This is a genomic window from Cryobacterium fucosi, assembly GCF_004403515.1.
In the GTDB taxonomy this organism is placed as follows: domain Bacteria; phylum Actinomycetota; class Actinomycetes; order Actinomycetales; family Microbacteriaceae; genus Cryobacterium; species Cryobacterium fucosi.
Genome location: NZ_SOHH01000053.1, coordinates 1 through 57,671 on the forward strand (window position 1 = coordinate 1; position 57,671 = coordinate 57,671).

At 66.4% G+C, this 57,671-nt stretch carries 49 protein-coding genes (1 of these 49 running past the window's edge); 12 read left to right on the forward strand and 37 right to left on the reverse strand.

Features of this window, described 5'->3' with window-relative positions; translation table 11 throughout:
- A partial coding sequence (locus E3T48_RS17045; protein ID WP_206751161.1) for a hypothetical protein occupies positions 1-247 on the forward strand: 247 nt, incomplete at its 5' end.
- A 49-nt stretch (positions 248-296) separates the two neighbouring features.
- On the opposite strand, the gene E3T48_RS05605 is transcribed toward E3T48_RS17045, so the two are convergent.
- The 3 genes from E3T48_RS05605 to E3T48_RS05615 all read right to left on the reverse strand — a co-directional run bounded on the left by E3T48_RS05605 (position 297) and on the right by E3T48_RS05615 (position 3,417).
- Positions 297-794, reverse strand: coding sequence for a DUF4395 family protein (locus E3T48_RS05605; RefSeq protein WP_166789647.1), 498 nt, complete (start codon positions 792-794; stop codon positions 297-299).
- Between the two features lie 130 nt (positions 795-924).
- Positions 925-1,476, reverse strand: coding sequence for a hypothetical protein (locus E3T48_RS05610; protein ID WP_134522842.1), 552 nt, complete (start codon positions 1,474-1,476; stop codon positions 925-927).
- 720 nt (positions 1,477-2,196) lie between these two features.
- The gene (locus E3T48_RS05615; protein ID WP_134522843.1) at positions 2,197-3,417 is read right to left on the reverse strand and encodes a tyrosine-type recombinase/integrase; all 1,221 of its coding nucleotides are present in this window, start codon (positions 3,415-3,417) and stop codon (positions 2,197-2,199) included.
- 337 nt (positions 3,418-3,754) lie between these two features.
- Between E3T48_RS05615 and E3T48_RS05620 the strand changes: the two genes are divergently transcribed.
- On the forward strand, positions 3,755-4,465 hold the full coding sequence (locus E3T48_RS05620; RefSeq protein ID WP_134522844.1) for a hypothetical protein: 711 nt from the start codon (positions 3,755-3,757) through the stop codon (positions 4,463-4,465).
- Positions 4,466-4,683: 218 nt separating this feature from the next.
- Positions 4,684-5,655, forward strand: coding sequence for an Abi family protein (locus tag E3T48_RS05625; protein WP_134522845.1), 972 nt, complete (start codon positions 4,684-4,686; stop codon positions 5,653-5,655).
- Positions 5,656-6,076: 421 nt separating this feature from the next.
- On the opposite strand, the gene E3T48_RS05630 is transcribed toward E3T48_RS05625, so the two are convergent.
- The 6 genes from E3T48_RS05630 to E3T48_RS05655 all read right to left on the reverse strand — a co-directional run bounded on the left by E3T48_RS05630 (position 6,077) and on the right by E3T48_RS05655 (position 10,254).
- A complete protein-coding gene (locus E3T48_RS05630; protein ID WP_166789648.1) occupies positions 6,077-7,417 on the reverse strand; it encodes a ThiF family adenylyltransferase in 1,341 nt (446 codons plus the stop codon).
- A 22-nt stretch (positions 7,418-7,439) separates the two neighbouring features.
- Positions 7,440-7,808: a hypothetical protein gene (locus E3T48_RS05635; protein WP_134522847.1), complete on the reverse strand. Its 369-nt coding sequence runs from the start codon at positions 7,806-7,808 to the stop codon at positions 7,440-7,442.
- Positions 7,808-8,050, reverse strand: a complete 243-nt coding sequence (locus E3T48_RS05640) for a multiubiquitin domain-containing protein (protein WP_134522848.1) — start codon at positions 8,048-8,050, stop codon at positions 7,808-7,810. Before E3T48_RS05640 ends, E3T48_RS05635 begins: the two co-directional genes overlap by 1 nt.
- Before the next feature lie 70 nt (positions 8,051-8,120).
- Positions 8,121-9,122, reverse strand: a complete 1,002-nt coding sequence (locus E3T48_RS05645; protein ID WP_134522849.1) for an ImmA/IrrE family metallo-endopeptidase — start codon at positions 9,120-9,122, stop codon at positions 8,121-8,123.
- The gene (locus tag E3T48_RS05650; RefSeq protein ID WP_134522850.1) at positions 9,119-9,739 is read right to left on the reverse strand and encodes a hypothetical protein; all 621 of its coding nucleotides are present in this window, start codon (positions 9,737-9,739) and stop codon (positions 9,119-9,121) included. The genes E3T48_RS05645 and E3T48_RS05650 overlap by 4 nt, the downstream gene beginning before the upstream one ends.
- Entirely contained in the window at positions 9,736-10,254 is a 519-nt protein-coding gene (locus tag E3T48_RS05655; RefSeq protein ID WP_134522851.1) for a sigma-70 family RNA polymerase sigma factor, read from the reverse strand. The genes E3T48_RS05650 and E3T48_RS05655 overlap by 4 nt, the downstream gene beginning before the upstream one ends.
- Positions 10,255-10,552: 298 nt before the next feature.
- Here E3T48_RS05655 and mobF point away from each other — a divergent pair, with 298 nt between their 5' ends.
- Complete coding sequence (gene mobF / locus E3T48_RS05660) at positions 10,553-13,255, forward strand: MobF family relaxase (RefSeq protein WP_134522852.1); 2,703 nt, start codon at positions 10,553-10,555, stop codon at positions 13,253-13,255.
- 182 nt (positions 13,256-13,437) lie between these two features.
- Here the strand turns inward: mobF and E3T48_RS05665 are convergent, their stop codons facing one another.
- Positions 13,438-13,992, reverse strand: a complete 555-nt coding sequence (locus E3T48_RS05665) for a hypothetical protein (RefSeq protein ID WP_134522853.1) — start codon at positions 13,990-13,992, stop codon at positions 13,438-13,440.
- A complete protein-coding gene (locus E3T48_RS05670; RefSeq protein ID WP_134522854.1) occupies positions 13,985-15,052 on the reverse strand; it encodes a helix-turn-helix domain-containing protein in 1,068 nt (355 codons plus the stop codon). The genes E3T48_RS05665 and E3T48_RS05670 overlap by 8 nt, the downstream gene beginning before the upstream one ends.
- Before the next feature lie 1,127 nt (positions 15,053-16,179).
- Here E3T48_RS05670 and E3T48_RS05675 point away from each other — a divergent pair.
- Genes E3T48_RS05675 through E3T48_RS05685 form a run of 3 tightly spaced genes read left to right on the forward strand, consistent with a single transcriptional unit; the run spans position 16,180 to position 19,088 of the window.
- Positions 16,180-17,727, forward strand: a complete 1,548-nt coding sequence (locus E3T48_RS05675; protein ID WP_134522855.1) for a sugar transferase — start codon at positions 16,180-16,182, stop codon at positions 17,725-17,727.
- A 51-nt stretch (positions 17,728-17,778) separates the two neighbouring features.
- Entirely contained in the window at positions 17,779-18,384 is a 606-nt protein-coding gene (locus E3T48_RS05680; RefSeq protein ID WP_134522856.1) for an acyltransferase, read from the forward strand.
- 2 nt (positions 18,385-18,386) lie between these two features.
- A complete protein-coding gene (locus E3T48_RS05685; RefSeq protein WP_134522857.1) occupies positions 18,387-19,088 on the forward strand; it encodes a hypothetical protein in 702 nt (233 codons plus the stop codon).
- A gap of 43 nt (positions 19,089-19,131) precedes the next feature.
- Here the strand turns inward: E3T48_RS05685 and lhgO are convergent, their stop codons facing one another.
- A complete protein-coding gene (lhgO, locus tag E3T48_RS05690) occupies positions 19,132-20,325 on the reverse strand; it encodes an L-2-hydroxyglutarate oxidase (protein ID WP_134522858.1) in 1,194 nt (397 codons plus the stop codon).
- 375 nt (positions 20,326-20,700) lie between these two features.
- On the opposite strand from lhgO, the gene E3T48_RS05695 reads away from it, so the two are divergent.
- The 4 genes from E3T48_RS05695 (at position 20,701) to E3T48_RS05710 (ending at position 24,520) form a co-directional block, all read left to right on the forward strand.
- Positions 20,701-21,402 (forward strand): hypothetical protein, encoded by a 702-nt coding sequence (locus E3T48_RS05695; protein ID WP_134522859.1) that lies wholly within the window; start codon positions 20,701-20,703, stop codon positions 21,400-21,402.
- Positions 21,399-22,172 carry a hypothetical protein gene (locus E3T48_RS05700; RefSeq protein WP_134522860.1) on the forward strand — a complete coding sequence of 258 codons (774 nt, stop codon included), beginning with the start codon at positions 21,399-21,401 and terminating at the stop codon, positions 22,170-22,172. Before E3T48_RS05695 ends, E3T48_RS05700 begins: the two co-directional genes overlap by 4 nt.
- A 6-nt stretch (positions 22,173-22,178) precedes the next feature.
- Positions 22,179-23,552 (forward strand): O-antigen ligase family protein, encoded by a 1,374-nt coding sequence (locus E3T48_RS05705; protein ID WP_134522861.1) that lies wholly within the window; start codon positions 22,179-22,181, stop codon positions 23,550-23,552.
- 65 nt (positions 23,553-23,617) lie between these two features.
- Positions 23,618-24,520, forward strand: coding sequence for a glycosyltransferase family 2 protein (locus E3T48_RS05710; protein WP_241986678.1), 903 nt, complete (start codon positions 23,618-23,620; stop codon positions 24,518-24,520).
- A gap of 6 nt (positions 24,521-24,526) precedes the next feature.
- Here the strand turns inward: E3T48_RS05710 and E3T48_RS05715 are convergent, their stop codons facing one another.
- Both E3T48_RS05715 and E3T48_RS05720 read right to left on the reverse strand, forming a co-directional pair.
- The gene (locus tag E3T48_RS05715; protein WP_134522863.1) at positions 24,527-25,180 is read right to left on the reverse strand and encodes a polysaccharide deacetylase family protein; all 654 of its coding nucleotides are present in this window, start codon (positions 25,178-25,180) and stop codon (positions 24,527-24,529) included.
- Positions 25,177-26,052, reverse strand: coding sequence for a glycosyltransferase family 2 protein (locus tag E3T48_RS05720; RefSeq protein WP_134522864.1), 876 nt, complete (start codon positions 26,050-26,052; stop codon positions 25,177-25,179). Before E3T48_RS05720 ends, E3T48_RS05715 begins: the two co-directional genes overlap by 4 nt.
- A 96-nt stretch (positions 26,053-26,148) precedes the next feature.
- On the opposite strand from E3T48_RS05720, the gene E3T48_RS05725 reads away from it, so the two are divergent.
- Positions 26,149-27,015 (forward strand): GNAT family N-acetyltransferase, encoded by an 867-nt coding sequence (locus tag E3T48_RS05725; RefSeq protein ID WP_198417626.1) that lies wholly within the window; start codon positions 26,149-26,151, stop codon positions 27,013-27,015.
- Positions 27,016-27,078: 63 nt separating this feature from the next.
- Here E3T48_RS05725 and E3T48_RS05730 read toward each other — a convergent pair whose 3' ends face one another.
- The 23 genes from E3T48_RS05730 to E3T48_RS05840 form a co-directional block, all read right to left on the reverse strand.
- Positions 27,079-28,476 (reverse strand): DUF4082 domain-containing protein, encoded by a 1,398-nt coding sequence (locus tag E3T48_RS05730; RefSeq protein WP_134522865.1) that lies wholly within the window; start codon positions 28,474-28,476, stop codon positions 27,079-27,081.
- Between the two features lie 277 nt (positions 28,477-28,753).
- Positions 28,754-30,442: an asparagine synthetase B family protein gene (locus tag E3T48_RS05735; protein ID WP_134522866.1), complete on the reverse strand. Its 1,689-nt coding sequence runs from the start codon at positions 30,440-30,442 to the stop codon at positions 28,754-28,756.
- 70 nt (positions 30,443-30,512) lie between these two features.
- Complete coding sequence (locus E3T48_RS05740) at positions 30,513-30,770, reverse strand: acyl carrier protein (RefSeq protein ID WP_134522867.1); 258 nt, start codon at positions 30,768-30,770, stop codon at positions 30,513-30,515.
- A gap of 28 nt (positions 30,771-30,798) precedes the next feature.
- Positions 30,799-32,025, reverse strand: coding sequence for a pyridoxal-dependent decarboxylase, exosortase A system-associated (locus tag E3T48_RS05745; RefSeq protein ID WP_134522868.1), 1,227 nt, complete (start codon positions 32,023-32,025; stop codon positions 30,799-30,801).
- Entirely contained in the window at positions 32,022-33,587 is a 1,566-nt protein-coding gene (locus E3T48_RS05750; protein ID WP_134522869.1) for an acyl-CoA ligase (AMP-forming), exosortase A system-associated, read from the reverse strand. The genes E3T48_RS05745 and E3T48_RS05750 overlap by 4 nt, the downstream gene beginning before the upstream one ends.
- On the reverse strand, positions 33,587-34,951 hold the full coding sequence (locus tag E3T48_RS05755; RefSeq protein ID WP_134522870.1) for a glycosyltransferase family 4 protein: 1,365 nt from the start codon (positions 34,949-34,951) through the stop codon (positions 33,587-33,589). Before E3T48_RS05755 ends, E3T48_RS05750 begins: the two co-directional genes overlap by 1 nt.
- Complete coding sequence (locus E3T48_RS05760; RefSeq protein ID WP_134522871.1) at positions 34,948-36,159, reverse strand: rhamnosyltransferase WsaF family glycosyltransferase; 1,212 nt, start codon at positions 36,157-36,159, stop codon at positions 34,948-34,950. The genes E3T48_RS05755 and E3T48_RS05760 overlap by 4 nt, the downstream gene beginning before the upstream one ends.
- Entirely contained in the window at positions 36,156-37,556 is a 1,401-nt protein-coding gene (locus tag E3T48_RS05765) for a glycosyltransferase family 4 protein (RefSeq protein WP_166789651.1), read from the reverse strand. The genes E3T48_RS05760 and E3T48_RS05765 overlap by 4 nt, the downstream gene beginning before the upstream one ends.
- 38 nt (positions 37,557-37,594) lie before the next feature.
- A complete protein-coding gene (locus E3T48_RS05770; protein WP_134522873.1) occupies positions 37,595-39,181 on the reverse strand; it encodes a lipopolysaccharide biosynthesis protein in 1,587 nt (528 codons plus the stop codon).
- On the reverse strand, positions 39,171-40,412 hold the full coding sequence (locus E3T48_RS05775) for a glycosyltransferase family protein (protein WP_134522874.1): 1,242 nt from the start codon (positions 40,410-40,412) through the stop codon (positions 39,171-39,173). The genes E3T48_RS05770 and E3T48_RS05775 overlap by 11 nt, the downstream gene beginning before the upstream one ends.
- On the reverse strand, positions 40,409-41,530 hold the full coding sequence (locus E3T48_RS05780) for a DegT/DnrJ/EryC1/StrS family aminotransferase (protein ID WP_134522875.1): 1,122 nt from the start codon (positions 41,528-41,530) through the stop codon (positions 40,409-40,411). Before E3T48_RS05780 ends, E3T48_RS05775 begins: the two co-directional genes overlap by 4 nt.
- Positions 41,527-42,168, reverse strand: a complete 642-nt coding sequence (locus E3T48_RS05785) for a NeuD/PglB/VioB family sugar acetyltransferase (protein WP_134522876.1) — start codon at positions 42,166-42,168, stop codon at positions 41,527-41,529. Before E3T48_RS05785 ends, E3T48_RS05780 begins: the two co-directional genes overlap by 4 nt.
- Positions 42,161-43,312, reverse strand: a complete 1,152-nt coding sequence (locus tag E3T48_RS05790) for a DegT/DnrJ/EryC1/StrS family aminotransferase (RefSeq protein WP_134522877.1) — start codon at positions 43,310-43,312, stop codon at positions 42,161-42,163. Before E3T48_RS05790 ends, E3T48_RS05785 begins: the two co-directional genes overlap by 8 nt.
- A complete protein-coding gene (locus tag E3T48_RS05795) occupies positions 43,309-44,304 on the reverse strand; it encodes an NAD-dependent epimerase/dehydratase family protein (protein ID WP_134522878.1) in 996 nt (331 codons plus the stop codon). Before E3T48_RS05795 ends, E3T48_RS05790 begins: the two co-directional genes overlap by 4 nt.
- Positions 44,304-45,365, reverse strand: coding sequence for a Gfo/Idh/MocA family protein (locus E3T48_RS05800; protein WP_134522879.1), 1,062 nt, complete (start codon positions 45,363-45,365; stop codon positions 44,304-44,306). The genes E3T48_RS05795 and E3T48_RS05800 overlap by 1 nt, the downstream gene beginning before the upstream one ends.
- A gap of 72 nt (positions 45,366-45,437) precedes the next feature.
- Positions 45,438-49,844: a DUF4082 domain-containing protein gene (locus E3T48_RS05805; RefSeq protein ID WP_134522880.1), complete on the reverse strand. Its 4,407-nt coding sequence runs from the start codon at positions 49,842-49,844 to the stop codon at positions 45,438-45,440.
- A gap of 358 nt (positions 49,845-50,202) precedes the next feature.
- Complete coding sequence (ypfJ, locus tag E3T48_RS05810) at positions 50,203-51,087, reverse strand: KPN_02809 family neutral zinc metallopeptidase (protein WP_134522881.1); 885 nt, start codon at positions 51,085-51,087, stop codon at positions 50,203-50,205.
- A gap of 9 nt (positions 51,088-51,096) precedes the next feature.
- Positions 51,097-52,053, reverse strand: a complete 957-nt coding sequence (gene pip / locus E3T48_RS05815; RefSeq protein WP_134522882.1) for a prolyl aminopeptidase — start codon at positions 52,051-52,053, stop codon at positions 51,097-51,099.
- Between the two features lie 141 nt (positions 52,054-52,194).
- A complete protein-coding gene (locus tag E3T48_RS05820; protein WP_134522883.1) occupies positions 52,195-52,854 on the reverse strand; it encodes a response regulator in 660 nt (219 codons plus the stop codon).
- Complete coding sequence (locus E3T48_RS05825) at positions 52,851-54,179, reverse strand: sensor histidine kinase (RefSeq protein ID WP_134522884.1); 1,329 nt, start codon at positions 54,177-54,179, stop codon at positions 52,851-52,853. The genes E3T48_RS05820 and E3T48_RS05825 overlap by 4 nt, the downstream gene beginning before the upstream one ends.
- A gap of 10 nt (positions 54,180-54,189) precedes the next feature.
- Positions 54,190-55,059: an ABC transporter permease gene (locus E3T48_RS05830; RefSeq protein ID WP_134522885.1), complete on the reverse strand. Its 870-nt coding sequence runs from the start codon at positions 55,057-55,059 to the stop codon at positions 54,190-54,192.
- A complete protein-coding gene (locus tag E3T48_RS05835) occupies positions 55,056-55,988 on the reverse strand; it encodes an ABC transporter ATP-binding protein (RefSeq protein WP_134522886.1) in 933 nt (310 codons plus the stop codon). The genes E3T48_RS05830 and E3T48_RS05835 overlap by 4 nt, the downstream gene beginning before the upstream one ends.
- Before the next feature lie 140 nt (positions 55,989-56,128).
- On the reverse strand, positions 56,129-57,671 hold the 3' portion of the coding sequence (locus E3T48_RS05840) for an acyl-CoA dehydrogenase family protein (protein WP_134522912.1). Its footprint extends 563 nt past the window's final position; 1,543 of the gene's 2,106 nt are visible here — the last part of the coding sequence; the start codon falls outside the window, past its right edge — the gene reads right to left on this strand; it ends in the stop codon at positions 56,129-56,131.

Genomic DNA, 57,671 nt, shown 5'->3' on the forward strand with positions numbered 1-57,671 from the left:
AATCTCTGCCCAATCATCCAATTTGATCACCTTCCATAGTGGTTGGTGGTCCTATTGTCAGTTGGCGTTTCTGGCCCTGTTTTCAGTTGGCGTTAACAACCGCGAACGATCTCATCGAGGTGGCGCGCATGCGAGGTTCCGCAGCGCTTCTAGAGACGGCCTCAGCGTCTTCCTGCTCGGATGGCTCATGCTGATTATGAACAGCACCACGCTCACACCGCGGGAGAAAAATGGCCGCCCCATCTGAGCTGGCGAAACTCAGGTCGCTGTGTGGTTCTGCTGCGTGGTCCTACCCTTTACCTCGCCGCTGCGTGAGCGAAAATCAGTCTGTAAAACCACGATCCGAGACACCAATGGGTCGTGGTGAGGATTGTGCCGCCGAGAGCGACCATTCCTCCCAGCACGAATCCCAGCGCTGATACTCCGTAGTAAAAGGACAAGGCTGAACCTGCAAGTAGCACGGTGGACAGTAAGTATGAAAACCGTCGTGGACTCGGCGTGGGGGGAAGCGCCGGAGCACCAAACATATGGCGAACGCCCAAGTTATAAACCAGATCAAGAATCATGCCACGGGGGAACAGCGCCCCGGTGAGAGGAACGATTGCTCCCAGTCCAAGAAAAACAGGCGACTGCAAAACCAATCCGAGAACGATTAAGACAGTGCCAACTGCCGGTGTGAATCGTAGGGGCCATGCAAAACAGAACTTGGCGTCATCATCGAGACCTCCAAATCCTTGCTTATCCAGGTTAGTCTTCGTGAATTCTCTCAATGCCGCCATTTTCAATTCCTTCATGCTGGCGATAGATAGCCCCATTTAGCAGCAAGAAACTTATTCGTCTTCTTTTGAAAGTCTGCAACGTCCTTAGGGTATCGCAGCTCGGCCAGTGGGGTCACGTCCCGTTGCGTGGATGCTCCTGTTGATGTCAAGCGACTCTTTGTGCCGTTCCTGAGCCCGAACCCGAACCCGCGTGCATACCCATTCCCAAGCCACTACCCATCCCCATCCCTTCACCCGGAGTGTGGGTCGCGTTCAGCATCATGTCCATGTAGTTCGTCATCTGTTCCACAGCTGCCACCTTTTCATCAGAGGACAGAGTGCTGTTGGAATCAAGATTGGTCTTAAGCTCCGCGACCATCGCGTCCTCGAGTCCAGAAACCGATTTGCCCTGGGCTTTGGCGATGTCCGCGACGGACTTACCCGACTGCAGCCGGTCCTGCAGCTCCGTCTGGCTCAGGCCGAGGTAACTCACGACCGCGGTCATGGGCGAACTCTGTCCGAATACCATGCCGACCATGTGGCCGGACTGGCGGTCACCAACTGTTGACGAGGTCGTCGACAGCGGCTGGGGAATCGTCCCACCACCGGTAGCCGCCTGCGCTGCGATCACACCGCCACTGACAAGTGCTCCGACAAGCCCGAGTCCTGCTATCCCAACGGTCATGTTCTTCCGATTGAACTTCATCTTTTCCAACACCCTTCACATTCAGCCACCAGGTTGGTGTCTACACACCAGCATGCAGATGGCGCATGAAGCTTCGGACCCCGAGCGTGTGAAGGTTTGATGAAATACGCTAGCTAGGCTCCAACTGATCCGCCCCGCGCATGCCGCAGCCAGTCCCGCGCCGTTTCATTACGCCATGTCCACTCTCGTGGCTTTGGACATGGACACGAAGAGTGCTCGCCACCAGGCCGTCAACCAGCGGCGCCACGCTCCCGAACCAATCAGCGGTTAACTCTTGAGGTGCACGCATATCTCGGTCGGGTGACAGTTAAATGCCGGCATGCCGCGTTAGCGGAGAAACCTTCAGGCCGAAGCGTTGCCCCGAGCCCATGAGCCATGCTTGCATCCGTTCGCGAAGAAGTGAGAACTACGGCGTCCGTCGGTTGTGTCCAATTCGACATGTCACGACCTCACTACCCACATCCTTCGGCGCACGGTCGGACAATCTGCCAGACCGAGTGCGCGCGCCCGAGACTGCCGTCGAACTCCGCATCTATTCCGCAGATTTAATGATAGAGGACTAAAGCTGATAGCAGGAGAAAGTACCCTTGATCAGGGTTAATCGAAGATGCCGGCAGCCCGCAGAAACCCCTGATAGAGCCGTACTCTTACTCGAAAGGTCACCGGATCGACGCCGGTCGGGGCCACAACAAAAACCCCCGGGCAACCGGGGGTTTTCTCGTTTCTGGGGACCTACCGCTCAAGCCCGCGCTGAGCTTGGGCCATTTTTGGGCTATTACCTCTCGCCGGGCTCTTTCGTTGGGCCATTTTGCTGGCTGGGCCATCGGCGTCGCCGAGCATCTGATCGAGCGCGGCGCCGGCCCGCAATGCAACGCCCTCGCGAGCGCGTGAATAGCGCTCGGTGACCTGCAGACTTGAGTGGCCGAGGGTCGCCTGCACGTCGGGCGCGCTGGCGCCGGCGTCGAACAGGATGGTAGCGAAGGTGTGGCGGAGGTCGTGGATCCGCAGCTCGGGCCGGCCGATCGCCTTGCGCAGTTTCTCCCAGTCGACGCCGCGGCGGGCGTTGTGATTGGTGAGGCGTCCACCATCGGGTCCCGAGAAAAGCAAGTCGCTCGCTTGCTTGCCGCGCGCCGCATGCTCGGCGTACGGGCGGAGCGCCTCGATCAGCGGAACCTCGCGTGACTTGTGACTCTTCGGCGACTGCTCGATGAGCTCACCACGCTGGCCAGGACTCAGCGACCGGCTGACCCGGATGACCCCTCGCTTGAAATCCACGTCGCCGACGCGCAACGCCGTCGCTTCGCCAGCACGCATCCCGGTGTAGACGAGCGCCGCGACGTAGCTCCGGTAGGCGCCCTCGGGAACGAGGTCGAGCAGCATCCGCACTTGCTCCAGGGTCAGCGCCCGCGAAACCGGCGAGACCGACTCCCGCATGCTCGGCCGCTTCACCTCCCGTCCGGGGTTGTAGTCGATGAACCGCGACCGGCGCGCTCCATCCAGGAGTCGGGACAGGACCGCGAGAGCGTCATTCTTGGCGGAGGCCCCACCCGACCACGCGACCATCGCGGACTCGATCATCGGCGACGTGATGTCCTCCAGCCGAAGCCGGCCCAGACTCGGCTTCACCCGCAGGCGCCACGCGACACCGTAGTCGCGCGCGGTCGCCGGCCGAACGGAGGACTCGATCGCCGCCCAGTACTTCTCGTGCCACTGCTCGAGGGTCATCGATCCGTTCGGGTTGCGGCCGGCCACCATCTTCGCGAGCTCGCGCTTGGCCTCGGCAAGGGTGAGGAACATGCGCGTGCGCTCTGCCGCTCCCCCGTCGACGCTGGGGCCGACGACGCGGATCTGGTAGCGCTGCCGGTCGACGCGCCAGCGGATGCCCTCGGGCAGCGGACGACCGGTGCGCGGATCGACCCGCGTCGGCGAATCCCTGCTCGGTCGGCCGGCCATCAGGTCTCGGTGCCGCCGCGGGCGAGAAGCTCATCAATCGTGTCGGCGCTCCAGAGCAGGTGCTTGCCCATGTGGGCGTCGGGCTCGGGAATCAATCCATCACGTCAAAGCTTGTCGAAGCTCGAGACCGGAACGCGGCACCGCGCGGCCGCCTCGACACGACTCAGGTACTCCACCCTCAGCGCGGCGTCGACCATGATGCGCCCCTTCGGCTATTCCGCCGCGGTGCTGGCATCTGGTGCATGCCGACACAAGCGCGGCTATTTGCAGTTACCTGAGATTATCACCACCCCGCGGATTTCGGCAAGTACCTGAGGTGCGTGGTTAGACTCGGTGCATGCCCGCTTCCACGCCCCGTCCCGGTGACCAGTCGTACGACGGCTTGCTCGTCGCCGACGACCTGCCCGACGGGTGGTACCTGCCCAGCCGATTCCCCGGCGAGCGCGACGACGACGCAAGCGAGCAGATCGACGGCGTGCTCGGGTACAACGACGGCGTCGCCACCGACTCGCAACAGGAGACGCAGAGCGCCTCCGACGAGAACGAGACGATCGACGGACGCTGGCGCTACCTCGAGCACGAGGCCACGCACACCCGGGTAATGATCCGCCTCCAGCGGCAGCTCCTCGCCGTGCCCGAGGAGATCCGCATCACTGGCGTGATCTACCTGCCCTGGCGCCCGGGCGACCCGATCACGAGCCAGCTCCTCCGCGAGCTGCCGACGGCCCGTATCGAGGCGGCGATCAACAAACGCCTGTTCGCGATGAAGCGCACCGAAACGATCACCGGCGGCAAGATCGTTCTCCCGTCGGGGCGAAAAGTCAGCGAGCGCGACCTGCTCAAGCCGCTCGGCGACCCGAAGAAAGTGCCCGACTTCTACGAGATGGTCGCACTGCAGCACGGCCGGCTGACGCAGCAGGGTGATATCAACCCAAGCGCGACGATGGCGCAGCTCAGCGGCGTGGCCCTATCCACCGCCCAAGGATGGATCACGAAGGCCCGCGACCGCGGGTTGCTGCCGCCGGGGAGGCGCGGCCGGGCGGGGTAGGCAGCCCATTGACTGCATCCGCATTCTAAGTCGCGGGACCGCCCGGACTTGTATCAAGCTAGACAGCGATCTCACCTTCGATCTCGACACGCACCCTCTCAGCGACCTACGAATTGGGTTTTTGTCAGACGCCTCCGTTAGTGTGTCAATCACCAGTCCCCCCGCCGCCTCTCCACGATGCGCCCTGCGGGGGTCCTTTTTACCCTCAGGCAAACTACATGACCCAAGAACGCCCATACCTCACGCCGGATCAGCGTGCTGCGTACCTCGTCCGCCGCGGCTACATCGAAGCCGGCGAGCTGAGCGACGAGGCCAAGGCGTTTCTGGGTCGCACCAACTTCCACTACTTCCTGGGCTACGCGCGCAACTTTCGGAAGCTGCGCCGCGACGGGCTCATCGAGGGCGACGACCGCATCGACCGTGTCATCGAGATGGTGAAGCTCGACCACGAAGTATCCACTCGGTTGTTCGCGTCGCTCAGAACGCTCGAGTGGCGTCTGCGCTCCGCTCTCGTCGATCACCACTGCGTCCTTTCCCCACCGACGGGATGTTTCCTGAAGTCGGATCACTTCACGGTGATGGCCGCCGAGGCGGCACCGGTCGACGTCATCCTGCGCGATCAGATCGCCCGCTCCCGCGAGCCCTTCGTGCTCGGCGTCTTCGAGGCCCACGAGAAGGCCAACGGTCGTCGCTGGCTGGAGAGCCCGCGCAAGATGACCGAAGCCAACCGCCTCGCCGCCATGCAGGACCTACCGATCTGGGCTGCCGTCGATGGGTGGACGCTGGGGCTCCTCGAACGGGTCGTCACCGAGACGAAGCCGGTCTTGATCGACAAAGAGCAACGCTGGCTGTGGAAGGACGTCGCCGGCACGTTCAGCGTGAGCAACCAGCTGTTCCAGACGCAGCTGAACAGCCTGATCGTTCTCCGCAACCTCGTGGCGCACCACTCGCGTCTTTGGATGCGTCCGACGACGGTATCGCCGAAGAAGCCGAAGGTTTATGAGAAGGTCTCGCGCGACGCCGACGCCAAGTCGATGTACGTCCTATGGCTGACCCTGGCCTCGTTCCTGCGCGCCGGCGGAGGCGATCGTGAGCTGATCGACGATCTCGATGCACTGATTAGTCGCGATCCGCTTTACGAACGCGGCGTCAAGCAGCCTCTCGGGTCGGCCGAACTAGCTGCGCGATGATCTCTGCTTAGCCCCTCTGACGCCCTTGACGATTCCGGCTCTTTCATGAAGTACCGGAGACGGGTTCATGAGACTGCCGCAGCGAACGAAGAAAGGGCCGGTTCGAGATTCCTGTCGAACCAGCCCTTTGCTTTGAGTCGCACTTGATTCTGTCCAAACCGACGTGCAGCCGCTTCTGGCCTATGTCTCCAATGCGCCCAACATCACCGACAGATCGGCGCAATTGCGTGACTAGCGTAAAAAACTAAAGTGTTAGCGGCGTGTAGTGGTCAGGTCAATTGACCGGAACTCGTGACGTGTGCCTAAGGCTCGGGAGACAACACTTCACTTGTGCAAGCGAGAGACGTCTCGATAGCGGCGTTGTGCGCTGGGGAAGCCGGCGCCGATTTGGTTTTCGGCATTGTGATCTCGTTCCCGTCTCCTATAGGAGACCCAGTCGGTGATCACCTTCGCCGACTCTCGCCTCAAACCGGCAGTAAGTGCCTGTGTCATAGCGGAGCGCTTCCTGGACGTGGGGACCGAGAAGGTATCGCTGAGGCAGCGGCGCGCCCTCCCCGCCGGGTCCAACGACGAGGCTCACGAACTGGGCAAGCTGGCCGGCGCTGACGCTGCCGGCGAGGATCGCCGCGTTCTGCCGTTGTCGGGGACCTCCGCCGGCGCGCTTGATGTACTCAGGATCATCGGCAAGGCCGAGACGCTCTTTCTGTACCTCACCCATGTCTAGCTGGCGGTTGCACTGCAAACAGGGCAGTCCCGGTGTTGCAGTCTGCACACGCCAAGTTGCTCCGCGCATGGTTCCATCATCAAACACGTCGATTCCGATGCCCCCGTCGATCACCGGGATCAGGTCGCTGTAGGCGATCTGGTTCAGCATGGCGCGAGGCCATGCGCGGTCGACGCACGAGAATACAACGTCGTAGTCGCGGGCGATGGCGATGCCCTCCTCGGTGGTGACGCTTGAGACGTACGCCGCGAAGTCGGCCTTCAACGCTGTCGATGCTGAATTCATGAGGCGTGTGGCGACCGCGGCCTTCGGCGTTCGCGCAGCTGCGTCCGCGCGCGTGGCGCCGATCATGCGATCGAGGTTGACGTCTTCGACGTAATCCATATCCATTGCGCCGACGTGGGTTAGGCCGGTCGCTGCGAGCCGGGTTGCTACATCTAGGCCGACACTGCCGACGCCCACGACGAGAACGCGAAGCCGCGCGATGTCGTCTTGGGCGGCCGCTCCCCAAGCGGAGACTGTGCGGTCCTGGTATGCCGTGGCGGCCGCCGAGGGTCGCGCACTGTTGTTCCAGGAGATTCGTAGTGACCGTCCGACGGTACGTACACTCTCTGTCCAGGTCGGTTCCTTGGCACCGAGCCAAGTGCGGGCGGACCAGCTTGTGTCAATGCCGGCGAGGGTGAGGCCGATGAGCGGGTTGCCGGTGAGGCCGAGGACGAGGTCAGCGTAGGAACTTTCGGCGTCCCGGTCCCAACGGCTGAGTCCCTGCCATCCACGGCCGTCCGGGTGCGAGTGCAGCAAAGCAATTCCTTCGTTGCGTGACGCGGCGATGTTGGCGGCACGGAGCACGTAGTCGCCGGTGAAGCTCGCGTTGCCGTGCACTTCTCGCTCACCAGGCTCGGGAAGCAGGATGGATGTCAGGAGATAGCTGATTCGGGTAGCACCGCTGGAGATTGAATAAGTGGCGAAGCAGAGGTCTTCGTCGCCGTCGTCGCGGATGAGATGCGTTCGGAGGGCATCCGCTATGTGGGTGGTCATAGCGACGGAGTGGCGGGGCATGTCAGATCACCTTCGCGATAACGGATCGCACGTGGGCAATCCAGAGCTGGCCGGGGTGCTCAGTGGGTAGCCAGAAGCTGGTGTCCCATGAGTGGCGGATGTATCCCGGTAGGGCATCGTTCGTGTCGGTGCTGCCCTGTTGCGAAAACTGGGTGCCGGCCTCGAAATGGAGCCAGTGCGCCGGGACGGCGGGCCATGAGCCCAGCTCATGGATGCTGACACCAGTTCGGATTGAGGTGCCGGCTCGGGAGCCGTCAAGGATATCCAGGTCGTACAGCACGGAAGGACCTTCTCGCCATGCCTTTAGCTCGAAGTCGCCGAGATCGGCGATGAATCCGTCGACGCCATCCCGAGTCGGTCGCGGATCCACTAACCGACCGTCGCGTTCTGCCGGACGGTGAAGAACGCGTCGCCGTCGTTGATCTCGACGACCTTGCCGTCGTTTATCGTCTTGGTCTCCCCGTCCTTCTTCTTGCGGGCGAGATCGTACTGGCTCGGGTCTACGCCGGCGAGCCGCAGAAGTGAGGCGGCCTCCTGGTGGTCGTCGCGGGTCGTGTACTCCTTGCCGTCGATGGTGAAGTGGATCAGCTTGCGCTTCTCGTTCTCGGACATGTTGCTGCTTTCTCTTGGTGAGAACTCCCAATGAGCCCTTCACCTCGTAGTCGACACAGCCCTAGATTCGTTAGCGACAGTCCACACACACGCCATCCACGACGAGCGCTGCTCCCTTGAGAAGGCCGCACTCGGTGCAAAGGCCCGTGCTTTGGCGGTTGCACTTGCATTGTCCACAAATGGGGCAAAACGGCTGACGACAAGTCGAACACGGGTATCCCTGAATCCACTTGTCTTGTCCGCAGCAGACCAGATGGAGGTGGGGGCGAGCGTCGTAGGCCCGGAGGATGCTCAGGTGGCTTGCTTCGCTGCTCCAGAGATCTCGGTCTGAAAAAATCGCAACGACTGTGTTGGCCTGCCCCGACGCGTTCGCGTAGAACTCGGCGTCATCGCCCCAAGGCATACGCCACCGAATGCGCTTCACGGCCTCAGCGCCCGGGGCAACTGAAAACAGCGGGTGGGCTAATGCGGATTGTCCGCGCCAGGGGTACACCTTTGGCCAGCCCTCGATGGGATCCGGCTGGACGCTGGCGTGACGGACGACGCTCTCCTCGCGATCGAACACGACGACGGCGCCAAGTCCGGGGAGCCGACGAGCGAGCGCAATGGCACTTGCGTGAAGGCTGGCGTTGGAGCGATCGAACAACTCAACTAGGTGAGTTGCTCGGATCACGTCTTTGGAAACCACTGCTTCAATCAGGGAGCTTGGCACGAGTAGCTCTTGTGCAACCGCGTCGCAGACGGTCTCAAGCAACGGATGAGGGTTGTCCTGCTCGGCCAGCATGTCCTGGAATTTGTCGTCAAGCTCAAGAAGGTGATGGGCCAACTCATGCGCAAGGGTAAAGTTCTGTCGCCTGGACACCGTCGGCGAGTAGAGGATGACGCCGTCTGCGAGGAAAGAGACGCCATCGCAGCTGCCCATGCCTTCTCGACGCTCGCCGAGGTGTGGCGCAGGTTGCACCTGCAAGCCAAAGTCTTGGGTCAGTGATCCAAGCGGGTCAGCGGCGAACGATGCGCGCAACGCGGGGCTCACGCGATAAACAGCACGCTTGACCCAGCCGGAAGTGTTCATCGGTCTTCGCGAGGCTCCAGTGTCGAAACAAAGGCATCAAGCGATTCAAGCAGGGCCTCCGTTTCTGGACGATCGCCTCGGTTAACGGTCGCAAGCAGACGCGATTCGAGCATCGAAGAGGCCGCCGGTAGGGATAGCGACTTCAGTCTCGCCCACCGCTCCGACAGATCGGCGAATTTGCGTGTTGCGGCGGCCGCGATTAGCCACTCGGGCTTGGTGGGCGTTCGATCGATGATCGCTCCAAGATCGGTACCAAGTTCATCTGCAACGGCGGCGAGCAGCCCCGGAGTCAAGTCGGTTGGAGCATGTGTCTGCCATCGCGTGACGTCCGCTGCGCTGATCTGCCAGCCGCGATCACGGAGCTTGGCCGCCAAGGCACTGGGGGCTAGCCCGGAATTCCTGCGTGCAGTCGTGAAGGCGCGACTTGAAAGGGCCACAGCCGGATCGACAATCAGGCCTAGCATAGCGGCAACTGGATCACGTTCGAGCGGCGGCACTGCATCGTTGAGCCGAAGAAGCTCCGCGACCTCTAGGAGTTCTCGGGTGTCCTCGTCCCACGACTCGCTTGGGGCAGCGCCGGACAAGGCCGCCTCGACGCGCTCGCTCGGATCGGTCATGCTGCATCCTCATCAACAAGCGCCTCACGCAGTTTCGAAAGCGCGGCGGTGACTATCTGACTGACACGAGCTGGCGACACTCCGAGGTCGGCGGCAACAGCATCGCGGGACTCCTCTCGAAGTACTCGCCTCACGAGTACCTGGCCCTCTCGATCCGTGAGCACATCCATTGCCTTCTCCAGTTTTTGCACCCTGCGCAGAAGGTCGATAGCTTCAACGGCCTCCCCGGGAGTCTGGTCTCCGCTCTCCGGCTGCAGTTCGGGCGCCAAAGAGCCCCCATGATGCCGCTCAGGGGCGGAGCCGACTATGTCGAGCGCCCGTAGCTTGGCGGCGTTTACCATCATTGCCTCCCAGTTCACGACGTCTGCCGGTGGGTTCTTCATCAACGATTCCATCGCATTTTGCACAGCGTCCTCCGCAAGATCACTTCGCCGGAGGATCGAAAGCGCAACGAGGTACATCGGTCGACGGTGAGCCAAGTACAGCGGACCCCAGTCCGGTTTCGTTGGTGGCATTCGCTCTCAGTCCTCGACGCGACCGGGGTGTCGCGTCTCACGGTGTAGTCGATACAGCCACCAATGTTGTTAGCGGCTCCCCTAAAGTCGTCGCCTAAATCATCCACCCGGGGTAATCGCACCGCACCCCGACACGCGGGTCCGAGTGTTTCACGCCAAGTGAGATATGCCAGAAGCGCCCTCCAGCAATGCGGCCCCTTCGACACTCCGCCTCGTATGCACCACGTGAAGCCCAACCTGAATGGACGTATGCTACCGTAGGTAGTTGCAAGAACCTGAGCCAGCTCGGAGGTTTGCGATGAAGGGCGGCGTGATCCTGTTCCGGGGGTCCGGGGCAGACGCGCGCCGTTACCTAGAGTCGGATCGATCGCGCGCCGACGAGTACGACCTCGACGGCGGGACAGCCCTCGCCGAGTTCTCCGTCGTCGACGGTGATGGCGAGATGATCGGCGAAGGCGCGCTCACCCCAGGCGAGTACGCGCAGTGGGTCGACTGGATCAACCCTCTCACCACCGAGTCGATGGGCAAGCCGCGGCTATCGGGAGGCGGCCGGCAAGGATCGCCGCGGTTCGCCGAGATGGTCGTGAATGCGCCGAAGTCACTGTCGATCGCCGCGGCCCTGCACCCGGCGGTATCCGAAGCGCTCGACTCCGCGCAGCGCGACGCAGTCGCCGAGATCCGGTCCTGGATCGGCGAGCATTCCGTCACCCGCGTTGGCCCGCGGGGAAGTCAACGATTGGTGCCCGTGGAGCAGTTGGAGACGGTCGCCGTCTCGCACAAAACCTCGCGGGCCGGTGACCCGCACCGACACATGCACTTCCAGATCGGGACGCGCGTGTGGGCAGCCGGCGCCTGGCGTGGGCTCGACACCGCGGCGCTGTTCCGTCAGCAGGGCCCGATCCGATCGCTGGGCACCGCCATCATCGCCGCACACCCGCAACTCGCAGCCGTCCTCAACGACCACGGCCTCACCCTCGACCCCGTGACCGGAGAAGTCGCGGAGCTGCAGCCCTTCAACGCCGTGATGAGCAAGCGAGCCGAGCAGGTCGCGCGCAATCTCACGCACTTCGAGAAGGAGTGGCGCACGGCGCATCACGACCAGGAGCCTGGCCCGGCTGCAATGTCGCGGCTGATCGCGATGGCGTGGGATCACGAGCGGCCGCACAAGCGACCGACCGCGCTCGGCAACGAGGCGGCATGGCGTGCAGAGCTCGAGAACGCCGGCTACCGCTCCGACCTCGAGCGCGCGCCGGCGCATGCGTCGGTCTCGCTGGACGAGGTAAGCGTTCGGGATGTCGCATCGCGCGCGCTCGACCGCTGCGCAGCTGCGGCATCGACGTGGACGGCGCACGACATCCAGGAGCACGTAACGCGCATCATCACGCAGGCCGGCGTGCGGGCCGACCCCGAACCGCTGCGCGCACTGGTTACGCTCACGACGCGGCTGGCTGCGGACGATTGCCTGTCAGTCCTACCGCCCGACAGCGCGAATCCTGAGCACGTCGCGCACCTCACGAGTTTGCACGTCATCGCCTCCGAGACCCGACTGCGCGACCTGATCACGGCACGTGCCGCGTACGCCGGCCGGGGCCACGCACCGAACCTGATGCATGTCGCGCGCCGCCTCCGGCTCGACCCGGCGCAGGCACGAGCAGCCGCCGCAGTGGCATCCAGCGATCCGCTCGTGGTCGTTGAAGGCGCTGCCGGCGCGGGCAAGACGACGATGCTCGCCGCCGTGATCGAGGCCGCCGCTGCTCACGGCCGGACGACGCGGGTGATCACGCCGACGAAGAAGGCGGCCGACGTCGCGCAGCAGGAACTCGGCGTTGCAACCGACAGTGTCGCGAAGCTCGTGCACGATCACGGCTGGCGCTGGAATCGCGACGACGTCTGGACCCGGTTCGCCGTCGGAGAAACCGACCCCGAGACCGGCGCCCGCTACATGGGCCCGGCGGCGGCCGCGCGGCTCGTGCGCGGCGAGCGGATCGTCGTGGATGAAGCTGGCATGCTCGACCAGGACACAGCGCTGGCGCTCCTCACCCTCGCGGACGAGCACGGTGCCACCCTCGCCCTGGTCGGCGACCGCGCACAGCTCGCCGCGATCGGCCGCGGCGGCGTGCTTAACATTGCCGCGCAACTCATCCCTCGCGTGCACAGCCTGACGGCCGTGCATCGTTTCACCGACCCCGCCTACGCCACACTCACCGTGCAGATGCGACGCGCCGAGGCTCCCGCATCGCTGTTCGACCGCTTACGCGCACTGGGCCTCGTCGTCCTACATGAGAGCACGGATGCCCTGCTGGAGACGCTCGCGCGTGAGTGGCGCGAGGGAGACGCCATCACCGTGGCAACAAACGATGAAGCGCGCGAACTGAATGCTCGCATCCGCGGCCAGAGGCTACTCGCCTGCCAAGTTGACGACTGCCGCACCGCGACCGGTCGCGACGGTCTCAGCATCGGAGGCGGGGATGTGATCCAGATCCGGCAGAACGACTCCGCTGTGCGCGTCGCGAACCGGCAGACCTGGATCGTGCAGAGCGTGGGCGACGACGGCGCGGTGTGGGCGAAGGAACATACCCCGGGTCGGCGACAACGCACTGTGCGGCTGCCAAGGGAGTACGTCGCCGAGCACACCCATCTGGCCTACGCCTCGACCGCATTCGGGATGCAGGGAGCCACTGTGCGTGAGTCGGACACGATCCTCGGCGCCGCTATGGATGCAGCAGGCATCTATGTGGGCATGACCCGCGGACGGAATTCCAACCGCTTGCACCTCGTCGCGGCTGACCAGGGTGATGCGCGGGAGCAGTTCGTTCTCGCGATGGAACGCGACCGCGCCGATCGCGGGCTCCGCCAAGCCACGGCGTTCGCGCAGGAGTCTGTGCGCGGCCTCGCGACCGGCACGGACAAGCGGCGTCGTGAAGCTCGCCTGCCGGACAGGACCTGCTTCAGTCGGGACTCCGCGACCCGGCGCACGCCAGAAGTCGGCCTGAGCCGATGAGGTCCCACGGAAGTGTCATCGGCTCAAAGCGTCGGATTCTGCGGTAGATGGCATATTCCTAGGCGACTCGACACTTGACGCAATAGGTCACTCACGCGCGGCAGATACGCGGATGTGCCCGGAAGCGGATCGTGTGCGGGCAGATTTGGCCTCGCCGTAGCAGCGAGTCGACGGCGTTGGATTCAACGGGGTGCGTTGAGCCAAAGTTCGACGGCAGTCTTATTGGGCCAGCCAGGCGGGCACCCACGGGAAGCGTTGACCAGCGTCGTAGCGTGGATGTGGAAGTCACCGAGAGTCATCCGTCCACCCCGCACCATTAGGCGCAATATGTCCCACGTAGACACCACCCCGATACCTTCAGCCTTCGCCTCACGAGCGGCATCTCGGTCATCCGTTACAAAAAATCCCCGCATCCGGCGGTGACTCATAATGGCGATCGTCTCGGCCTCGCCCAGGTGATCGGTGTCCGTGTCGCCCGGCTTGAGCATCCGCTCCCGGATCGTCTGTGTATCGGTGTACTCCGCGCCGACCGGGTAAAGCGCGTCGCCGAAGATGCTCGGCGCCTTCGCCATGTCCTCCAGTCCCGGCTTAGTCACTCCCTTCGCGCACTCGTTGGCGACCGTCGCACACCAACAGCCTCGGTCGCCAATCAGTTCGCCGAGTTCGTCCATCAGGCGAATGATCGCGAAGTTGTTCAGGACGGTGTTGTCGGGAAAAAAGAGGGACGGTTCAGGCAAGTTCGAGACCCAACTCGGCCGCGAGTTCATCTACGCCCGGGCCACCGTTGTGCGGTTCGTACTCGTCAGCAATCCAAACCTCGCTCACGCCACGCATCCATGCGAGGTAGGCCGGACCGAGCAAGCCGGCCTCGACTTTCTGCTCATGCGCTTCCTGCAAGGCCAGAGGGAAGCGTCGGGTCGCAGCGGCATCCATCCGCTCTGTGATCTGGTCACCGAACGAGTGCGACCAACTGCGCGCGCGCCGCAACAGCGCTTGTGTTGCGCAGTCGAGCAGTTTCCGAATGCGCTCGTTCCCAAGTCCTAAGTTGCCGAGTCGGTTGCGTAGCGCCTCGGTGGACACCCCCGTTTCCCAGAGGAAGTCAGCCACCGTCTGCAGTGACGCGGCCTCCCAATCCACCTTGTGCACCAGCGATGCGGGGAGCAGCAGCTGAGCAGCGTACGCATTCGCTTCATCTTCGGACTCGAGCCCAACGAGATGCGCGAGCTCATGTGCGAGGTCCCAGTTCTCACGGAACCAGTTGCCTTTCGCGGGGATCATGATCACCCAACGGCCAGCGATAGTTGCTGTGTAAGCGGTGCCAAGCTCTGGCACCCGAACGACATCCACACCGAGATTCGATTCGATGCGGGCGATGAATGGACGCACGAATTCCTCACCGAGAAGTTCACGCATCGCGTCTGACGTGCCCGGCACCCCCTCCATCACCACTGAAGGCAGACCGGCTTGAACGTACGCCACGCGCACGTTTTCCAGAGTCTCCTTGTCTTCCTCGAAAGTGGGCACACTGCGCTGGTAAGTGGCCCTGTCATAGTCGTGACGCGCTGCGAGGACGATGCGGCGGGGATCGGGCTCCCCCGTGACAAGCTCATGCATGTCCGCGTCAAGTGCTTCAGCGATACGTAGCAACTCCAGCGATGAGATCCCACGCTGGCCCGTCAACGCACGCGACAGGGCATCGGGGGTGAGGCCGACAATCTCGGCGAAAGCCTTGCGTGTCATCGTCGGCGTCAGCGCGTCAATGCGACTCGCGATCCGCTCTCCAAGCTCCGTGTCCATCCCAACATTCTAGGTGTGCGTTGGTAATATCCCAATAGGCTCGCGGGATTGCTTACCCCAATGCGTCGCCGACCGCGGCTGGTCCGATGCAACGGATTGGCCTCTCGACGAGGACGACAGAGACGCTCACGACCTGCGGTGACTCACGCCGAATGGATTTCCCGAGGTTAGATCATTTCTTCAGGGACGGTCTAACGGCGAGATCCAGATGCTCTCAACGAGATCGCGCAAATTCTGGTGGATCGCATCCCCCGATAGCTCGCAAGACGCCAGTCGGTCTGGTGCCCCAAGCCTCGCGGCGGCTGCCGCCGGGGCGATCCGTCACCGACTGTCTTCGTCGCACTACTATGCCCGCTGCATGCCTGGTGTGACATACATCCTCAGTCGGAGGGCGACGATAGGCTCCCTAAAGGAGACGCCGGATACGGTAGGTGCCATAGAGGGCCGCACAGCGCTCCTGACCCGAGGAGCTGAGATGGATCTCTTCATCTCGTACGCATGGACGAGCCCGACTCATCAGGGAGTGGTTCTGCCTCCCAGCTCCACCCAGCGGGCGGAATTGGGTGACTGCGATGAACGGGTTGCGACCGAATCTTGGGCCATTAATGGCCCAAAAAGCAACTGAAACCAACTGTGACCATTCAGAAGAATCCCTGATCAGCGGAATATATCACAACCATAGATACAGTGCGAAAACACCCCCAGGCTCACTGAAAATCGAAAGGTCACCGGATCGACGCCGGTCGGGGCCACTGAAGACCACTCCCAGGCTTCTACTGGGGTGGTCTTCTTTACGTTGATGGCGCATTCAGGTGTGGATTCCTCCGCCGGCGCTACCCCCCGATCTGGTCACAGCACACGATCCCCGAATGGGGGTATGTTCGCCATGTGAGTAGTTGAGGATCGATCGACTACCTGCCGCACCGGATGCATGGCCCCCTAGACCACGTGCCCGGCGCGACCCGACACAGAACCTGTAAACCCGAAATGCAGGGAATGCCCGTGATCACGTCCTTGACGTGTCGACTCTTTCGTCGACCCAAAAAAATACCCGGCTCCACCCAAGTCGGCAACCAACACCCGAATAGTCGCCTCTCGCGCCTCCTCCCCCCGGAGGCGGGTTCGCGATGACCACTGCCAGAACGCATCTGCCGGCGGCCGGCTTGTCGGCCATCGGGCAACGCGCCCGGCTGAGGCTCATCGACCCGGTGGAGACTCCCGTGCGGGGGGTCTTTGCGGATTCGCAAACCTCCGGTCTGGTCTGGGCCAAACGGTACCGTTCCAAGCTGAGGATCAGCGACATCAGCATCATCGTGATTGCCGTCGGCATCGTCTTTGTCGCGCGGTTCGGCACCGAAGCGGCCGTCGTCGCGGCCGGCCCCCTCCGGATCGACTACTGGGTTGTCGCCGTGACGGTCGTGTCGATCTGGATCGTCACGCTCGGCGCGTTCCACACGCGTGATTCCCGGGTGATCGGGGTGGGAGCCGCCGAATACCGCCAGGTGGTCAACGCGAGCGGCCTGGCCTTCGGCCTGCTCGCCACCGCCTTCCTGGTCTTCCAGATCGATATCGCCCGGAGCTTCTTCATCTTCGCCCTGCCTCTCGGCATGGTCGGGCTCACGGTCGAGCGATGGCTCTGGCGGAAGTGGCTTCTCCACCAACGTCATTTCGGGCATTACCTCTCCCGAGTCATCGTGGTCGGCAGCAGGGACGATGTGGAATACGTCGTCCGCCAGATCGCCGAGAAATCGGGTGCGGCCTACCACGTCGAGGGTGTGGCCCTCGAAGACGGCGACACGACGGGCATCCTCTCCCGCGGCAATCGGATTCCCGTCGTCGCCGACTCCGTCCATGTGGCGGATGCGGCGGCGTCCATGGGAGTCGACGCGGTCATCGTGGCCGGTCATCCCCGCGGCGGCAGCACGTTCATCCGGAATCTCGGCTGGGACCTCGAAGGAACCTCGGCGGAGCTGGTGCTCTCCAGTCGGTTGACGGATGTCGCCGGCCCCCGAATCCATTTCCGCCCGGTGGAAGGCCTTCCGCTCATCCACGTGGAGATTCCCCACTTCGAGGGCACGAGGCACGTGCTCAAGAGAACCCTCGACGTCGTCGCCGCCGGTTTCGGCCTGATCCTGATCGCGCCCCTGCTGGCGGTGATCGCGATCCTGGTCAAGACGGACACCCCCGGCCCGGCACTGTTCCGGCAGGAACGTTGTGGGCGAAACCAGCAGACGTTCCAGATGCTCAAGTTCCGTTCGATGGTCCAGACAGCCGAGACGGACCTCGCCGGGCTGCTCGACAAGAACGAGGGCTCCGGGGTTCTGTTCAAGATCCGCAACGATCCCCGCGTGACTCGGGTGGGCCGGGTCCTCCGCAAGTACTCGCTCGATGAGCTGCCCCAGCTCTGGAATGTCCTCGTCGGAGAAATGAGCCTGGTCGGTCCTCGACCCCCTCTGCCGATCGAGGTGGACGGCTACGAACGGCATGTGCACCGGCGGCTCTACATCAAACCGGGGCTCACCGGCATGTGGCAGGTCAACGGGCGGTCGGATCTCGACTGGGATGAAAGCGTGCGTCTCGACCTCTATTACGTGGAGAACTGGTCGCTGGCCGGCGATCTCATGATCCTGTGGCGAACGCTTCGCGTGCTCACCCATCCCTCGGGGGCCTACTAGTGGGCAGGTCGGTGGGGAACAATGAGTGATCGACTCGTTGGGGGATCACAGATGATTCAGGAAAGCCGCATTGCCCCCACGGCGGACGTGGACCCGCTCGCCACGATCGGAGACGGCACGACCATCTGGCACCTGGCCCAGGTGAGGGAACACGCCACGGTGGGTCCCGGATGCACGTTGGGCCGTGGTGCGTACATCGGTCCGGGCGTCATCCTCGGCTCCAATTGCAAGGTGCAGAACTACGCGCTCCTCTATGAGCCGGCCATGCTCGAGGACGGGGTCTTCATCGGCCCGGCGGTCGTCTTCACCAATGACGAATTCCCCCGGGCGATCAATCCCGACGGCACGCTCAAGAGCGCCGATGACTGGCACGCGGTCGGGGTGACGGTCGGCATGGGCGCATCGGTCGGCGCGCGCGCCGTCTGTATCGCGCCGGTCAGGATCGGGCGCTGGGCGCTGGTCGCGGCCGGCGCCGTCGTCACCAGGGACGTCCCCGACCACGCCATTGTGGCGGGCGTGCCCGCACGTCAGGTCGGCTGGGTCGGCACCGCAGGTATTCCGCTCGTCCGGGCCGGGGACCTCTACAGGTGCCCATCCACCGGCATCACCTATCGCGAGGTGGACGGCCGGCTCTCGCCTGCCTCCACGGAGACCTGACCATGCGCCGCAAACTCGTCACCGGCATCACCATCACCGCCGTCATCCTCGCGGCGGTCGGGGCGCTTGTCCTCCAGCAATCCAGCACACAGATCAGCCCCGCGGCTGTGTCGAGATCGGTCGAGGACGGCCTGCCACCGTCCGCATCCAGTCCGAGATCCCCGGCGACGACCCCGCCGGGAGCCGTGCCGGCACCGAAGCAGGGACCGCCTTCGACGGCTGTTCCGTCGCCGAAGAAGACCGTCGAACCGGGCGAAGCCGATCCGGTCGAACCGCGCGAAGCCGATCCGGTCGCACCGGACGCCGGGCCCGGCACCCTGCCGGATTCCAAGCCTCTCGCGGCCCTGGTGACGTTGCCCCTGCCTGACACCGCGAGCGCAGTCGGGTCGATTGTGGCCGGGTTCCCGACTCGCGTCATCCCCGAGGCACCGCATTCGTCGGTCGGGACGAGCTCGGTTGCGGCCGAAGGCTCCCACCTGCAGGCCACCCTGGCGGCACAGACGACTCTCACCGTCGTCGAGGTGATGGATTTCTACCGCACCGCCCTGGCAAAACTCGGCCTGTACGACACACCGGCACCGGCCCTCGACGGGTCCACGGCGCTCACGTTCAACCGCGGGAACAACACCGTCACGATCAGCGTGACAGCGATTGACGGGGGATCCCGCTACGTGGTCTTCGGCGCCTTCTCGGCATCGACCTGATCAATCGACCTGACCAGGAGCCGCAAGTCGAGCCGGATCCAGTTCAGTATTCCGCGTCGTCGACGATCGTGGCGATGTGGCGGGCGATCTCGAGTGAACTGGTCGCCGCGGGCGACGGCGCGTTGAGCACGTGGACCTGCCTGAGCGCTCGCTGGATGACGAAGTCGTCGGCCAGGGCCCCGTTGGGGCGGACGGCCTGAGCTCTCACCCCCGCTCCCGCCCGCACGATATCGCCGCGCCCGATCTCGGGAACCATCCGGGCGAGGCTCCGGGCGAACAGGCGCTGCGAGAATGAGCGGGCCACCTCACCGACCCCCGTCCCGATATTGCGCCTCGCCATCCGGAGAAACCCCGGATAGGTGAGTGATTCGATCGCATCGCGCAGGTTGACCGTCCGCCAGTCGTACCCCTCCCGCGCGAGGGCGAGAACGGCGTTCGGCCCGGCATGGACAGAGCCGTCGATCATCCGCGTGAGGTGCACTCCGAGGAAGGGCAGCGCCGGGTCGGGGACCGGATAGATGAGACCTCTGACCAGGGCACGTTTTTCCGGAATGAGTTCGTAGTACTCGCCGCGGAAGGGAACGATGCGTACCTCCGGGGTGATTCCGGCGAGGGCCGCGACGCGGTCCGCATGAAGGCCCGCGCAATTGATGAGCAGCCCGCCCCTCACGCTGCCGCCTGCATGGCCGACAGTCACACCGCTCCCATCGACCCGGATGCTCTCCACGCGCGCACCGAGCAGGAGCCGAGCCCCGTTCTCCGCTGCCTTCCGGGCAAGAACACGGCTCACGCCTCCGTAGTCGATGATGCCGGTGGCCTCGACCCTGAGCGCCTTGACAGCCCTGAGATGCGGTTCGAAGTCGAGTGTCTCCTCGGCCGACAGCACCCTCGTGACCACTGCGTTGGCCGTTGCCCTCTCCTGCAGGGCGTCCAGGCGTGGGACTTCCTCCGGGGCGACGGCGACGATCAGCTTCCCGCACCGTTGGTACGGGATCCCGTTCTCGAGCGCGAAATCGGCCATCGACCGGTTGCCCGCCGTACACAGGCGCGCCTTGAGCGATCCCGCCGCGTAGTACGGCCCGGCATGGACGACGCCGGAGTTGTGGCCGGTCTGGTGAGCCGCCCAGCCTGATTCCTTCTCGAGCAACGTCACAATCGTCCCGTTTCGAGACAGCCGTTCCGCGACCGCCAGCCCGAGGATCCCCCCGCCGATCACGATGACGGACGCTCGTGCCATGGATCCCCCTCCCGGGTTGAGCGGCGGCGATTCGGGTGTCGCCCCTGAAGAGCCATCATGCCACCCGAGACTGCACGACCACCCGGATGGCGGAGCCACTCTGCACCCCCCTAAAGGGCTACAGCGGTCGGCACCGAATGGGGATATCGTCGGCAATCAGAACCGAAATCAATCACCGCCGCACAGCGCTCCCGCATTGCACCTGTACCCCGAACTGCAGGGAACTATCGTGACTTCGTCCTCGCTCGGTCTGCCCTGCTACCGGCCCAGGTTCCTCACCTGCCCTCCGGAGCGCTTGGCGCCGCTCGCCACTCCCCGGATCCACGGTGCGCCGGGCGGTATGGCGCTCGGCCATGTCGGATCCGGCGGTCGCCGATGACCTTTCGCGAAATTCTGTCCGCAATGCTCCGGCGCTGGGTCATTCCGCTCACGCTCGTCGCGTGCGCCACGCTCGTCACGGTGGTTCTGGCACGTGATGGAGGTGTGTACACCACCACGACGGTGGTGTCGTTCATGCGTCCCGACACGACGAGCCTGTCGCCCAATGGATCAAACGACTTGAGCGTCATCGCATTCGCGGGGGCCGTGGTGCAGGCGATCAACAACGGCCGACCCCCTGAACGGTATTCGACCGATGAAGCCCCGTACTACGGCGCTGGGGTTCGCGAAGGGGTACTCGTCGCGTTGGCGAACTCGGGCAATCAGTGGGTGTCGACCTTCACCCGGTCGGACGTCGAAATCCGCGTCGTCGGGCGTTCATTCGACTGGGTCGAGGCGAGGCAGAACGAGCTGGTCGACAAGGTCTTGAGCATCGCCAGCTCCCAACAGGTCACATTGGCGAGGTCGTCACAAGACCGGATCACGGCGACAGTGGTGCCCCTCACCAGGCAGATCGAGCACATTACCGCCTCTCGAACCAGTCAACTTGCCGCCGGCGCCGCGATGCTCGCCGCCGCCGTGACAGTGGGCGCGTGGGGTTCCGTCACCGCCGATCGTCTGCTGACGAAGCGGCGAGCGGCGGCCACCGCGAGGTCATCGCGCGTGTCCGGTCCAGTGCAGGCAGGAGCCACATCGTGAAGTTCACCGAAACGCTTCGCAAACTCTGGAGACGGTGGTACATCGTTCTCCCGGGGATCATCGTCGCCGCGGCGGCCGCGGCAGGTGTGTGGAACGTGATTCCCCCGGGATACGAGCGTACCGCGACGCAACTGCTGATCCCCGGTGCCGCCAGCATGCCGGATGGTGCGAATCCATACCTGTTCCTTGGCGGCCTGGCGCCGGCCGCCGACGTGCTCGTGCGTGCGATCGGCTCGGAGAACGTCCTCAACGAAGTGGTCACGGACCACCCCGGCGTGAAGATCGAGATCTCCCGCGACACGACGACCGCGGGCCCTGTCATCCTCATCGTCGTGACGGCGCCCAGCGACCCCGCCGCGGAGCAGGTGCTCGGACTGCTCGTCGACCGCACGGCGACAGTGCTCAAGGATCTCCAGAGGACGGAGAACATACCGGTGAACAACCGCGTGACTGTTCTGCCGATCACGGTGGACACGCAGAGTGTCCTTCAGCAGCGGAGTCGACTGATCGGATCCGCCGGTGCCGGAATCGTCGGCGTCGTGCTCACGCTGCTTGTCGCCGGCCTCGTCGACGGATTCAGCGTGAAACGGCGGCGGCGCACGAGGGCGAGCAGCAGAGGAGAGGTCACCGATCCGCTGCCGGAGTCTCCCCGCTCGTCGGGCGCAACCGGCTCGCCTGCGACGTCACCCGAGCCGTCCACGCCGTTCGACGAGTCGCCCTACGACGAGGAGCGAGCTCCGGTTGTGCCTGCCGTCCAACGTGCGCGGTGAGCCGGGATGATCGCCGAGAGCTCGTCACAGGGCCCCTTTGCTGGCGTAGAGCGTCCTGGCGCCGGCGCCCGACGAGGGGCCGATGCGGTGACGATGCTCACGGTGTACGTGGTGTTGCTCCTGGCGATACCCTCGGGGGTCGTCGTCAGCGCGCTCGGCTCGCTCGGTAGCCCCTCCCTGATCTGGGGACTCGTGCTGTTGTGCTGGTGGACGGTTCACCGGCTGCAGGCGCAAGCATTCGACGCACGGGCGGTGTCACAACCGGTGAGGTTCGCATTCGTGGCATTCGTCGTGATTGTGCTCGTGAGCTTCGCGGCCGCCATGCTGCGCGGCCAGCCGACCGATCAGGTGAGTCCCGCGTTCACCGCACTGATGCGACTGCTGTCCTGGGCGGGAGTGCTGCTCGTCGCGGTCGATGGCATCCACAGGATGAACGATCTCGCGACCATGGTTCGTCGGATCGGAATCGGCGCCGGGTTGCTCGCGACGCTCGGCCTCCTGCAGTTCTTCACCGGACAGGGGATCGTCGATTTCTTTGGGACGATTCCGGGGCTGAGCATGGCCGGAGGAATTCAGGAGCGTGCGGGCGTGATCCGTTCCTCCGGAACGGCCATCCATCCGCTCGAATACGCGACCGCGATCAACGCCGCCCTTCCGCTCGTCATCGCCGCCGCGATCTCGCGTGGATTCCGATCGCGCCACGCTCAAGGCGGACTCTGGTGGTGGCTGCCCGTGGGTCTCATCTCGTTCTCGTCGTTGGTGGCCGTCTCCCGTTCGGCGATCATCGGATTCGCGGTGGCGGTGATCTCGATGATTCCTGCGATTCCCGCTCGGTACCGCGCCGCGGCGATCGGCGGCGGCGCCGTTGTCGCCGTGTTTGTCTTCGCGGCGCTCCCTGGCTTGCTGTCGACGACCGTCAACCTGTTTTCGGGTGCGGCAGACGATCCGAGTACTGAGTCCCGAACGAAGGGGCTGGAACGGATTCCCGAGTTCATGTCCACCTCTCCGCTGATCGGTTCCGGATTCGGCATGTTCCTGCCTCGGTACTACATTTTCGACAACCAATGGGTGCTGATCGCGATCGAGTTGGGCATCCTGGGCATTGTGGCCTTCGCCGCGTTCTTCATCTCGGGAATCTGGAGCGCCCGGCAGGCGCGACACTCCACTGAGTTCGACGTCCGGCTGCTGGGGCACGCACTCGGCGCATCCCTGTTCAATATCGCCGTGCTGTTCGTGTTCTTTGATGCGCTCTCGTTCCCGATCGCGGGCGGCATGCTGTTCCTCGTGGCGGGGCTGTGCGGGAACGTCCGCACCGTCGTCCTGGAGATGGATCCGGCGGCGCCGCCACCATCGGGTCGCGAGAACACGGCTCGATCATGACGTATGACTCGAGCACCCCGGATGGCGGCCCGGAGCCGGACGAGCTGCCCCGTGCCGTGGAGCCGATGCCCCGTGACGTTGCAGCGGTCGTCGTCACCTACAACAGCGCACGCCACGTGGCCGCCCTCCTCGACAGCCTGCCCGACGCGTTCGGCGACCTCACCTATTCCGTTGTCGTGGTCGACAACGATTCGGCTGACGGGACGCCGGAGCTGCTCCATCGTCGGTCCGACTGCGATGTCGTGCGTGCGTCGAATGACGGCTACGCGGCCGGAATCAATCGTGCGGTGCTCGCCTCCCCCGAGGCGTCGACCATTCTCATCCTCAACCCCGATGCCACACTCGACCCTGACGCGGTGCCACGAATGCTTGAAGTGTTCCGACGACGGCACGACGCCGGTATCGTCGCGCCGCGCGTGCGCGAGAAAGATGGCAGCCTCTCCCCCACGCTGCGGCGGGGACCGACGCTCGGCCGGGTCGGCGGGTTGAGCTTCACTGGCCTGCCGGTGTTCACCGAGCGGATCGAGATCCCGGGCGAGTACGAAGGCGAGCACGAGGTCGACTGGGCCGTGGGCGCGATCCTGCTCGTCGACCGACGGTGTTTCGATGCGCTCGGCGGCCTCGACGAGTCATTTTTTCTGTATTCGGAGGAGACCGATTTCAGCCTCAGGGCTCGGGACGCCGGTTGGACCACGGTCTATACGCCCCGAGCCGGTGCGATGCATGTCGGCGGGGGCTCGGGTGAGAGCGCGACAACGCATACGATGCAGATGCTCAACCGGGTTCGCCTGTATCGCCGTCGCGCTGGCGACCGGCGCGCGTGGCTCTACTTCGGCATGACGATCGTCGTCGAACTTCGGCGCGCGGTCCTCGGAGACCGGAAGTCCTGGTCGACGGTGCGTGCGTTGCTGCGGCCCTCGATCCGTCCCCCGCAGCTGGGCGCGAGCACCGCGTTCCTGCCCGAGTAGCGGCGCTCAGCGGATCCGCTTGACCGCGCTCGCCAACAGGTTTCGGACATCCCGCACGCCCGCACGATGCGTGATGACCGAGCGGATCGATTCCACGGTGTCGTCTGAGGTGATGCTGTACCGCGCCTGAAGCCAGGTTGCGGAGCGGGTGGGGAACCGGTCGCTGGTGTACACCGTTTGGTACCCGCTCCGTTTGAGCCGTCCGAGCAGTTGACGGTCGTACCGCCCGAGCGGGAGGGCGGCGTTCTGGATCACTCCGCCGCTGGCCTCGGCGAGGGCCGTGCGGGCATCGATCAGCTCTCGGCGGGCGTCGTCGGCGCCGAGCCCGCGCCATGGGGTGTGCGTCCAGCCGTGGCTCCCAATCGTCATGCCGGCGTTGCGGAGTTCTCGGAGATCGGACGGTGAGAGACTCGCCGGGTCATCCAGGCGGCCGGCGAGCGCGAAGAACGAGGCGCGCAGCGCGCGCTCTCGCACCGCCGGGAACGCCACCTCGACATCCGACCGATTGCCATCGTCGAAACTGAGCCGCACGTCGGGACGCTCGCGCACCTCATCCAGGATCCGGAGGAAACGCTCCGTGGCCACCCAGTACCGGGATTCTCCAGGCTCTCGCTCGTGGGCTATGGATCCGATGCCATGGAAGCACAGGTTGATGATCATGCCGCTGCCCCGTTCGTCGTCGACGGTTGCGTCCCACGGGTGCTCTCATCGCGGCCCCAGCCCTCGCCCACCCTCACCGGGCGCCCCGCGAGGAAACCGGCGATGAGCGTGATCGACACGTAGGGGACGGCAGCGGGCAGCAATCGGGGGTCGGACAGCACGACGTCGCGCAACCAGCCCCAGCGGTCGGCGGATCGAACGCGCCCATTGATCCGCCCCTCCGCGGCTGCCGTCCGCATCTCGGCATTGCCCCGACGCACGCGAACCAGTCGACGAACCAGGTCCCGGGTGGTGAACGGAGCGGCCACGACGACCTCGACACTGCTCACCTCGGCTTTCTCGGCCTCGCTGAACTGAGAGTCGAGAAACAAGTCGTCGGCGATCATGGCCGGGAATGCGTCGAATCGTGCGCGTCCCTGCTCAGACAGTGCGATCATCCCACGTCCGAACAGACCGTTCCGGAACGCCGGCAACCTTTCGTTGATCGAGAAGTACGCTCGAACGGGCCAGGGTCGTCCCGCCGTGTCGAGGCGGCGGCGAGGCACCACGGCGAGCGCGTGCGGGGACTCGGCGAAGCGTTCGATCAGCGCGGCGATGCCTCCGGGAGGCACGAGGATGTCGGCGTCCAGGTAGATTCTGGGGAAGCCAGTCGCCACACGGTCGCCCGCGTTGACAGCAGCGGCCTTGCCCCGTTCCGGGCGATCGATCACGATGATGCCCGGACGCGTCGCAATGAACACCGTGCGGTCGGTGCAGCCATTGGCACTGACGACGACCTCGATGGGATCTGACGTCTGCTGGTCGAGCAGCGCGTCGAGGTTTCGCCCGATGACGTTCTCCTCGTTGTGCGCGGCAATCACGATGCTCGGCATGGGATTCCTTTCGGCGGGACATCAAGACCAGACCGCGAGTACCTTTGTCGAGCATGATACCCGTGAAAACGCCGGTTGTGCCGTACTATGCGGCACATGGACCGCGAGAAGATCGACGTTCGACCGATCATGGTCCGCGACGCCGATGCCGTCTCCGAATTCCTCCACGATCACCTGAACTCGAGGGTCAGTCCTGCGGCGTGGGGCGCCATCCTTGCTCCCCCGTGGGGTGCCGAGCCGCCCAATCACGGATTCCAACTCATCGTGGATGACAGGATCGTGGGAGCCTATGTCGCGGTCTACTCCGAACGCGACGTCGACGGCGAACGGCGAAGGTTTTGCAACCTCGCGGCGTTCTGTGTGCTCGAGGACTACCGCGCCCACAGCCTTCGCCTGATGCGAGCGATCCTCGCACAGCGGGGATTCGAATTCACCGACTTTTCGCCGAGCGGAAACGTTGTGGCGCTGAATGAGAGGCTCGGCTTCGCCGTGCTCGATACCGCCACCCGGTTGGCGCCGAACCTGCCTCGTTTCCCGCGACGCGGTCTCACGGTAACGGACGATCCGATCATTGTCGCGGGCGCCCTGACCGGACAGGATGCACGCGTGTACCGTGACCACCGGGACGCCCCCGCGGCTCGCCACATCGTCGCGATCGCGCAGGAAGAGTATGCCTATCTCATTGTCCGCAAGGACCGCCGGAAGCGGCTTCCGTTCTTCTCAACACCGCTGTACGTCGGAGGAAGCCGCGAGCTGCTCCGATCGGCGTGGCCGCAGGTCGGCTCCCACCTCCTGTTTCGACACGCGGCACTGGCGACGCTGGCCGAACGTCGGGTGCTCGGGTTCGTCCCCACCCTCGGTTTCGACCTCACCGCACCTCGGGCGAAGATGCTCCGCAGCAGGAATGTGCGAGCGGAGGCAGTCGACTACCTCTACAGCGAGCTGACTCTGCTCGAGTGGTAGGGCACTGACGCTCCAAAAAAAAGGGGCGGGTGACCGATCGGCTGATCGGCCACACGCCCGCTCTCAGTTGGCCGCTTGGACGAGAGTTCCGTCGTCGTAGCTGTTATTGGTCCACACATTGCCCGGTGCGCTGGAGTCGAACGAAGTGATCGGCCCGTAGAAGCCGCACTTGCCGGAGTCCCCGCGCTGCCAGACATTGTTCGTGAACCGGATGTCCCTGGTTCCGCCGGAGAACGGCTTGTCCGGCGTCGAACCGCCATAGCTGCAATAGCCGCCCGATCCACCGATGAACAGGTTCCGGTCGATCGTGTTGTTCTTCACGACGGCGAAGTCACCGTAACCGGTCAATGCTGCCGAGCACCCGGCATCCGGGGCCACATCGGGCGCGTCACACGCGATGGTGTTGCCGCGGATCACAGAGCCTGATCCCATTCGAACTCCGGATTCGTGCGCAACGCCCGTGGCGTCACGGAATTGGCCGTGAACATAGGAATCGACGAGCGCGCAGTCAAGGTAACAATTCACGGATCGATTCCCGCCGGTCACCTCAACCCGGGTGGCCGTGAACCGGGCATCACCGATTCCGGTCCCCATCTGGGCTCCGATGACGACCTCACTGTCGCTGATCGCGAAAGACCCGGTGCCTGAGTCACTGGTTCCAACGGTCCCATTGATGACAGAACGAGTGATCACCACACCCGGCGCGTCGATCTGCAGTGTGCAGCTCACCCGCTTGGCATCGATGACGGTCCCCGCGGCTGTGATCCGGCAAGGCCCCGCATAGTCCGAGAGAACAGTCCCGGCCGGCACACCGGTCGTCGCCGCCGACCCGAATCCGGTGGCCGGCGGCGGCGTCGGTGTCGGAGTGGGCGTCGGTGTCGGAGTGGGCGTCGGAGTGGGCGTCGGTGTCGGAGTGGGCGTCGGTGTCGGTGTCGGCGCGGGAGCGACGCCTGGTGAGAAGACCAGATCAACCCAGTACGAACTGTTGCGGTAGGAATCGGTCGGGAACTGCGTCGTCGACCCATACTTGTAGACGCCGGATCCAGCCGCGATTCTCAGGTCGGGTGACTGCGATTTCCCGGTGAAGTCATACGTGGCCGCATACCGCCCCTCCGCTGCGTAGTACGAGACGACATAGGTCTCGCCAGACGTCAACGCAACCTTCCGGTCGAAATCAGCGGTCTGCCAACCCGACTCCGTCTCGCTCGTGAAGGTGGCGCCGGCAAGCTTCTTTCCTTGCGCCGTCCAGAGGGTTCCGTTGTGGGTCCCCGGTGCCGTGGAAATCTTCCAGAAGCGCATCCCGGTGGCGGTGCCGTCCGCACGAACGCTGAACCGCGTGCCGACCTCGACCCCGTTGACGTCCGAGTGGGGCACCAGGCGAGTCGGGGCCGAGCTGCCCATCATCGTACTGCCGGCCGCAGCCGCCGGGCTCGTGGCCCACGGCCCGGTCGACACGATCATGGCGAGCACAATCGCGAACGCGGCCGCGACACTGCCGACACGGAGGGCGATCCTGGATTTGGATGTGGAACTGGTTGCACTATGAAGTGCCTGGGGGGAGTTCAATACGCGTCCTGACTCGTCTGAAATTCGAGTTGTCGCCTACTCGATGGTCGTCGAGCGGCACAAGTTTACCCCCATCGGGGAGGGGCGCCCCCCGTGGGGAGAGCATGTCTGCCCCAATTAGAACTGAGGATTTCTAACGAGTCAAGCCGAGCGCGAGGGCCTCATCACCGCACTACGGTGCGGTCGTTTCGTTGCATGGGCCCAGACTCGCCACGATGAGGTTCGTCAGAAAGGCGACCGAACTGGGTCGCGGTGCGATCCGCCCACCCAGCATGTCACCGATCCAGTCCGGTCGGATGAAGGTCGTCAGCTCCGTCGCCGACAGGAGTTCCGGATGCGCGCGCCAGTGTCCCACGACCTTTTCTGCGAGCTGGAAACCCCCAGCTGGAGGTCGGTTTCCGTGCCGAATGCGTTGGCCGACCTTTCGAGTCAGGCGACGGCCCGTGGCCAGGGCGCCGGCTGCCGATCGCCACGGATTCGGGTAGGCCGTGGCGATCGGTGCCGCGCGTCCCTCCAGAGGAATTCTGCCCAGCTCGGGGTCGAGTGCCATCTGCAATCTGGCGAGGAACAGGGAGTGCGCTTTGTCCTTCGGAGACAGCCTCGAGGCAATGCTGAGAAACTGCTGGCAAAGCATCGGGTTGATGACCATCCGCTGGGCGCCGACCGCCGTGTCGGTGACCCCCGCCCATCGCTGCATGCGGTGCCGCAGGTAGAGCTCGTCCGTGGCCCGGAACCATTCGTCACCGGCTGCCGACAGGGCAGAGGCCACCTCGTCATCGGCCGTCGCGCGAGCCCACGCAGAGAACTCCGGGTCGAGCAGGCCCGGCTCGACGGCTTCGTTCACGAACATCCGCCACGCCGCGAGCTGATGTGAGTCCTTCCGCGTGAATGTCCGCTCGCGCACGCCGCCGGTGTAGTAGAAGCCACGGGCAATCTCTCCGCCGAGTCCCGAGATCCGCACACCCTGATCGAAGCTGCCCTCCGCGACGGTGAGGGCGGCGAGGGCGATCGGATCTGACATCCCATCCAGGCGCATAGCGGCCGCCCTGACGAGGTCCCACCCGTCCACGGCGCTCAGGCCGTCGAGAGCGGCGAGGCCGCGCACGTCGTGGCGCATTCCGTAGCGCTCGGCGAGCTGCCTGGCAACGGTGACGTCCCCGCTGCCGGGCACACCCAGCGTCATCGCGCGGAGCCCGCGACGTCGGGCGACCGGGATGGCGCTGAGGAGAAGGCGGGAATCCTGCCCGCCGGTGAGTTGCAGGACCGCCTCGGGGTGGTCGTCCAGGAGCGCCTCCAACGAACCACGCAGCATCTCGGCTGCCGCGGACACGGCCTCCTCCAGCGGGATCCCGGCCTCGCCCGCCCGTTCCGTCGCGCTCACTCGCACGCCATCCGCGTCGAGTCGGGCGATCGCGCCGGGAGCGAGTTTCTCCACACCTCTGAACACCGTGCGCTGGCCGAGCTGCCACCCGAGCAGAGACTGGACGGCGACCGCAGTGTGGTCCAGTTCGGCACCGCGGATCCACCCCGCGAACAGCGCCGACGTGGAGAGCACCGGCGCGCCGGCGGCATCCGGGGCGCTGTGATAGAGCTGTCGGAATCCCATCGAGTCGGCGACCATGGTCACCCCCTGCTCATCGCCGCGTACGGCGGCGAAGGGCGGGAGCAGTCGTGTCAGACGCGCCGGATTGTGGCGCATGTCTTCGGCGATCTCTGCGGGCGACACCTCTCCGCGTTCGGTCCTCATGACGCGGGACAGCGCGAGGGTCTGAGTAGACGGGTTCAGCGCGCCCAGGCCCCACGAGGACAGTTTCGCCGGACCGCTCACCCTGGTCGTGACTTCCTCGTGAGGCCCGAGCATCCCATCGAGCATCGAATCGTCGCGGTCTACCGCGATGAAACCCGGAAGGGCGCCGTGCGGCCCCTTCCGGCTAGGCTGCGGCGAGTTTCGCATCGACGAACCCGGCAAGGGTGCCCACCGTCTCGAAGATCTCGGCGCCGAACTCGTCATCGTCCACGGTGATGTCGAAGCGATCTTCGATGGATGCCACGAGACTCACCACGCCGAACGAGTCCAGTTCCGGCAGCGCGCCGAACAACGCGGTGTCCTCCTGCAGATCGTCCGGGCGTTGGCGCAGCTCAAGGGTTTCGATCAGCACGGCGCGAAGGGCGTTCAATGTGTCGGTCATGGTTGCTCCTGGTTGGGACGAGGACTGTTCAGACAAGGACTTCCGCCGGTGCGGGATGTCCGAGGAAAGCGGTTGGGCTGGCGGTCAGGCCGTACGCCCCCGCCTGGAAGATCACGATGAGGTCGTCGATGTCCGCCCGGGGCAGCTCGACATCATTCGCGAGCAGGTCGAGCGGGGTGCACAGGCATCCCACGACGGTGACGACCTCTACGGAGGCGAGCTCGGCGCGGTTTCCGACGGCGACGGGATAGTTGCGGCGGATGGCCTGGCCGAAGTTCCCCGAGGCGGCGAGCTGGTGATGCATGCCCCCGTCGACGACGAGGAAGGTCTTGCCGCGCGACACCTTGCGGTCGAGTACCCGGGTGACGTATATCCCGCACTCCCCGACGAGGTATCGACCGAGCTCGATGACCGGGCTTGCCTCTGGCATCCGCTCCGCGATCGGCCCGTCGACCAGCTCATGGAGATTCGCAGCGACCGCCGCCAGGTCGAGCGCCTGGTCCTTCTCGACATACGGGATGCCGAACCCGCCACCCAGATTGATGTAGCGCAGCGGTGAGGGCAGGTGCTCCGCGAGGCCGCTCACCAGGTCGACTGTGCGCCGCTGCGCCTCGGCGATGATCGCCGCGTTCAGGTTCTGCGAGCCGGCGAACACGTGAAAGCCGAGCACGTTCGCTCCCGCCGTTGCGTATTCGCGCAGAACCGCGGGAACCTGCTCCGCATCGATGCCGAACTGCTGGGGTCCGCCGCCCATCCGCATCCCCGACCCCTTCACGGCGAAGTCGGGGTTCACTCGCACGGCGACGTTCGGCGTGAGCCCGAGTTCGTCGCCGGCGGCGAGCACGCGGCGGAATTCGGTGGTGGACTCGATCTCGACCAGGATGCCTGCTGCGACCGCCCGCCGGATCTCGGCCGGAGTCTTGCCCGGCCCGGCGAAGCTGACCTTGTCAGCGCTGATCGTGGTGTCGAGTGCGGTGTGCAGTTCCAACCCCGATGCGATGTCGATCCGGTCGAGCCTGCGTGCCAGATGTTGCACGATGGCGGGCATGGGATTGGCCTTCATCGCGAAGCTGAGCTCCACCCCTGCGGGGAGCACAGAGCGCAGCCGGTCGACCCGCTGGTCGAGCAGCGCCCGGTCGTAGGCGAAGAACGGCGTCGACCCGACGCGTGCGGCGAGCCTGCTGAGCGGCATCCCGCCGACCCGGAGTTCGCCGTCCACGGTGCCGAAACCGGCCACGTGCTCGTGCGGATTCATCCGGACACCTCCGACACGAGGAGGGTGCGATCGTACTTGCCGTTGGGTGACCGGGGCAGCTCGTCGCGAACGTCGATGCGGGACGGGACCATGTAGAGCGGCAGGATCTGCCTGAGTGCGGCGGCAAGCGCGTCGACGTCGAGTTCAGGAGCCGTCGGCGTGACCACCAGCACGATTCGCTGGCCGAGCGCCGGGTCCTCCTCGCCGAGGGCGACGGTCTCGCGCACGAGGCCGGTGCTGTAGGCGGCCTCCTCGATCTCGCTCGGGCTCACCCGGTAGCCCGAGGTCTTGATCATGTCGTCTGTTCTGCCCACGAAATACAGGAACCCCTCCTGGTCGGCCACCACCGTGTCCCCCGACCAGACGGCTTTCTCTGGGGCGCGCCACGGTTGCTCGGGGTGATGCACGAGGCGATAGCGTTCGGCGGTGCGGATCGGGTCATTCCAGTAGCCGAGCGCGACGAGAGCGCCGCGGTGCACGAGCTCGCCTTCCTCGCCGGGCGCGCACGGCGAACCGTCCGGACGGAGCACGAGGATCTCGGCGTTGGGGATGGCCTTGCCGATCGAGTCAGGACGTCGGTCGATTTCCGACGGATCGAGATAGGTCGAGCGGAACGCCTCCGTGAGGCCGTACATGAGGTAGGGATCGGCCTCCGTGAAGATCCCCCGGAGGCGATCCAGGGTCGGACGCGGCATCCTGCCCCCCGTGTTCGCCCAGTACCGGAGGCGGCGGGCCGCCGCTTCCGGCCATCTCACCTCAGCCAGTTGCAGCCAGAGCGGAGGCACGCAGGTGAGGCCCGTGACGCCATACTGCTCGCACAGTTTCGCCACCTCACGTGGCAGGAGATAGTTCATCAGGACGCAGTGGGCGCCGACCGAGAACGCCGTCGTCACCTGGCTCAGGCCGGCGTCGAAGCTGAGCGGCAGCACGCTGAGGATGACGTCGCCGCCGGTGTTCGCCAGGTAGGTGCTCACGCTCTCGGCGCCGACGATCAGGTTGCGGTGGCTCAACACGACGCCTTTGGGTTTGCCCGTGCTGCCGGAGGTGTAGAGGATCGCAGCCGGATCGATGTCAATCGCCGGCGACCGGCCCGGTTCTCCCGCCGCCGCCTGTCCGTCGGCCCAGCTGCGCACCTGCCAGGCCGCGGCGGGATCCTGCACCGCCTCGCCGACGACGATCACTTGCGCGACCAGGCTGTCCGGCAGGACCGAACGGAGCTGGGTGAGCCTGTCCGCCGAGGTGATCAGCACTACCGCGCCGCTGTCGCCGAGGATGTGGCGAACCTGTGCCGCCTTGAGCACATGGTTGATCGGGACGAAGACGCCCCCGGCTACGGAGACGGCGAAAATCGACGCGACGGTTTCGAGGCGCTTCTCGAGATAGATCGCCACACGGTCGCCACGGTGCAGCCCCACGGCGAGCAGTTGCGCCGCACAGGCGCGGGACATCCGCCAGGCGTCGGCGTAGCTGACGGTGGTATTGCGGTAGCTCAACGCCGGGGCATCCGGGGTTGCGGCGGCCGCCTGGCTGAGCAGGTGATGGAGGTTCGTCCTCGCCGGCATCAGCGTGCGCTCCGCTCGGCTCGCGCGCTGCGTTCGAGGAGATAGCGGCCGAATTCCTCGGCATCATCGAGGTCGACATAGCGCCGGCCTTCCGGGTCGGTGTCGGCGCACGTTTCGTCATCGATGGCGGGAACAGGCGCCGCGGGCCGCGAGAGCCCGGACAGCTCGTCGAACACCGACACATACGCCTCGGCCTGCGGGCGCCAGTCCATCAGCGTCGCCACTCGTGTGCGGGCCCTCCTGCCGAGCTCCGCGCGCAGCGGCGGGTCGTCGATCAGCGTCTCGACGGCATCGGCGAACGCGGTGATGTCGCCGGACGGGACGTAGAGCAGGGTGTCTCCTCCTGAGACGCGGGTCTCGACCAGGTCGAAGGACACCGCGGGCAGCCCGTACGCCATGTATTCCATGGTTTTGTTCATTGTCGACAGGTCGTTCAGTGGTGTCTTCAGGTCCGGGCACAGGCCGATGTCGGCTCGGCTGAGGTGCTCTGCGATGGCCACCTTGTCCACCCGTCCGGTGAAGGTCACGTGGTTGTCCAGTCCCAGCGCGGCCGATTGCGCCCTGAGCGCCTCCAGGCAGTCGCCGAAGCCGAGGAGTGTGGCGGTCACGTTGGCACGCCCGCGGCGATGCACGAGTTCGTCGACGACGAGCAGCACCTGGTCGACCCCGTCCTGGGGGCCCATGATCCCGAGGTAAACCAGGTTGATCTGCTCGGCGGGACGCGCTCGATCAGGGTAGATCGGGCGCATTCGACGGGTGTCCGGTCCGCTGCGCACCACCGTCACCTCGTCGGGGCGGCGTCGTCCGCGCCGGACGGCGATCGCTTTGTAGGACTCGTTCGTCGATATGACCCGGTGCGCGGTGCGGAATGTGGCGCGTTCGAGCCAGAGCAGGCCGCGGTACTCAAGGCCGTTCAAACCGCCGCGGGGTTCACCGAACCGGGAGATGAACAGCTCGGGGTTCAGGTCGTGGTGGTCGAACACGAACGTAACTCCGAAGGGACGCCACAACAGCGCCAGCAGCCAGTAGGTGTCAGGCGGATTGCACGCCTGAATAATGTCGAACGGCCTGGTGCGACGGACCCGCAGTGACAGCCACGCGGTGCGCGCCCAGCTGTAGGCGAACTCCCAGACGAACCCGAGGGCGCCTTTCGCCTCTCGGGCGGGCGGGTATTTGTAGATGTCCACCCCGTCGATCTGCTGACGCCTGGGGTCGCCCGGCCCCGTGGGGCAGATCACGCTCACGCGGTAGCCCCGCGCGATCAGAGCCTGGCACTCCAGCCACACCCGCCGGTCCAGCGGAACCGGGAGGTTCTGCACGATGATCAGCACGTGCGGCGGCTGAGCGTTGATTCCTGTGTTCATGCGCCGGTCACCTCCTCGATGATGATGCGGACGACGGCATCCTGGGTCGGCGTCCACGACCGTCCGACGACGGATGCGGCGGCAGCCGCGGCGCGCCCGGCGAGGTCGTCGGCGGTCACGGCGGTGCTGAGCGCGTCTGCGAGAGCAGCAGCGCTCGGCTCCGCCCAGCGGACGTGGGGATTGGGCAGCACAAGGCCGGCGAGCGGGTTGTCGTTGACGACCGGGATGTTACCCGCGGCGAGCATCTCCTCGGCGACGAGCGTGATGTTGGTGAAGGACATCGCGAGCCCGGCGATCGTCCGCCCGTACAGCTCGTTCAGCGCGGATGTCGACAGGCGACCGTGGAAGGTGATGGGGATACTGAGTCCACGCGGCGGCGCCCCGTAAACGTGGATCTCCTGATCGGGGTGCCTCCGGTGGAACACCATGAGCGTGAGGCAGGCGAGCTGGTAGCCGCGGCGCGGGGTCTCCGGCCGGCAATAGAACACGATTCCGCTGCGCACTGTCCCCACGGCGGGCAAGTGATAGACGGCCGAGTCGCAGCCGAACGGTACGACATCACTGGCGAGCCCGGTCTGCTCGCGGATCATCCCGTCGAGCATCTCGCCCAGCGCGATGCGCCGGAACGGAAGTCGGTAGGTCATCGCGGCGAACTCGTGCTCGGCACCCTGCCCGTAGAAGAACGGTTCATAGTCTTGAATGAAGTAGAGCCGACGCATCGGCGAGTGCGCGTACTTGACGATGACATGAGCGGACTCCCACGATGTCGCGACGACCGCATCGATATCCGCAATCCCGGCACGCGCATCCCGGATCTCCGCGGCCATCCCCGGCCAGTTCTCCCGGATGACCGATGTCAGGCGCGCGACGTCGAGACCGTGCTTGTCGTACAGGAACAGCACGCAACCGTGTCCCGCTGCTTCGAGCGCCTCGACGATCCGGAAGAGCGTGGTGTGGCCGCCGGATCCAGCCGCCGGCGGTGTGGTCACCCAGCCGATGCGGAGCGGTCGGCCGCGCTCGGGACGCATTGAGGGCACGGGGAGCTCGGCAGGGACTTCGACGAGGAGGTCCTCCAGGTCGAGGTTGAACAGGAGGTCTGCCGCGCCCGTGCTGCGGTAGGCATGCTGCGCGATGCGCTGCCCGATCCCGGACGAGCCAACGGCCAGGGCTCGACGCGTCTTCCCCAACAGATCTGCTCTTCGGCTCATATCGTGACCACCCCTCCGATGTCTTCCCCCGAGAGCAGGCCTGGCCGGGTCGAACCGGCGGAACTGCTGCGTGCCGCGTGCCGCAGCACGCCGGCGTGCGCATCGATCATGGCAGCAACGCCGTCGGATGCGTCCTGCGGTGCGAGTGGCTCATCGCGTTCGCGATGTACCGTGTCCACGATGCACCGGATGGCGTCCCCGAGTTCGGACGAGTTCCGCTGGCTGATCGCTCTCCACCGTGCGCGTTCAACGCCGGCGTCGGTCACCCCGCTCGCGTCGCCGGACGCGTTGGCAATGAGAACCGAACGAGCAGGATCGCGCGCGACAAGCTCACGGGCCCCGCCGACATCGCTCAGGATGAGCGGCAGCCCCGCGGCCAACGCCTCCGTCGCGGCAACAGGCCACCCCTCGAAGAACGAGTTCAGCACGAAGGCGTCGGCGGCGGCGAGTAGCGACCTGGCGTCCGAGCTGTCGAGCAGGTGTACCCGATCGGCGCCGAAACTGCGGCGTCGGATCGCGTCGGATCGCCGAAACTCGACCCAGTCGGATGGTTCGCCCGCGATCACAAGCTGCGCCGGCACACCCGTGGCCACGCTGGTCAGAAACGATGCCACCGTTCCGGCGATGTTCTTCTGTGCGTCGTACCGCGCAAGGCACACGAAGACGACGTCATCGTGAAAGCGGGCGCCGACGGCTCGCTCGAGGAGGTCTCGCGCGACACGACGCTGCTGCGTGTCGGGCGCACGCCGTCCCGGTGCGGCGTTGGGGATCACCGCGATCCGTGCGCGGAGAACGTCCGGCAGGTGAGCCGCATGGAATGTGCGCACAAGTTCGCTGACGGCGACCGCAGAGGGCGACTGGCTGAGCACCTGCGAGAGCCTGCGCCAACGGGCACGGGAGTAGTGGATCTCAGTGTTGTGCAACACGGGCACGAGCGGCGCCCCGCTCTCCTGGGCGGCGGCTTCGATGAAGGCCGGCGCGCCGTGGAGCTGGATGACATCCGGGCGGAGCTCGGCGAACGCGCGCCGAGCCGACGCGCGGTCGGGGACGGAGCGCACGTCGATGCCCAGGTCGCGGATGCGTTGTGCGCGCGCCCCGTCGCCGAAGCACACAACCGCCGGCGTGACCCCCCGCGCGGGCAGCCAGGTGGCGAGCAACTCCACGACTGAACCGATACCGCCGATGTCCAGTGCGCTCACCGCCAGGACGCAGGTGAGCTGTCCGTCCCGCGTGATCTGCACCGCCGACGCCGATCCCGGGTCGGCATCGAGTGCGCGCAAGGCCGGTAGCGGCTTGCGCAGGAGGACTCGTGTGATTCGGTGGACATACCCGTATCGAAGACGGGGCGGCAGCATCCCGGTCGCCCCGGTGACGACGCCGAACACCCGCGCGCTCACGCGCCCGCCCACTCGAGTGGCCAGCCTGCTCGCGGCGGTCATGACTGCTCTCGCATCCGCGCGAGAAAGGGAAGACGAGAGCCGATCCCGAACCTGCTCACGATCCTGAGCGCTTCACGGATGGCAGGCCGGGCCATGAGCAGTGTGATTCCGACGTGCACCGTGAGCATCATGAGCACGATCAGAACGAGCGCAAGCCAGGGGGGAAGCGGCGCGGTCCAGAGCCTGCCGCCCCACCCAGCCGCTCCCATGCATCCGATGACGGTGACCAGATATACGAACGGCCCTGCGATCACGCGCGGCGTCGTGTGGAGAGCACGTGCGACGAGGAACCAGCGGACGATTGTCGCGGCGGTCGCGACGCAAAGAAATCCGACGGCGACGGCGACGAGTCCAAAACGCACCGTGAACACGGTGGTGGCGAATGTCAGGACGTCGATGACCAGGGCGTACACGAACCATGCGCCAGGTCTGCCCAGTCCATAAAACAAGCCATGATCAAGCCATGCACCGACCGATAGCGTACCGGCGAGGGCGAGGACCTGCGCAACCTGATAGCTCTGCTCCCACCCGTTGCCGAAGACGATGGGGATCATGAGCGGCGCCGCGACGGCGACGATGGTGAGCGGCAGCGACAGTGCGGCGTAGGTGACTGTGAGCGCCCGCCCATACGCACCGCGCAATCGCGCAGCCGAGTCACGGATCTTGGCGAAGGCGACGTTCGTGACGGGTACGATCGCGCTCCCCGTCAGGTCCTGCACGATCTGCACGAGGCGCTGCGCGATGCTCATGTATCCGAGTGCAGTCAGGCCGAGGGTCGCCGAGATGACGGCAGCCTCACCCCACGCACGGAGCATCGCAACGAATTCAACACCCAGCACTTGTCCGCCGAAGCGCGCCATCCGCACGAAGTCCACTCGAGAGAACGCCCAGGTCGGATGCCAGGTGACCGTCCACCACGCCAGCGCGGTCGAGAGGACGGCGGCCACGAGCGACTGTGCAACGAGGGCCCAGACGCCGAGGCCGGAGAATGCCATGATGATCGCGGCGATCTGGGCGACCATGGCGGCCGTGGCGCCCTGTGCCGCGATCGTCGCAAAGCGCATGTCGCGGCGCAGCAGAGCCGTCGGGACGGAGCCGATCGCGGTGACGACGACCCAGAGCGAAAGCACCTGCAGGACGGGTATTACGCCGGATGCCGCGAAGATCGCGCCGAGCAGCGGTGAAAGGACGAACAGGCATCCGCAGAGCAGGATCCCCGCCGTCATCGAAAACCAGAACGCGGTGCTCAGCATTCGCCGGTCGGTCTTCTCCACCTGAACGATGTACGCCGCGAATCCGAGATCGGCGAGCAGGTAGAAGAACGGCAGGACCGTCGAGGCTGCCGCCACGGTGCCGAAATCCGCGGGCGTGAGCAGTCGGGTGAGCACCGCGATCGTCACGAAGCTGAGCACTCGGATCGCCCACTTCTGAACCGTCAACCAGACGACTCCCTCGGCAGCGCTGCGGCCGACGTCGATCGTGGGCAGTGGGTCAATCGACGGCTCGACGCTCCGCACAACGTCGATCTCGGGTACGTCGGTGAAGAGTTCGGGGCGGGTGTCCCCCTTCCGCTCACCATCCATCACGCACCCCCTCCGGGGTCGGCGCGAGACGGAGCGCGTGTCGAGCGATGCGGGCGACCTTCGCGGAGAGCGTTCGACCTTCGAGCGGGAGATCGGCGAGCCAGTCCCGGCTCGTGTACTCGCCCTGCACGGTCCGGTAGAAGTCGACAAGTCTGTCGGCCATCGCGGTGAGGGCAAACCGCTCCTCGGCGAAAGCCCGGCCGAAAATCCCGAGTTCGGCGCGCCGTTCGGCGTCAGCGAGAAGGGGGGCGATCGTCGCAGCAAGCCGCGCCGCCGGGTCCGGTACCACGTCAGGGCTCCAGAAACTGGATCGCGCGAGGGTCTCGGCGGAGGACGGTTCGAACAGCAACGACCAGCCGGCCTCGCCTTGCACGACAAGCGGTTTCGCGAATGCCAGGGACCGTGCGGCCGAGCCCCCCATCCCGAGTACGATGTCGGCCGCAGCGTATGCGGGTCGCGGGTCGGCCATCGGCCCGATCAGCCGGACGGCGTCCCTGCCAACCTCGTCATTGACGGCATCCGCTCTGGACTGGGTCGCCGCCACGTTGTCGCCTGTCCCGACGATCGCGAGGGTCGCCCCAGCCGGGGCGAGCACGCGCATCGCGTCGATGGCTGCGCGGGCGGGGACGGACTTCATGCTTGCGTCGAGTCGGCTCACGATGACCAGGAGCGGGCCGTCACCGATGTGATTCGCACTGCGAAACTGCACGCGGTCGTGCGCAGCCGGGTGATTCTCGATCAAATCGACAGGCGGACTGATGAGGATGGTGCGACCCGGACGATCATGCTGTTCATCGCGCTGATAGCCCGTTCCGACGATCATCGGCATGTGCCTGTAGATCTTGGCCGACACGCTCATTTCGTACACTGTCTGCACCCACGGCGTTCGTGCGAACCGGGAGGGTCCCCAGTAGGTGGGTCGCGCACCCCCGCCCCATGATCCGTAGACATGCACGAGATCGACCTGGTGCGCTCGGGCGAAGGCGGCGACCTGGCGCGCGCGGGCGAAGATGGTCGGCGCGGGATCGTACAGACGGATCTCCAGATCACGCGCCGCCGCTATGTCGATCAGTGACGGGCCCTCCGGAATGGTGTCACGTGCGCCCAACAGGATCGACTCGACGCCTCGACCGCGCATCTGGGCAGCGAGATCGACCGCGTTGATCTGTGTTCCGCCCAGCTGAAGGGAGTTCAGATGCACCAGCACCGTGAGCGGCGAATCCTCGGTCATCGCTCGGTTCCGCCCGTGGTCATGGCTGCGGCGAGCGCGGCGCCGACCGCTGCCTGGTGGTCGGCCGTGAGGTGCGGGAACATCGGCAGCGAGAGGATGCGGCCGGCAGCCGCTTCAGCGACAGGGAACTGTCCTCCCTGGTAGCCGAGGCCTGCGTACGCGGCCGTGAGGTGCAACGGCGTCGGGTAGTGGATGGCTGCGCCGATGCCCGCGACGCCGAGCTCCGCGAACACCCGGTCGCGGTCGGCGACCTGCACGACGTAGAGATGCCAGACGTCTTCGTTCCCGGGTCGCGTGGTCGGCACGCGCACGCCGAGCACGTCGGCGAGCATCTCGGCGTACCGGGCGGCGGCGACGCGCCGCGCCGCGTTCCACCCGTCAAGGCGGCGCAATTTCGCCCGGAGCACCGCGGCTTGCACGGCGTCGAGACGCGAGTTCACGCCCGCCCGGTCGTGCACGTACTTCACGGAACTGCCGTGGGCACCGAGGTTGCGCACGAAATCCGCGACGAGCGGGTCGTCGGTGAGCACTGCGCCGGCGTCACCGGCTGCTCCGAGGTTCTTGCCAGGGTAGAAGCTCGTCGCGGCCACGCGGCCGAGCGAGCCGGCTCGGCCGACGGTCGATGACGCTCCCTGCGACTGCGCGGCGTCTTCCACGATCGCCAGCCCGTGCCGCTCGGCTATCGTGCCGAGCGTATCCATCGGCGCGGTCTGACCGTAGAGATGAACGGGAACGATCGCCCGGGTGCGCGCGGTGATCGCCGCCTCGACGGCGGCCGGGTCGATGAGCAGGAACTCTTCGTCCACGTCGACGAAGACCGGTACCGCGCCGATGCGCGTCGCGGCCTCGGCCGTCGCGATGAACGTGTTGACGGGGATGATGATCTCGTCGCCGGGGCGGATGCCGACTGCTCGTAGCGCAAGCTCGACGGCGTCGGTGCCGTTCGCCACGCCGACGCAGTGCTCGACGCCGATGTATGCGGCGTACTCCCGCTCGAATGCTGCAACCTCGGGTCCTCCGATGAACGCGGCGGACGTGAACTGCGCTTGCCAGGTGGGGAGCACCTCATCGGCGATCTCCGCCTGTTGGGCGGCAAGATCGAGGAACGGGACCTTCATGCCGGCACCGCTTCAAGGGGACGAGCCGGAACGCCGACCCAGGTTTCTTCGGGCGGTAAATCCTGCGTGAGCACTGCTCCCATCCCCAGCATCGCGCGCCTCCCGACTCGGATTCCCTCTCGCACGCTGGCGTTCATGCCCAGGTACGCGCCCTCCCCGATCCACGCATGACCTCCGAGCGCTACACCTGCGCACAGCGTGGCGAATGACTCGACGAGGTCGTCATGCGTGAGCGTGACGTTCGGCATCACGACCACGTGCCGGCCGAGTTCCACGTTCGTGGTCAGCACGACGCCTGCGAGCAGGATGCTGCCCGCCCCCACGGCGCAATCCACCGGCACCACCACACTGGGGTCGATCACGCTGATGTAGGCATCCTTGGTGCGGCCGTTCTCTGCGAGTCGGGCCGCGATCGCAGCCCGCACGACCCCGCGTCCCGCGCAGATCAACAGACTCGCCCGCGGGTACTCGGTCACCTGGCCTATTCCGCCTAGGATCGGCAGCCCGTCGAGGTTCTTGCCCCACATGGTCGCGTCGTCGTCGAGGAAGCCGATCGCGGTGTGCTCGCCCGAGCGCCGCAGCACCGACAGCGCCTCCCTGGCCAGGCCGCTCGCCGCAACCAGCAGTACGTCAACCATGTCTGACCACCGTGATCGGGGTGAGCAACGCGGCGATCACGATGGCCTGTTGTGCCGCTTCCAGCTGGTGATACAGCGGCAGGATCAGCGTGGTGCTGGTGAGGTGCTCGGACACCGGCAGCGGGACGCGCAGCGACGGGCTTCCGGCGTACGCCGGCTGCAGGTGCGCGGACATTATGCCGCGGCGAGCCGAGACTCCGGCTTCGGCCAGTTGCAGCAGCAGCGCCTCCCGGTCGACCGGGTATTCCTCGCCGACCTCGACCCAGTAGGACTGGTAGTTCGTGGTGCCCCAGCGGGGGTCGCTCACCGGGCGCAGCCCGTCGATCCCGGCCAGTGCCGCGGTGTACCGGTCGGCGATCTCACGCCGTTTGCGCACCATCTCCGGCAGACGACCCAGTTGCACGATCCCAACGGCCGCCTGCATGTCGGTCATCCGATAGTTGAATCCGATCTCCAGATACTCCTCGGCCGGCGCGAGCACGCTCGCCTGCCGGTCACTCGCCGACACGCTCATGGCGTGTTCCCGCAGTCGTCCGGCACGCTCCGCCCACTCCGCATTCGAGGTCGTCAGCATGCCGCCCTCCCCCGTGGTCAACAGCTTGCGCGGATGGAAGGACCACGCGGCGAGCACGGCGCCCGCCCCAACGGGGCGGGCACCGTAGGTGGATCCGGCACCACACGCGGCGTCTTCGATCACCACGATGCCCAGCGGATCGCACACGGCTCGAATCGAGTCGAGGTCCACCGGAACGCCGCCTTGATCAACGACGATCACAGCGCGCGTGCGCTCGGTGACGGCGGCTGCCACGCCGTCTGCCGTGACGCAACCGGTGACGGGGTCGACGTCGATGAAGATCGGTCGCGCGCCGACGTACGTCGGCGCGTTCGCCGTGGCAATAAAAGAGAATGACGGAACGATCACCTCGTCGCCGACCGCGACTCCCGCAACAATCAGCGCCAGGTGCAGTGCGGTTGTGCAATTCGAGGTCGCGACGGCGTGCTCGGCCTGCATCGCCGATGCGAACTCGCGCTCGAACTGGGCCACCTTCGGCCCCTGGGCCACCCACCCTGACATGATCACCTCGCTGAGCGCGAGTATCTCCTCCGAGCCCATCCACGGCTTCATCACATTGATGCGGCTCATGATGCCACGCTCACGCGCCCGGCAGCGATCTCGTCGCGCTGCGGCTGCCACCAGTCGACGAGCTGCCGCAAGCCCTCGTGCAATCCGACCCGCGCCTCAAAGCCCAGCTCCTCGCGTGCGGCGCCAGTGTCGGCCAGGCGTCGCACCACTCCGTTCACCTCACGGTCCGGCCCATGCTCAACCGAAAGGTCGGAGCCCATCACTGCCAACAGCGCCTCGGCCAGCCCCAGAAGGGAGGTCTCGGTTCCGCTGGCCACGTTGTAGACGCCCTCCGTTTGATCGCTTGCGGCAGCCAGAAGGTTCGCCCTGGCAATGTCCGTGGTGAAGATGAAGTCCATGGTCTGCAGTCCGTCGCCGAAGATGAGCGGCGGCTTCCCATCGGCTATGCGCTCCATCCAGCGCACCAGCACCTCGGTATAGAGGCCGTGCACATCCATGCGCGGCCCGTACACGTTGAAGTAGCGAAGGGCCACGTAGTCAAGCCCGTTCATCGCGCGGAAGCTGCGCAGCATGCCCTCATTGAACGACTTGGCGGCACCGTAGAACGTGTCGTTGTTGTGGTGGTGGTGGACCTCGGAGGTGGGGAACGACTCGGCAAGGCCGTAGACGGATGCGCTCGATGCGGCAACCAGCTTGCCGACCCTGCTCGCCACGGCGGCCTCGATCACGTTGAATGTCCCGTCGGCGAGCACCTCGAGGGCCAGCCGCGGATCCTCGGCGCACTGGGTGATCCTGATCGCGGCCTGATGGAAGACGATGTCCATCCCACGTGTCACGGCGCCCACGACATCCCGATCCCGGATGTCGCCCCTGACGAGTTCCACCCGCCCGGTCTCGAAGGCATCGGCGAGATTCGCCTCGCGCCCCCGCACGAGGTTGTCGAGGACCGTCACCTGCGCGACCCCGGCGCCGAGAAGCTGGTCGACGATCGTCGATCCGATCGTTCCCGCGCCGCCGGTCACCAGAACCCGTGCCCCACTCAGCATCGTCATCAGAACTCCCCGACCGGCACGCGATCTACGCTCATCATCACCGCGGCCCCGTTGGCCGCCAGACTCACGCTCGCCGCTTCCAGGACGGACAGTACACGCAGCCCCGCCTCGCCGTCGGTGCGCGGCGGACGCCCCTCGCGGATGCTCTCCGCGAACTCGACCGCCATGGCCCCCAGGGCCTCCCGTTCCGGCAATGCGGGCGACCAGGTGTCGCCGAGCCGATACGAGATCGTGGCCGCCTTTCGCTCGGCACCGTCGAGTGCCTGCAGTTCCAAATCGACGCCGCGGTCATAGACGCTGAGTCGCTGCTGCGGGTTGAGGTCGTCCCAGACCAGGGTTCGCCTGGTTCCTCCGACGATCATCTGGCGGATCTTCGTCGGACTCAACCAGTTGACGTGCACGTGGGCGATTGCTCCGTTGGGCAGCGGCAGAACGAGATAGCCGATGCAGGACTTCCCGGAACCCAGGGGATCCGCACCGTTGGCCGAGACGCTGAGCGGTCGGAGCCCCCCGGGGAGGATGAAGTCGACGATGGACAGGTCGTGGGGCGCGAGATCCCAGAAAACGTCGACGTCGGGTTGAATGAGGCCGAGATTGATACGCACCGAGTCGATGAACAGGATCTCACCGAGGGCACCCTCCGCGATCAGCTCTCGAATCTTCAGGACCGCCGGCGTGTAGCAATAGGTGTGGTCTGTCATCAGGACCAGGCCGCGTTCCGCAGCCGCGCGAACCATGTCGCGTCCGCGTATCCCGGTGTCCGCGAGAGGCTTCTCGACCATCACATGTTTGCCGGCGTTCAGGGCGGCACGGGTGATGCCGTGATGGCTCCGCGCGGGCGTCGCAATAGCGACGGCGTCGACGTCTTCGGAAGACAGGAGGTCATTGAGTGAGCTGACCGCGCGGACGCCACCGACCGAGTCGGCCAGCTTCTGGGCGCGAACCTGGTCGATGTCGCAGATCGCCACCAGGTCCCAGTCCGTGCTGTTCCGGAAGTTCCGTGCGAGGTTGGGACCCCAGTAGCCCGCTCCGATGACGGCGATCCTCAGCTTGGCGTCCATCCTTGCCCCCCAATCGGATTGTGTGGTTCCGGTGCTGTCGGTAGGTACGTCGAGCGCTCAGGACGGGATTGTCTACGGGGTGGGCACGAAGCGCACGTCAACCCAGTAGTTGTGGCCGACGACCTGGGCCGGGAACCCGGTCGAGTAGCTGTAGGCGCCACCGTTTGCGATCGTGGAGAGCGAACCGTTCGTGACCGACGCGGCAAGTCCGCTGAGGTCGATCGCATAGGTCCCGGATGTCGCGTAGTAACTCGCCCGGTACTCCACCCCGGCCTGGATGGGGACCGGAGTCGCAAAGGAGAGGTCCTGCCATCCGCTCGCGGTCGCCGAGGCGAAGGTGCCCGTTGCCAGCACCGCCCCCGTTGCGGACCACAATGTACCCTGGTGGGCGCCCGTGTCGGTCGGGCCTCTGAAGTAGCGGATGCCGGTGATGGTTCCGGTTGTCGACGCCATGAACCGCACGCCCAACTGAACCGACGTGGGGTCAGCCCAGGACAGTTGTGCCGGCGTACTCGTCGAGGAGAAGATCGACACCCCGGGGAGAGGTGGCGGCGGCGGGGGAGGCGGAGTCACCGCGTACACCAGATCGACGAAGTAGTTGGTGGCGTTCCAGGAGTAGCTGGGGAACCCGCCGGCAGCGCCGTACAGGTACCGGCCGTTTCCGCTCGCCGGCGCCGTGAGCGGACCGCTGGTCTTGGCCTGGCTGAAGTACGCCGGGGTGGAGGAATATCGTCCCTGCGGAGCCAGATAGGACACGATGTAGCTCTGGCCGGCGGACAGGGCGAGCGGGGTGCTGAGCTGCGCGGTCTGCCATCCGCTGGCCGTTTCATTGGCGAAGGTCACGGTCGCCAATCGCACGCCCGCCGACGACCATACCGACCCGGTGTGAGTGCCATTGTTGCCGGCCCCCTTGAAGAACCGGATCGCGGACACCGTGCCGGCCTGCGACGGAGTGAAGGAGACACCCAGTTCCACGGCGGAGGTGTCGCCGGTGGCAGAGAGCGAGGTGGGTATGTCGCTGCCGAACAGACTGTACGAGGTGGTTTGTCCTGCCGCCGCAGCGATAGTGAATGACCAGGCCTGGTTGGCGAGCGTGACCCCCAGGGTCGAGACCACGTTGCTCAGGCTGACGTTCACCGTCGCTCCGTTCGGGAGTGCCTGGGTCGGGGTGAGCGTGATCGTCGTGCCGTCACCGGACAGGGCGGTCGATCCCGCTATCGGCGCACCGGCGCTCGTCGCGGTCAGGGAATACCCGGGCTTGACCGCAGTGGAAAGCTGGGCGGCGATCACCGTACCCGGTGCCACGTCCAGCGCTCCGGCGGCCGGCGTCAGGCTGACTACCGTGATCGGGTCAGGGGTGCGATTGAAGATGACGTCGACGAGGTAGCTGGTCGAGGACCGCGAGGACGGGAAGGCATCCGCGTAGACGTACGAACCGGTATTGGCGCCGGCGCTGAGCGGGCCCTTGGTGATGCCCGACCCGCTGAAGACCCCGGGCGATGCCGAATACGTTCCAAGCGGACTGCGGTAGGAAGCGATGTAGTCGGTGCCCGGTGTGATGGCCACCGGGGTGCCGAAGTTCACGGTCTGCCAACCGGAGGTGGATTCGTTTGCGAACGTTGCCGTTGCCAGCTGGGTTCCTCCGGCGGTCCAGAGCGTCCCGGTGTGAGTGCCGGTGTTGCCCGCGCTCTTGTAGAACCGAACGCCTGAAATCGTGCCGGCGACGGTGCTCGAGAAGCGGACGCCGAGGGTCAGCATGGCGTTGTCGGAAACCTGCAGGAGCGTCGGAACCGTGGCGTCATCGAAGAGGCCGCACGGGCAGATGCCATCGGCCGCAGGTGGGCGCACGGTCGTGAACGCCCAGGCTCCGCCGGATGCCAGTGACAGCCCAGTGGTGTCCTTGGCCTTCAGGGTGACGGAGTAGGTGACGAACCCGTTGAGAGCGGTCGACGGCGCGAAGGTGGCCGTTCGGGTGGCGGCGGCGTAGCTTGTGCTGCCGGCCACGGCTGCGCCCAGCTGATCGACGAGCGTGAAGCTGATCGAAGCCGGGTCGGGGTCCTTGGAGAGCACCGCGCTGATGGTGGTGTTCGTCGGCACGCTGGACGAGCCGGGCAACGGCGCCTGGCCGGTGGCAACCAGCGGTGAGTTGTCGGTGGGGTCGAAGATGGCGTCGACGAAGTAGTTGCCCTGCCGGTAGCTGTCGACGGGGAATGACCCGTTGGTGCTGTACACGCCGGCGGGCGCGGTGCCGAATCCGCCGGCGACGCCGAGTGGAGCACTGGTGACTCCACGGTAGGACCAGTAGTACGTCGCCGCCGCATAGCGGCCCTTCGGCGCCGAGTAGGACACCGTGTAGGTTGTACCGGTGGTCACCCGCACCGCCGACGCGAAGGTCGCCGTCTGCCACCCGGAGGCACTCTCGTTCCCGAAGGTCACCGTTGCCAGGCGCACGCCGGTCGAACTCCACAGGGACCCCGTGTGGGTTCCGGTGTTCGCCAGGCTCTTGTAGAAGCGCACCCCGGTGATGAAACCGTTCTGGGTCGGTGTGAAGCGCAGCCCCAGCTCAACCGCCGACGCATCGCCGGAATCCGGCAGGGAAGGAATCTGGGCTCCGAAGACGGAGTACGGCCCGGTGCTCGTGATCCCGACGATCACCGGAGTGGCCGGCCGGTTCAGGCTGTCGTCAATCGCGCGCACCCGGATGCTCTGCGCGCCGACACCGCGCTGGAGGTAGGTGTACGACCAGGCCGTGGTGCCGGTCGCCGGGTGCCAGCTGACACCGGCGTCGGTCGAGACCTCGACTCCGGCGACGACACCACCGCCGGCATCCGCGGCCGTGCCGGACACGGTCACGGAGGCCCCATTGGGCACGGAGGATCCGGCTGCCGGCGAGGTCACGGTGACCGTGGGCGCCGTCGTGTCCGTGCTCGCGGTCGTCGCGATGAGGCCGCTGGAAAGGGTGGCCGGCTGCGCGCCCATGTCGGCGAGCAGGTTGACCTGCGCCTGCTGCATCCGCAGGTCCGCCGGCGCACCCGCGCCATCGTGGGTCTGGTCGAGCCCCCAGGTCCACTGGATGCTGCCCGCGGAGAACACGAGAGCGCCGCTGTCGGCCCGGTACATCGTCAGGTGGTGCGTCGTTGTGCCCGCGGCGACGGTGTTGCCGAAGTCCTGGAGATATTCGGGCGAGGCGCCCACGGTGGTCGACAGCCTGATCTGGCCGGCGGGCCGGAATCCGTTGTCGAGGTCTTCATTGGATTCGTAGCCGACCGTGTGCGGGGCGAGCGCGGCGGTCGTTCCGGCGGCGAGTGACGTCAGACTGGTGTTGCGCCACAGGCGGGTCTTGCCCTCCGCTGCCGACACGGTCACCGGCAAGTCGGTGAAGTTCGACTGGTAGAGCGTGCCGCTCACGGCGTTCTCCGGGAGGCCGGCCCCGTTGGCCTGGGACGCGAACCGGGGGTCGCGCCAGGTTCCGGTCCACTGCGGCGACGGGTCGATCTTGGCGGAGGACCTGGTTTCCTTGTAGCTGACCAGAGTGCGATAGGCCACGGCGCCGACGGCCGACGGTTCGTATCGGATCCGCCAGTAGGCCTCGTTGCCGGTGAGGAACTGCAGGTTCACCCCGGCATCCCGCGCGGCCTCGATGTTGGCCCGCTGCGCGCCCGACCAATACTCGTCGTGCCCGACCGAGAGGAAGATCTTGTGGTTGAGCAGCGCCGAGCCGAATCGGTCGGTGTCGACGTCACTGAAGTAGGACACGTCGTAGCCGTTCCTCTCCATGAATCGCACCAGCGGGTATTCGGCGCTGAAGTAGAAGTCGCGGGCGGTGACGCCGCCGCGCGTGGCGAACGGGCGGTTGTAGCTGACCTTGTAGGCTCGGCCGACAGCGCCGCCCTGGTACAGGCTTGAGCCGCCGTAGGTGTTGTATGCCTGCCAGGTCGTGTCGGAGGTCTGGAACAGCACGGCGGAGCGGCTGGCCGAATTGCGCACGACGAAGGTGATGTGGCTCTGCCCGCCGGTGTCGGTGCGGGTGAGCAAGGCCACGTAGACTCCGGAAACCGCGTCGGCCGGGACCGGCCACGATGCGGACACCGCCCAGTTGCCGCAGTCGTACAGTCCGGTCGGACCGTCCTCCATGCAGGCGGGCTGGGTCTGGGGCAGCGCAACAGACGGGCTGACGGTGGCGACCTTACGCGCGCCAAGCCCCTGGTACCAGCCGGTCCGATAGATGTCGACCGTGTAGGCGCGCGCCGGGGTGAGCACCTTGAAATCGACCCTCGTGCCGACGTTCACACTGATGTCGGTCGAGAATCCCTGGATCGTCGAATCGCCCGACCCGGCGATGTCCCACACTGTGGGACTGGTGCCGGGCAGCGCGTTCTCGCAGACGATGGGATTGGCGGCAGCGCCGCATCCAATTGCGGCCATCGCCGGCGACGAACCGGGAAAGACCGCGGAGACGAGGACCACGGCCATCATCATTGCGCCAGCGGTGAAGCGACTCCGCCGTTCGGCCGGCGTTCGGGGCGCCAGCATTTCGTGGAAAAAACCACTTTTCAAGGTCGACACACGTGCTCCCAGACATCCCGGGTGGCTGTGGCCGTTCGGGTAACGACCGCCGTTGCTGGACTCCGTCGGGGTAGCTAGGCGAAGTGGATGCCGATCCAGCAGGTGTTCGCGGAAACCGACGGAGGGTAAGTGCCGACGGGGAGGTGAGATCCGCTCACAGAAAAGACAATGCCATAGGTCAGGGATGCCCGCAGACCCCCGTTCGGGGGTGAATCGGGGGCAACAGGCGCGGCGGAGCACGCCGACTCAGCGGCCAACCCTCCGAACGGTCCTAGAGCTCGGCGTCCCCGGGGGCGAAGGTGTCGCAGGCCCCTGCGCCCTGTTCGAAGCCGGTGCCGAACCAGCGCTGGCGCTGCTCACTGGAGCCGTGGGTCCAGCCCTCGGGGTTCACCTGGCCCTGGGTCGCCGCCTGGATGCGGTCGTCCCCGACGGCGGAGGCCGCGCTCAAGGCATCCCGGATCTGAGCCTGGGTGATCGGTTTGAGGAAGGTGACCCCGTTTTCGTCCGTGATCGTGGTGGCCGCGCCGGTCCAGGCGCCGGCGAAACAGTCGGCCTGAAGCTCGACTCGCACCGAGTTGGAGGCGGCCCCGGTCTGGCCGTCCTGCGACTGGGCCAGCACGCCGGTCAGGTTCTGCACGTGGTGCCCCCACTCGTGGGCGATCACGTACATTTCGGCGAGCGGCCCGCCTGAGGAGCCGAACCGGGTGCGCAGGTCGTCGAAGAATGCGGTGTCGAGGTAGATGGTCGCATCCGACGGGCAGTAGAACGGGCCGGTGGCGGCGGATGCGGCGCCACAGCCGGTCCCGGTGCTGTCGGTGAACAGGGCGACCGGCTGCGGCTGCTGGTAGTCGACCCCGAGCCGGGGAAGTTCCTCGGCCCAGTAGGTGTCGAGAGAGGCGGCGGCCCCCTTCATCCGGCATTCCACGTCGGCGTTCGCCTGCGCGCCGGTCGTGCACTCAGCAAGGTTGGAGACGCTTCCCGACTCGGCGGCAGGCTGGCCGCCGCCGGCGAGGCCGGACAGGTCGACGCCGAGAAACTGGGAGAGCAGAAACAGGGCGATCACGCCCAGCCCGCCGCCGCCCACGGCGATCCCCGTGTTCCGGCCCCGCTTGCTGACCCGGCCGCCGCCGATGTTCGCGTTGTCGTTGAACGTCATGAGGAGAAGTTACCCTGCGAAGCGGTCTGTCGCCTCGATGATCGCGTCAAGGTTTCCGGGTTCGTCGAACGAGTGGCCGGCGTCCGGGATCAGGCGGAAGTCCGCCTCCGGCCAGGCCTGGTGCAGCTCCCACGCGGTGAAGGCCGGGGTGCACATGTCGTACCGGCCCTGCACGATGACGCCCGGGATGTCTTTCAGCCGGTCGGCGTCGCGAATCAGCTGGTTCGGCTCGAACCAGCCCCGGTTGGTGAAGTAGTGGTTCTCGATCCGGGCGAACGCGACGGCGAAGGACGGTTCCGTGAACCGGGCGATCGTCTCGGGCTGCTGGAGCAGGGTGATCGTGGACGATTCCCAGGTTGACCAGGCGACTCCGGCGCGTTCCCGCGCGGCCTGGTCCGGGTCGTGCAGTAGCCGGCCGTAGGCCTCGATCAGGCGTCCCCGCTTGTCGACCGGCACTGGCGCGATGAAGTCCTCCCAGAGGTCAGGGTAGATCGCGGCGGCGCCGCCCTCGTAAAACCAGTCGAGTTCGACCGGTCGCAGGGTGAAGATTCCGCGCAGCACGAGCTCGGTGACCCGGTCGGGGTGGGTCTCGGCGTAGGCGAGGGCGAGGGCGCTGCCCCACGAGCCGCCGCAGACCAGCCATCGGTCGATGCCGAGGTGTTCACGCAGTTTCTCGATGTCGGCGACGAGGTGCCAGGTGGTGTTCGTGGCGAGGTCGGCATCCGCTTCGCTCGCATGCGGCGTGCTCCGGCCGCAGCCGCGCTGGTCGAACAGCACGATGCGGTACTTCTCGGGGTCGAACACCCGCCGCTGCTTCGGGCTCGAGCCGCCGCCCGGCCCCCCGTGCAGGTACACCGCCGGCTTGCCTTCCGGGTTGCCGGATGCCTCCCAGTAGACGGCCTGTCCGTCACCGACCTCGAGCATTCCGGTTTCGTAGGGTTCGATCTCTGGGTAGAAGGTGCGCATTCCCCGAGCCTATTGGCCGCACCGGGTCGGAGCGAAACCGCGGTGCCGGGTTCGTCGGCGCCGCATCCGCCCCGTCGCCGCGCCTGGATCGGCAGCCCGCGCCCGCCGGCGCGAGCGCGCCGTGCGGAACCGGGCGCGGCCTCAGCGGCCGACGAGGCCGAGCCGGTAGGCGAGAATGACGACGTGCACTCGATCGCGCAGCCCCAGCTTCGCCAGGATGCGCCCGACGTGGGTCTTCACGGTCGACTCGGAGAGGAAGAACCGTTCGGCCAGCTCGGGGTTCGACAGTCCCTCCGCGATCGCCAGGAACACCTCGCGTTCCCGCTCGGTGAGCGCGCCCAGACGGGAGGCGTCGTCGTCGTCCGCGGCCGGCAGTTTCGAGCCGAACAGCTCGAGCATGCGCCGGGTCACCCGGGAGGAGACCGATGCGTCGCCGGAGGCGACCGCGCGGATGGCCGCCGTCAGCTCGTTCGGCTGCGCGTCCTTGAGGAGGAACCCGCGCGCGCCCGCGCGCAGGCCGCCGAAGGCGTACTCGTCGAGGTCGAAGGTGGTGAGGATGATGATCCTGCTCTCCGGGCGGGCCGCGGTGATCTGCCGGGTGGCCTCGATGCCGTCGATCCCGGGCATCCGCACGTCCATCAGGATGACGTCGGGCCGCACGCTGGCTGCGAGGGCGATCGCCTCCGCGCCGCCGCCCGCCTCGGCCACGACCGTGAAGTCGTCCTCGGCCTCGAGAACCATCCGGAAACCGGTGCGCAGCAGGGCCTGGTCGTCGACCAGCATGATCCGGGTCTGCGTCATTTGTCTGTCTCCGGTTCGTCCACGTCCATCACGGCCCGCACCTGCCACCCACCGCCGGGGATCATCACCCCGGCCTCCAGCGTTCCACCGTAGAGCGCGGCGCGCTCGCGCAGCCCGATCAGGCCCCGGCCGGGTCGCTGGGCCGGGCCCTCGACCCGGCGCCGGCCGTTGTCGGCGACGACGACCTCGACCCGGCCGGGCGCCGACGCCAGGCGCACCGAGACGAGTGTGGGTTCGGCGGCGTAGCGCAGAGCATTGGTCAGGGACTCCTGCACGATCCGATAGAGCGTGAGCTGCAGGCCGGAGTTGGCCGGGATCCGACCACTGATTTCCAGGCGGGCCGGGAGCCCGGCTGAACGGAACGAGTCGACCAGGTCGACCAGCTGGTCGGCTCCTGGCTGGGGGTTCAGGGGCGCATCCGCTGACGCCGTGTCGTCTGAGCCTGGGCCGTTCGGGCCGTCGTGATCAGCCGGGTTTTCCGGGTCTGCCGGGTCTTCGGCCAGCACCCCGAGCAGGCGGCGCATCTCGGTCATCGAACTCCGGCCGGTGGCCGCGACCTCGCGCATCGCGGCCCTGGACCGCACCGGGTCCTTGTCCAGCAGCGCGTCGGCGCCGTCGGCGAGCGCGACCATGACCGAGAGGCTGTGCGCGACGATGTCATGCATCTCCCGGGCGATCCGCCCCCGTTCGGTGATCCGGGCCAGCTGGGCCTGCTGGTCGCGCTCTCTGGCGAGCTGGGCGGCCAGGTCGACCAGGGCCGCGACGTAGCGCTTGCGGTCGCCGATCGTGACGCCGAGGAGGGTTGACGCGAGCATGAGGATCGCGTACTGGCCGGCCACGCTGGGCCAGGCCGCATAGGTGGCGCCGTCGGCGAGGTACGCGCCGAGCGCCGCGACGCCGACGGCGGCGATCAGCCCGACCCAGGCGCTCCGCACGCCGCGGTAGACCGCCACCGCGTACAGCGCGATCAGGACGGGCACCGTGTCACCCTGCCCCTGGCTCGGGAACGACGCGAGCAGCCCGGCGCACGCGACCCCGAGCACGAGCAGCGGGGCGTGCCGGCGGAAGAGTAACGCGGCTGTGAGCACGAAGGTCACGACAGCGGTCACGACGACGACGGAGGGCCGGGCCGGGCCGCCGGGCGCCGTCAGGTCGATCAGGACGGTGATCGCCATCGGCACGAAGTACACGGCGGCGACGAGCGAATCGGCCAGCCACGGATGCCGTGCCCAGAACCGCCGGGCGACGCCGGGTGGTGTCGGCAGGCGCAGTTCACCCCCGGCAGGCCGGGAAGGCCGTCCGGGGGTGAGCTGCGCGTTTGTCATCCTGTGGACTCTACGCGTCCCGCCGCTTCAGCAGCACCGCTGCGCCGGCCAGGCCGGCCGCGAGCCAGCCGAGAACGACGAGCAGGTCGACCCACCATTCGATCGGCACCTGGCTGAACGACATCAGCCCGAACATGTTGATGCCGGCGTTGGAGACCAGGTAGGGCAACAGCGAGGTCGCCCAGGCGGCGGGGATCATCTGCAGCACTATCGGCACGAGCAGCACGATGCCGAGGACGACGGCGATGCCGCCGGCGCCGCTGCGCACGATCGTCCCGATTCCGAGGGCGAAGACCGCGATCAGGCCCAGGTAGAGGGCCCCGCCGAGCACGGGGAAGAGCACGGCCGGATCGAACAGGCTGGCGTGCAACCCCTTGCCGGAGAGCACGGCCGAGGAGACCAGGTAGGAGCCGACGGTGCTGACCAGGCCGACCAGGAACGTCGCCACGAACAGCACGGCGGCCTTGGCCCAGAGCGCGGGCAGCCGGTTCGGCACGGCGGCCAGAGTGGACCGGATCATGCCGGTGGAGTACTCGCCGCTGATGGTCAGCACACCGAGGACCGCGACGATCAGCTGCCCGAAGAACACCCCGAAGGTCGAGGCCTGGGCCACGAAAATGGCCTGGTTCGCGGCCGGCACCATCGAGACGTCGGCGCCCTGCAGATCGAGCGAGCCGGACATGATCGCGGCCAGCCCGAGCGAGAACGCCACGAGCAGCGCGTACGACCAGACGGTCGAACGCACGCTGCGCAGTTTGATCCACTCCGAACGGATGAGGCCTGCCGCACTCAGCCGGATGGCCGCCGCGTCCTTCCCGGCGCCGGACGGTGTCGCGGCCGGCGCCGCCTCGGAGGCAGTGGGCAGTGTGGTCGTGGTCATCGTGCTGCCTCCTGCAGTTCCGCGGAGCCGCCCGTGCGGTACTCCACCTCGTTTTGGGTGAGGGCCATGTAGGCGTCCTCGAGCGACGCGCCGATGCCGGTGAGTTCGTGCAGCACGATCCCGGCGCCGGCGGCCTGTTCGCCGATCTCCACGGCGGAGATGCCGGTCACCTCGAGGGTGTCCTGCTCGCCGGCCGTGACGGTGACGTCGGGCTGGGCGAGCAGGGTGGCCAGGCGGGTGGCCTGCGGGCTGCGCACCCGCACCGTGTTGCTCCCGGCGCCGCCGATGATGTCGGCGACCGGGGCATCCGCTATGACGCGTCCCCGGCCGAGCATGATCAGGTGGTCGGCGGTGAGCGCCATTTCGCTCATCAGATGGGAGGAGAGGAGCACGGTGCGCCCCTCGGCGGCGAGATGGCGCATCAGGCGACGCACCCACTGCACCCCCTCCGGGTCGAGGCCGTTCACCGGCTCGTCGAGGATGAGCACGGCCGGGTCGCCGAGCAGGGCCGCGGCGATGCCGAGACGCTGCCCCATCCCGAGGGAGAAGCCGCCGACGCGCTTGCGGGCGACGGAGGCGAGCCCGGTGAGTTCGATCACCTCGTCCACCCGGCCGGCGGGGATGCCGTGGGTGGCGGCCATGGCCAGGAGGTGGTTGCGGGCCGAGCGGCCGGTGTGCACGGCCTTCGCGTCGAGCAGCACTCCTACCTCGCGCAGCGGCGCGGCGTGTTCGCGGTACGGCTTGCCGTTCACGGTGACCGAACCGGCGCTCGGCTGGTCCAGCCCCACGATCATGCGCATGGTGGTGCTCTTGCCGGCTCCGTTCGGGCCCAGCAGGCCGGTCACCTTGCCCGGCTGCACGGTGAAGTCGACCGCGTCGACCGCCGTCTTGCTTCCGTAGCGTTTGGTCAGGGACTGTGCCTGGATCATCCGTCTCCTCGTTTTCGTCGTGAGGCCGGTGTCGCACACGCGACAACGGCCACACAACGACGGTACGGGCGACGGATGCGGCGCGCATCGGCCGAGCGGACCCTCCTCGCCCGCCCGGCCTGGTACCTGGGTACGACGCGCTACTTCTTTTTGGGGGCCTTCTCGGGGGCGGGGGCCTGCCCGGACGCCCGCAGGGTGCGGTAGTAGTCGCGGGCCTCGTCCTGGCGGTCTTTCTCGGCGCCGCTGGCGATGCTGGACCGGAGGTGGTCCTGGCTGTAGCCGAAGGCGTCGACCAGGTCGACCGCGTGTGGACGCAGCCGGGCGATGATGCGGTCGATGTAGGCCGTCACCGACTGGGCGCGCTGCGCCGACAGCCTGCCGTTGATCAGGTACCAGGCCAGGTGCTTCTCGATCAGTCCGAGCCCGAAGAGGTCGCGCAGCCAGGTGAGCACCTGCCGGGTGCCCTCGTCATCGGTGGTCTCGACGGCCTGGGTGAAGGCCTCCCACTGCAGCAGCTCGCCGTGCGAACGGGCGGCCTCGATCAAGGCATCCTGGTAGGAGTTGAACAGGGCGGCGGCCGTGGCCGGGAGCTTCGCGGCCGGGCGCAGCTTGCCGGCGATCTCGCCGATCATGGTCTCGACCCGGTCGGTGAGCAGCTCCCGCTGCACGTTGGGCTCCCGGAGGGCCCCGACGGAGCGGGCGGTGGAGCCGAAGTCGGCGACGGTCTGGGCGAGGGTGCGGAGCCCGGTGCCGTGGTAGGCGCGGTCCGCGGCCTGGGCCACGACGTAGCGGGCGAGCACACCGGTGCCGGCGTGCGCGAACTTGCGGCTGTAGTCGGTGAGCAGACGCTTGGCGACGAGCTGCAGCAGCACGTTGTTGTCGCCCTCGAAGGTGGCGTAGACGTCGAGGTCGGCCCGCAGCCCGACGAGACGGTTCTCGGCGAGGAAGCCGGCGCCCCCGCAGGCCTCGCGGGCCTCCTGCAGGGTGTCGAGCGCGTGCCAGGTCGACAACGGCTTGAGCGCGGCGGCCAGGGTTTCCAGGTCCTGTCGGTCGTCGTCGGTGTCGGCCTTGCCGCTGAAGACCTGGTCGAATTTGACCAGGAACTGGTCGTGCGCGAAGGTCTGAGCATAGGTCGTGGCCAGACGGGGCAGCAGGCGGCGCTGGTGGCGCTGGTAGTCGAGGATGACCTCTTCGTCGGTGTCGCTGCCGGCGGTGAACTGGCGCCGCTGGCTGCCGTAGGTGATCGCGATGGTCAGGGCCATCGCCGAGGCCTGGGTGGCGGCGCCGTCGAGCGAGACGCGGCCCTGCACGAGGGTGCCGAGCATGGTGAAGAAGCGGCGCCCGGGGCTCGCTATCGCGCTGCTGTATTTTCCGTCCACGGCGACGTCGCCGTAGCGGTTGAGCAGGTTCTCCCGGGGGATGCGCACCTGGTCGAAGTGCAGCCGACCGTTGTCGATGCCGTTCAGTCCGCCCTTGAGACCGTCGTCCTCGCCGCCGATTCCGGGCAGGAACGCCCCTGTCTCGTCGCGGAGCGGCAGCCAGAACGCGTGCACGCCGTGGTTCACGCCCTGAGTGATCAGCTGCGCGAACAGCACGGCGGCGACGCCGTCCCTGGCGGCGTTGCCGAGGTAGTCCTTCCACGCCGCGCGGAACGGGGTCTGGATGACGAATTCCCGGGTCTCG

Bases quoted from the DNA above. Each gene is read 5' to 3' on its own strand.
- E3T48_RS05740 (WP_134522867.1), bottom strand. From the start codon at position 30,770: ATGACCGACACATTGAACGCCCTTCGCGCCGTGCTGATCGAAACCCTT.
- E3T48_RS05605 (WP_166789647.1), bottom strand. From the start codon at position 794: ATGAAGGAATTGAAAATGGCGGCATTGAGAGAATTCACGAAGACTAAC.
- E3T48_RS05745 (WP_134522868.1), bottom strand. From the start codon at position 32,025: ATGAATCCGCACGAGCACGTGGCCGGTTTCGGCACCGTGGACGGCGAA.
- E3T48_RS05675 (WP_134522855.1), top strand. From the start codon at position 16,180: ATGACCACTGCCAGAACGCATCTGCCGGCGGCCGGCTTGTCGGCCATC.
- E3T48_RS05640 (WP_134522848.1), bottom strand. From the start codon at position 8,050: ATGTCCGAGAACGAGAAGCGCAAGCTGATCCACTTCACCATCGACGGC.
- E3T48_RS05780 (WP_134522875.1), bottom strand. From the start codon at position 41,530: ATGAAGGTCCCGTTCCTCGATCTTGCCGCCCAACAGGCGGAGATCGCC.
- E3T48_RS05680 (WP_134522856.1), top strand. From the start codon at position 17,779: ATGATTCAGGAAAGCCGCATTGCCCCCACGGCGGACGTGGACCCGCTC.
- E3T48_RS05805 (WP_134522880.1), bottom strand. From the start codon at position 49,844: ATGATGATGGCCGTGGTCCTCGTCTCCGCGGTCTTTCCCGGTTCGTCG.
- E3T48_RS05670 (WP_134522854.1), bottom strand. From the start codon at position 15,052: ATGGACACGGAGCTTGGAGAGCGGATCGCGAGTCGCATTGACGCGCTG.
- E3T48_RS05630 (WP_166789648.1), bottom strand. From the start codon at position 7,417: ATGACCACCCACATAGCGGATGCCCTCCGAACGCATCTCATCCGCGAC.
- E3T48_RS05715 (WP_134522863.1), bottom strand. From the start codon at position 25,180: ATGATCATCAACCTGTGCTTCCATGGCATCGGATCCATAGCCCACGAG.
- E3T48_RS05755 (WP_134522870.1), bottom strand. From the start codon at position 34,951: ATGAACACAGGAATCAACGCTCAGCCGCCGCACGTGCTGATCATCGTG.
- E3T48_RS05800 (WP_134522879.1), bottom strand. From the start codon at position 45,365: ATGGACGCCAAGCTGAGGATCGCCGTCATCGGAGCGGGCTACTGGGGT.
- E3T48_RS05760 (WP_134522871.1), bottom strand. From the start codon at position 36,159: ATGAGCCGAAGAGCAGATCTGTTGGGGAAGACGCGTCGAGCCCTGGCC.
- E3T48_RS05790 (WP_134522877.1), bottom strand. From the start codon at position 43,312: ATGAGCCGCATCAATGTGATGAAGCCGTGGATGGGCTCGGAGGAGATA.
- E3T48_RS05725 (WP_198417626.1), top strand. From the start codon at position 26,149: ATGGACCGCGAGAAGATCGACGTTCGACCGATCATGGTCCGCGACGCC.
- E3T48_RS05685 (WP_134522857.1), top strand. From the start codon at position 18,387: ATGCGCCGCAAACTCGTCACCGGCATCACCATCACCGCCGTCATCCTC.
- E3T48_RS05650 (WP_134522850.1), bottom strand. From the start codon at position 9,739: ATGACCGATCCGAGCGAGCGCGTCGAGGCGGCCTTGTCCGGCGCTGCC.
- E3T48_RS05655 (WP_134522851.1), bottom strand. From the start codon at position 10,254: ATGCCACCAACGAAACCGGACTGGGGTCCGCTGTACTTGGCTCACCGT.
- pip (WP_134522882.1), bottom strand. From the start codon at position 52,053: ATGCGCACCTTCTACCCAGAGATCGAACCCTACGAAACCGGAATGCTC.
- E3T48_RS05795 (WP_134522878.1), bottom strand. From the start codon at position 44,304: ATGACGATGCTGAGTGGGGCACGGGTTCTGGTGACCGGCGGCGCGGGA.
- E3T48_RS05705 (WP_134522861.1), top strand. From the start codon at position 22,179: ATGATCGCCGAGAGCTCGTCACAGGGCCCCTTTGCTGGCGTAGAGCGT.
- E3T48_RS05710 (WP_241986678.1), top strand. From the start codon at position 23,618: ATGCCCCGTGACGTTGCAGCGGTCGTCGTCACCTACAACAGCGCACGC.
- E3T48_RS05820 (WP_134522883.1), bottom strand. From the start codon at position 52,854: ATGACGCAGACCCGGATCATGCTGGTCGACGACCAGGCCCTGCTGCGC.
- E3T48_RS05615 (WP_134522843.1), bottom strand. From the start codon at position 3,417: ATGGCCGGCCGACCGAGCAGGGATTCGCCGACGCGGGTCGATCCGCGC.
- E3T48_RS05830 (WP_134522885.1), bottom strand. From the start codon at position 55,059: ATGACCACGACCACACTGCCCACTGCCTCCGAGGCGGCGCCGGCCGCG.
- E3T48_RS05785 (WP_134522876.1), bottom strand. From the start codon at position 42,168: ATGGTTGACGTACTGCTGGTTGCGGCGAGCGGCCTGGCCAGGGAGGCG.
- E3T48_RS05645 (WP_134522849.1), bottom strand. From the start codon at position 9,122: ATGAACACTTCCGGCTGGGTCAAGCGTGCTGTTTATCGCGTGAGCCCC.
- ypfJ (WP_134522881.1), bottom strand. From the start codon at position 51,087: ATGACGTTCAACGACAACGCGAACATCGGCGGCGGCCGGGTCAGCAAG.
- lhgO (WP_134522858.1), bottom strand. From the start codon at position 20,325: ATGGCACGAGCGTCCGTCATCGTGATCGGCGGGGGGATCCTCGGGCTG.
- E3T48_RS05695 (WP_134522859.1), top strand. From the start codon at position 20,701: ATGACCTTTCGCGAAATTCTGTCCGCAATGCTCCGGCGCTGGGTCATT.
- E3T48_RS05620 (WP_134522844.1), top strand. From the start codon at position 3,755: ATGCCCGCTTCCACGCCCCGTCCCGGTGACCAGTCGTACGACGGCTTG.
- E3T48_RS05625 (WP_134522845.1), top strand. From the start codon at position 4,684: ATGACCCAAGAACGCCCATACCTCACGCCGGATCAGCGTGCTGCGTAC.
- mobF (WP_134522852.1), top strand. From the start codon at position 10,553: ATGAAGGGCGGCGTGATCCTGTTCCGGGGGTCCGGGGCAGACGCGCGC.
- E3T48_RS05825 (WP_134522884.1), bottom strand. From the start codon at position 54,179: ATGACAAACGCGCAGCTCACCCCCGGACGGCCTTCCCGGCCTGCCGGG.
- E3T48_RS05770 (WP_134522873.1), bottom strand. From the start codon at position 39,181: ATGGATGGTGAGCGGAAGGGGGACACCCGCCCCGAACTCTTCACCGAC.
- E3T48_RS05720 (WP_134522864.1), bottom strand. From the start codon at position 26,052: ATGCCGAGCATCGTGATTGCCGCGCACAACGAGGAGAACGTCATCGGG.
- E3T48_RS05730 (WP_134522865.1), bottom strand. From the start codon at position 28,476: ATGATCGTGTCGACCGGGCCGTGGGCCACGAGCCCGGCGGCTGCGGCC.
- E3T48_RS05835 (WP_134522886.1), bottom strand. From the start codon at position 55,988: ATGATCCAGGCACAGTCCCTGACCAAACGCTACGGAAGCAAGACGGCG.
- E3T48_RS05750 (WP_134522869.1), bottom strand. From the start codon at position 33,587: ATGCCGGCGAGGACGAACCTCCATCACCTGCTCAGCCAGGCGGCCGCC.
- E3T48_RS05735 (WP_134522866.1), bottom strand. From the start codon at position 30,442: ATGCTCGGGCCTCACGAGGAAGTCACGACCAGGGTGAGCGGTCCGGCG.
- E3T48_RS05775 (WP_134522874.1), bottom strand. From the start codon at position 40,412: ATGACCGAGGATTCGCCGCTCACGGTGCTGGTGCATCTGAACTCCCTT.